Origin of the sequence: Methanosarcina sp. UBA289 (genome assembly GCA_002496565.1) — an archaeon.
In the GTDB taxonomy this organism is placed as follows: domain Archaea; phylum Halobacteriota; class Methanosarcinia; order Methanosarcinales; family Methanosarcinaceae; genus Methanosarcina.
The window spans coordinates 67,463-125,133 of the sequence record DAKJ01000004.1; the positions used below are offsets into that span (position 1 = coordinate 67,463).

49 protein-coding genes (2 of these 49 running past the window's edge) are annotated in these 57,671 nt (G+C 40.3%); 20 read left to right on the forward strand and 29 right to left on the reverse strand.

The genetic code is table 11. The features are described 5' to 3' along the window. From BP549_RS00810 to BP549_RS00825, 4 genes are all read right to left on the reverse strand, one after another. Positions 1 to 185 carry the start of a valine--tRNA ligase gene (locus tag BP549_RS00810; RefSeq protein ID WP_292377428.1) on the reverse strand. Its footprint begins 2,425 nt before the window's first position, so 185 of the gene's 2,610 nt are visible here — the first part of the coding sequence; the start codon lies at positions 183 to 185; its stop codon lies off the left edge, out of view. A gap of 480 nt (positions 186 to 665) precedes the next feature. Next, positions 666 to 1,319 (reverse strand): HAD family hydrolase, encoded by a 654-nt coding sequence (locus BP549_RS00815; RefSeq protein WP_292377429.1) that lies wholly within the window; start codon positions 1,317 to 1,319, stop codon positions 666 to 668. Positions 1,320 to 2,433: 1,114 nt separating this feature from the next. Further along, entirely contained in the window at positions 2,434 to 3,198 is a 765-nt protein-coding gene (locus tag BP549_RS00820) for an HAD family hydrolase (RefSeq protein ID WP_292377431.1), read from the reverse strand. Positions 3,199 to 3,372: 174 nt separating this feature from the next. Then, positions 3,373 to 4,320 carry a phosphotransferase gene (locus BP549_RS00825; protein WP_292377432.1) on the reverse strand — a complete coding sequence of 316 codons (948 nt, stop codon included), beginning with the start codon at positions 4,318 to 4,320 and terminating at the stop codon, positions 3,373 to 3,375. Positions 4,321 to 4,937: 617 nt separating this feature from the next. Between BP549_RS00825 and BP549_RS00830 the strand changes: the two genes are divergently transcribed. Then, on the forward strand, positions 4,938 to 5,234 hold the full coding sequence (locus BP549_RS00830; protein WP_292377434.1) for a hypothetical protein: 297 nt from the start codon (positions 4,938 to 4,940) through the stop codon (positions 5,232 to 5,234). A gap of 427 nt (positions 5,235 to 5,661) precedes the next feature. Here the strand turns inward: BP549_RS00830 and ahbC are convergent, their stop codons facing one another. From ahbC to cobA, 3 genes are read right to left on the reverse strand one after another with little or no spacing between them, the layout of a single operon-like run. Beyond that, positions 5,662 to 6,861, reverse strand: coding sequence for a 12,18-didecarboxysiroheme deacetylase (ahbC, locus tag BP549_RS00835; protein ID WP_292377436.1), 1,200 nt, complete (start codon positions 6,859 to 6,861; stop codon positions 5,662 to 5,664). Positions 6,862 to 6,874: 13 nt separating this feature from the next. Further along, a complete protein-coding gene (locus BP549_RS00840) occupies positions 6,875 to 7,666 on the reverse strand; it encodes a uroporphyrinogen-III synthase (RefSeq protein WP_292377438.1) in 792 nt (263 codons plus the stop codon). Positions 7,667 to 7,706: 40 nt separating this feature from the next. Then, positions 7,707 to 8,474, reverse strand: coding sequence for a uroporphyrinogen-III C-methyltransferase (gene cobA / locus BP549_RS00845; protein ID WP_292377440.1), 768 nt, complete (start codon positions 8,472 to 8,474; stop codon positions 7,707 to 7,709). 530 nt (positions 8,475 to 9,004) lie between these two features. Here cobA and BP549_RS00850 point away from each other — a divergent pair. Then, positions 9,005 to 9,922, forward strand: a complete 918-nt coding sequence (locus BP549_RS00850) for a ribonuclease Z (protein WP_292377441.1) — start codon at positions 9,005 to 9,007, stop codon at positions 9,920 to 9,922. A 75-nt stretch (positions 9,923 to 9,997) separates the two neighbouring features. On the opposite strand, the gene BP549_RS00855 is transcribed toward BP549_RS00850, so the two are convergent. Next, positions 9,998 to 10,258: a hypothetical protein gene (locus tag BP549_RS00855; protein ID WP_292377443.1), complete on the reverse strand. Its 261-nt coding sequence runs from the start codon at positions 10,256 to 10,258 to the stop codon at positions 9,998 to 10,000. Between the two features lie 255 nt (positions 10,259 to 10,513). Beyond that, positions 10,514 to 11,632 carry an AAA family ATPase gene (locus BP549_RS00860; protein ID WP_292377445.1) on the reverse strand — a complete coding sequence of 373 codons (1,119 nt, stop codon included), beginning with the start codon at positions 11,630 to 11,632 and terminating at the stop codon, positions 10,514 to 10,516. A 669-nt stretch (positions 11,633 to 12,301) separates the two neighbouring features. On the opposite strand from BP549_RS00860, the gene BP549_RS00865 reads away from it, so the two are divergent. Together BP549_RS00865 and BP549_RS00870 are read left to right on the forward strand one after the other, a co-directional pair. Beyond that, complete coding sequence (locus BP549_RS00865) at positions 12,302 to 12,481, forward strand: hypothetical protein (protein WP_292375772.1); 180 nt, start codon at positions 12,302 to 12,304, stop codon at positions 12,479 to 12,481. Positions 12,482 to 12,880: 399 nt separating this feature from the next. Beyond that, on the forward strand, positions 12,881 to 13,366 hold the full coding sequence (locus BP549_RS00870) for a hypothetical protein (protein WP_292377446.1): 486 nt from the start codon (positions 12,881 to 12,883) through the stop codon (positions 13,364 to 13,366). Between the two features lie 166 nt (positions 13,367 to 13,532). Here BP549_RS00870 and glmU (BP549_RS00875) read toward each other — a convergent pair whose 3' ends face one another. The 4 genes from glmU (BP549_RS00875) to glmU (BP549_RS00890) all read right to left on the reverse strand — a co-directional run bounded on the left by glmU (BP549_RS00875) (position 13,533) and on the right by glmU (BP549_RS00890) (position 19,188). Further along, a complete protein-coding gene (gene glmU, locus BP549_RS00875; RefSeq protein WP_292377448.1) occupies positions 13,533 to 14,726 on the reverse strand; it encodes a bifunctional sugar-1-phosphate nucleotidylyltransferase/acetyltransferase in 1,194 nt (397 codons plus the stop codon). Continuing rightward, complete coding sequence (gene glmM, locus BP549_RS00880) at positions 14,723 to 16,027, reverse strand: phosphoglucosamine mutase (protein WP_292377551.1); 1,305 nt, start codon at positions 16,025 to 16,027, stop codon at positions 14,723 to 14,725. Before glmM ends, glmU (BP549_RS00875) begins: the two co-directional genes overlap by 4 nt. Positions 16,028 to 16,096: 69 nt before the next feature. Then, positions 16,097 to 17,950, reverse strand: a complete 1,854-nt coding sequence (gene glmS / locus BP549_RS00885; protein ID WP_292377449.1) for a glutamine--fructose-6-phosphate transaminase (isomerizing) — start codon at positions 17,948 to 17,950, stop codon at positions 16,097 to 16,099. A 20-nt stretch (positions 17,951 to 17,970) separates the two neighbouring features. Beyond that, entirely contained in the window at positions 17,971 to 19,188 is a 1,218-nt protein-coding gene (glmU, locus tag BP549_RS00890; protein WP_292377450.1) for a bifunctional sugar-1-phosphate nucleotidylyltransferase/acetyltransferase, read from the reverse strand. A 1,230-nt stretch (positions 19,189 to 20,418) separates the two neighbouring features. On the opposite strand from glmU (BP549_RS00890), the gene BP549_RS00895 reads away from it, so the two are divergent. From BP549_RS00895 to BP549_RS00905, 3 genes are all read left to right on the forward strand, one after another. Continuing rightward, positions 20,419 to 21,672 (forward strand): replication protein A, encoded by a 1,254-nt coding sequence (locus tag BP549_RS00895; RefSeq protein WP_292377452.1) that lies wholly within the window; start codon positions 20,419 to 20,421, stop codon positions 21,670 to 21,672. After that, positions 21,673 to 22,233: an RPA family protein gene (locus BP549_RS00900; RefSeq protein WP_292377454.1), complete on the forward strand. Its 561-nt coding sequence runs from the start codon at positions 21,673 to 21,675 to the stop codon at positions 22,231 to 22,233. It abuts the gene before it with no gap. A 389-nt stretch (positions 22,234 to 22,622) separates the two neighbouring features. Continuing rightward, on the forward strand, positions 22,623 to 22,844 hold the full coding sequence (locus BP549_RS00905) for a hypothetical protein (protein WP_292377455.1): 222 nt from the start codon (positions 22,623 to 22,625) through the stop codon (positions 22,842 to 22,844). A 148-nt stretch (positions 22,845 to 22,992) separates the two neighbouring features. Here the strand turns inward: BP549_RS00905 and BP549_RS00910 are convergent, their stop codons facing one another. From BP549_RS00910 to BP549_RS00930, 5 genes are all read right to left on the reverse strand, one after another. Next, the gene (locus tag BP549_RS00910; RefSeq protein ID WP_292377456.1) at positions 22,993 to 23,553 is read right to left on the reverse strand and encodes a metallophosphoesterase; all 561 of its coding nucleotides are present in this window, start codon (positions 23,551 to 23,553) and stop codon (positions 22,993 to 22,995) included. Positions 23,554 to 23,765: 212 nt separating this feature from the next. After that, entirely contained in the window at positions 23,766 to 24,554 is a 789-nt protein-coding gene (locus tag BP549_RS00915; protein WP_292377554.1) for a winged helix-turn-helix transcriptional regulator, read from the reverse strand. Next, positions 24,554 to 25,075, reverse strand: a complete 522-nt coding sequence (locus tag BP549_RS00920) for an ArsR family transcriptional regulator (RefSeq protein WP_292375747.1) — start codon at positions 25,073 to 25,075, stop codon at positions 24,554 to 24,556. Before BP549_RS00920 ends, BP549_RS00915 begins: the two co-directional genes overlap by 1 nt. Before the next feature lie 64 nt (positions 25,076 to 25,139). Then, positions 25,140 to 26,177 carry a deoxyhypusine synthase gene (locus BP549_RS00925; RefSeq protein ID WP_292375746.1) on the reverse strand — a complete coding sequence of 346 codons (1,038 nt, stop codon included), beginning with the start codon at positions 26,175 to 26,177 and terminating at the stop codon, positions 25,140 to 25,142. A gap of 294 nt (positions 26,178 to 26,471) precedes the next feature. After that, entirely contained in the window at positions 26,472 to 26,969 is a 498-nt protein-coding gene (locus tag BP549_RS00930; RefSeq protein WP_292377458.1) for a pyruvoyl-dependent arginine decarboxylase, read from the reverse strand. Between the two features lie 556 nt (positions 26,970 to 27,525). On the opposite strand from BP549_RS00930, the gene BP549_RS00935 reads away from it, so the two are divergent. Continuing rightward, a complete protein-coding gene (locus BP549_RS00935) occupies positions 27,526 to 28,188 on the forward strand; it encodes a hypothetical protein (RefSeq protein ID WP_292375742.1) in 663 nt (220 codons plus the stop codon). Between the two features lie 164 nt (positions 28,189 to 28,352). Further along, positions 28,353 to 29,195 (forward strand): nitrilase-related carbon-nitrogen hydrolase, encoded by an 843-nt coding sequence (locus BP549_RS00940; RefSeq protein ID WP_292377459.1) that lies wholly within the window; start codon positions 28,353 to 28,355, stop codon positions 29,193 to 29,195. A 138-nt stretch (positions 29,196 to 29,333) separates the two neighbouring features. Here BP549_RS00940 and leuS read toward each other — a convergent pair whose 3' ends face one another. The 6 genes from leuS to BP549_RS00970 all read right to left on the reverse strand — a co-directional run bounded on the left by leuS (position 29,334) and on the right by BP549_RS00970 (position 39,404). Next, positions 29,334 to 32,237, reverse strand: coding sequence for a leucine--tRNA ligase (gene leuS, locus BP549_RS00945; protein WP_292377461.1), 2,904 nt, complete (start codon positions 32,235 to 32,237; stop codon positions 29,334 to 29,336). 29 nt (positions 32,238 to 32,266) lie between these two features. After that, the gene (thrC, locus tag BP549_RS00950; RefSeq protein ID WP_292375736.1) at positions 32,267 to 33,484 is read right to left on the reverse strand and encodes a threonine synthase; all 1,218 of its coding nucleotides are present in this window, start codon (positions 33,482 to 33,484) and stop codon (positions 32,267 to 32,269) included. A gap of 424 nt (positions 33,485 to 33,908) precedes the next feature. Beyond that, positions 33,909 to 34,241 carry a DUF1622 domain-containing protein gene (locus BP549_RS00955; protein WP_292375734.1) on the reverse strand — a complete coding sequence of 111 codons (333 nt, stop codon included), beginning with the start codon at positions 34,239 to 34,241 and terminating at the stop codon, positions 33,909 to 33,911. A 140-nt stretch (positions 34,242 to 34,381) separates the two neighbouring features. Next, positions 34,382 to 34,714 (reverse strand): DUF1622 domain-containing protein, encoded by a 333-nt coding sequence (locus tag BP549_RS00960; protein ID WP_292375732.1) that lies wholly within the window; start codon positions 34,712 to 34,714, stop codon positions 34,382 to 34,384. Positions 34,715 to 35,130: 416 nt separating this feature from the next. Further along, a complete protein-coding gene (locus BP549_RS00965) occupies positions 35,131 to 36,018 on the reverse strand; it encodes an LppY/LpqO family protein (protein WP_292377463.1) in 888 nt (295 codons plus the stop codon). 518 nt (positions 36,019 to 36,536) lie between these two features. Next, on the reverse strand, positions 36,537 to 39,404 hold the full coding sequence (locus BP549_RS00970) for a M1 family metallopeptidase (protein WP_292377465.1): 2,868 nt from the start codon (positions 39,402 to 39,404) through the stop codon (positions 36,537 to 36,539). 582 nt (positions 39,405 to 39,986) lie between these two features. Here BP549_RS00970 and BP549_RS00975 point away from each other — a divergent pair. From BP549_RS00975 to BP549_RS01010, 8 genes are all read left to right on the forward strand, one after another. Beyond that, positions 39,987 to 41,357 (forward strand): hypothetical protein, encoded by a 1,371-nt coding sequence (locus tag BP549_RS00975; RefSeq protein WP_292377466.1) that lies wholly within the window; start codon positions 39,987 to 39,989, stop codon positions 41,355 to 41,357. Between the two features lie 616 nt (positions 41,358 to 41,973). Beyond that, entirely contained in the window at positions 41,974 to 42,213 is a 240-nt protein-coding gene (locus BP549_RS00980) for a hypothetical protein (RefSeq protein WP_292375725.1), read from the forward strand. A 522-nt stretch (positions 42,214 to 42,735) separates the two neighbouring features. Further along, a complete protein-coding gene (locus BP549_RS00985; RefSeq protein ID WP_292375723.1) occupies positions 42,736 to 43,026 on the forward strand; it encodes a hypothetical protein in 291 nt (96 codons plus the stop codon). Positions 43,027 to 43,334: 308 nt separating this feature from the next. Further along, complete coding sequence (locus tag BP549_RS00990; RefSeq protein ID WP_292377467.1) at positions 43,335 to 44,144, forward strand: helix-turn-helix transcriptional regulator; 810 nt, start codon at positions 43,335 to 43,337, stop codon at positions 44,142 to 44,144. 168 nt (positions 44,145 to 44,312) lie between these two features. Continuing rightward, positions 44,313 to 44,603, forward strand: a complete 291-nt coding sequence (locus BP549_RS00995; protein WP_292377469.1) for a hypothetical protein — start codon at positions 44,313 to 44,315, stop codon at positions 44,601 to 44,603. A gap of 380 nt (positions 44,604 to 44,983) precedes the next feature. Further along, complete coding sequence (gene fae, locus BP549_RS01000) at positions 44,984 to 45,466, forward strand: formaldehyde-activating enzyme (RefSeq protein WP_349682317.1); 483 nt, start codon at positions 44,984 to 44,986, stop codon at positions 45,464 to 45,466. 1,140 nt (positions 45,467 to 46,606) lie between these two features. Next, entirely contained in the window at positions 46,607 to 47,014 is a 408-nt protein-coding gene (locus tag BP549_RS01005; RefSeq protein WP_095644032.1) for a DUF1699 family protein, read from the forward strand. A gap of 432 nt (positions 47,015 to 47,446) precedes the next feature. Further along, positions 47,447 to 48,244 (forward strand): helix-turn-helix transcriptional regulator, encoded by a 798-nt coding sequence (locus BP549_RS01010; protein ID WP_292377472.1) that lies wholly within the window; start codon positions 47,447 to 47,449, stop codon positions 48,242 to 48,244. Between the two features lie 174 nt (positions 48,245 to 48,418). Here the strand turns inward: BP549_RS01010 and BP549_RS01015 are convergent, their stop codons facing one another. Together BP549_RS01015 and BP549_RS01020 are read right to left on the reverse strand one after the other, a co-directional pair. Next, entirely contained in the window at positions 48,419 to 48,889 is a 471-nt protein-coding gene (locus tag BP549_RS01015; RefSeq protein ID WP_292377473.1) for a flavodoxin domain-containing protein, read from the reverse strand. 199 nt (positions 48,890 to 49,088) lie between these two features. After that, positions 49,089 to 50,852 (reverse strand): PAS domain-containing protein, encoded by a 1,764-nt coding sequence (locus BP549_RS01020; RefSeq protein ID WP_292377555.1) that lies wholly within the window; start codon positions 50,850 to 50,852, stop codon positions 49,089 to 49,091. Between the two features lie 1,017 nt (positions 50,853 to 51,869). Between BP549_RS01020 and ilvD the strand changes: the two genes are divergently transcribed. Together ilvD and BP549_RS01030 are read left to right on the forward strand one after the other, a co-directional pair. After that, positions 51,870 to 53,531: a dihydroxy-acid dehydratase gene (gene ilvD / locus BP549_RS01025; protein ID WP_292377474.1), complete on the forward strand. Its 1,662-nt coding sequence runs from the start codon at positions 51,870 to 51,872 to the stop codon at positions 53,529 to 53,531. 192 nt (positions 53,532 to 53,723) lie between these two features. Beyond that, entirely contained in the window at positions 53,724 to 53,903 is a 180-nt protein-coding gene (locus BP549_RS01030) for a hypothetical protein (RefSeq protein WP_292377475.1), read from the forward strand. Between the two features lie 60 nt (positions 53,904 to 53,963). On the opposite strand, the gene mtrH is transcribed toward BP549_RS01030, so the two are convergent. The 3 genes from mtrH to mtxX all read right to left on the reverse strand — a co-directional run bounded on the left by mtrH (position 53,964) and on the right by mtxX (position 56,427). After that, a complete protein-coding gene (mtrH, locus tag BP549_RS01035; RefSeq protein WP_292377476.1) occupies positions 53,964 to 54,896 on the reverse strand; it encodes a tetrahydromethanopterin S-methyltransferase subunit H in 933 nt (310 codons plus the stop codon). An 83-nt stretch (positions 54,897 to 54,979) separates the two neighbouring features. Beyond that, the gene (locus BP549_RS01040; protein ID WP_292377477.1) at positions 54,980 to 55,573 is read right to left on the reverse strand and encodes a tetrahydromethanopterin S-methyltransferase subunit A; all 594 of its coding nucleotides are present in this window, start codon (positions 55,571 to 55,573) and stop codon (positions 54,980 to 54,982) included. Then, complete coding sequence (mtxX, locus tag BP549_RS01045; RefSeq protein ID WP_292377478.1) at positions 55,570 to 56,427, reverse strand: methanogenesis marker protein Mmp4/MtxX; 858 nt, start codon at positions 56,425 to 56,427, stop codon at positions 55,570 to 55,572. The genes BP549_RS01040 and mtxX overlap by 4 nt, the downstream gene beginning before the upstream one ends. Positions 56,428 to 56,931: 504 nt before the next feature. Here mtxX and BP549_RS01050 point away from each other — a divergent pair. Next, a protein-coding gene (locus BP549_RS01050; RefSeq protein WP_292377479.1) for a replication factor C large subunit crosses the window boundary here: on the forward strand, positions 56,932 to 57,671 show its start. It continues 1,237 nt past the right edge of the window; the window shows 740 of its 1,977 coding nt (coding positions 1-740); its start codon is at positions 56,932 to 56,934; the stop codon falls past the right edge of the window.

The following is a 57,671-nucleotide window of genomic DNA, read 5'->3' on the forward strand; positions in this document are numbered from 1 at the left end:
CACCAGTTAAGTGCGTTTCCTATATGGAAATTACCTGTAGGATAAGGAGGAGGGGTGTCGATAATATATTGGGGGCGGGTATCTTCCCCCCAGTTAAAATGGTACATGGAGAGGTTCCACTTCTCCATCCACTTTTCCTCAACCTCACTTGCATTATATTCTTTTGGAATTTCTGATTCTGTCATAAAGACACTCCATGATTGGGAAATAGTGTAAGAACTCTTGGGGTTTAGAGTGCTTGCGATTATTTAAATATATCTGGTTTTGTATGAAGTGAACATTTCTTCTTTTTCAACGCCCTATCCAGTATTTGACAGATATATACATTTGACTTCTATTGATTTCATTTTTATCCGAAAAACAATTTTCACAAAATAAAACACTTACAATCAGTTATAATCTTACTATTGGCAGCATAGACTAACTTGTCAGCATATAGTAACACTATTAGAACGGAAAGCTGTCAGAAGGCTATAGTTCTCAAGAAAACTGTGTAATATTTTAGAATAGCCCAAAATAGAAATTAACTGAAAAGAAAGCAGAAATAGATGCAAGTTAAAAAGTATAAAACAAAGTTCGGATTAGATTCTGCTCGGATTCAGCTTAGAAAAAGCTAACTTTCTTCTTTTTCTATCCAATTTTCTTCTTCCTGTGATCTGTACCAGTTATGCGTATTTCCATGCTTCGCGGATGTGCATTGCATTCATTCCCAGGCTCTGGGGTGGGTAAATATCATTTTCGGGCGTGTCGCCGATTGAGAGTACTTCCCAGGGTTCAAGCCCAAGTTGATCAAGAGCCAGCTTGAAAAGTCGGGTGTCAGGTTTTTTGATCCTATGGTCGGAAGATAGAATTACGAAGTTAAATTGATCGTAAAGGTTCAGGAAGCGAAGTTCTTGTTCGGTAAAAACTCTCTGGGCATTGGAAACGATACACTTCGGAACATTTCGATATTTCTCAAGCAGGCGCAAACTCTGGGGATAGGCTTCAAGCTTTCTTAAGGATGCAGTCCTGAAGGTTCTGGCAGTTTCAACTCCAAGCCACTTGGGATCGATTTCCCGGAAAGCATTTTCGGCACAGATCTCTGTAAAGATTTCTTCAATGCGGATATCCGGATGCTGATGACCTGAACTTCCAAGTCTTTGTATTACTTTCCGTCTGTATTCTTCCTTGAGCCGATCAGGTTCGACTCTCACACCCTGATAAAGCAGCCACCTGCTCAGCCTTTTGTTCGTTTCCCGACTTTTTTCATCAGTCCTGATGTCAATAAGGGTTTTATAACAGTCAAAAATTAGACCTTTTATCTTTCCGTTTTGGAGCATAGGGACTCTCCTTCAGTTTTTCGGAATTTTTAGAGTTCTAGATTTCTATAATTATGACATCTATAATTCTGGCGTCTATAATTCTAGCTTCTATAATCTTGTCTTCAATTAATCACTTGATAATAGCTATCATATATATATTTTACGTAAATATCTATATATTTAGTGAATAGCAATGTATAGTTTTTAATTCTATAGGTAATTAATTTTGTACAAGGACTGTGCAGAGGAAATATCTGGACCTAGATTACGGTTAGGTGAAAAAACTGATTTTCTATGGAAATCCATATTGCCCTATCTTCCTCTATCTAAACCATATACAGGAAGCCCAATAAAGGTAGATTGTGAGGAATATAAAAGAAAAGTACAATAGAGGAATTCTTTAGTTAGATAGATTCGTGTAAGAAGATATTTTCAAGATATAAAATCAAAGAAATATCAAATCTTGGGTGTAATATTAGCAGCAATAATGAGTTAGATGAAGTTTTGTAATCGTCTCATAAATTCCTTATTTTTTTAAATTCCTTACGCTTCCTAAAATACCTAATAGTTTAAACAAAATAAAATAAACAAACCAGGTCATCAAAACGACACACGCGAGTTTTAAAATCAACGTAATATCCATAAAAATCAACCTATAAAATCATTATATTTTTATATATTGCCCGAGGATTTTCTTCCAGTTTTATATTATATTCTATAAATATGAAAAATCTTTGCGATATTATTTGTAATATCACCATTAACAAAAAACAAGATTCATTTTGTAGAATGTTTTCAAATAAAATAGATAGTTCTTTTATTTAAAGTTTTATTTAACAACATGAAGTTGGGTTTTTATATACAGAACTCATCTCAAAACTCACAATGCTTTTTGAATCTTTTATTTTAGTGGCAAATCGAGCCCCTGATCATGAAAGCAATCCTGAATAATTCTGACAATTGAGAAAAATGGGTTTTGGGATGAGCTCTTTCATAAAAATATAAAACATAATGTTAAATCCCCGTTTAAATTCAAAAGATAGGGAGTCTTCATAATAAAGGAAAATAGATTAAATAAAGAGTTTGGAAATTTACTGCCTCACTGAAAAGAGTTTGATATTTTTCATTCCAGTTACTCCTTCAGACCGAACTGTTTCCATGCCTCTTCAATATGCATGGTGCGCATTCCAAGTTTTTTTGCAGGCACTAGATCATTTTCGTTAGAATCTCCTATTGACATAACGCACTTGGGTTCGAGTTCAAGGTCCATCTTTTTGAGCGCAGTCATAAAAATCCTGAGGTCAGGTTTCTTGTACCCTACATCTGATGAGAAGATAACAAAATCAAAATAATCATGGAGCCCGAGGAACCTGAGTTCCAGTTCGGAAAAAACTCTTTGACCATTAGAAATTATGCACTTCGGGATATTTATACAGTGTTCAATTAATTTTATGCTCTGAGGGAAAGCTTGGAGTTTTCGTATAGAAGCTGCCCTAAAAACCCTTGAAGTCTCTACTCCAAGACTTTCTTCGTCAATTTTCCAGACCGAATTCTCCCTGCAAATCTCTGCAAAGATTTCCTCTACCTTTATCTCGGGATATATTTCCTTTGAATTCTCCATTTTCTGCCTGACCTTAAACATATACGTTTCCCACAGTTTTTCAGGCTTTATCTTTACTCCCTCATAAGCGAGCCACGCGCTCAGCACTTGATATGTCTCCAAGCTATGTTCTTCGGTACGAATATCAATTAGGGTCTCGTAGCAGTCAAAGATAACCCCTTTTATATGGCAGCTCTCAAATGCCTCCTCTCCTTTTTCTGGAGAATGACTCAAAAATGTAACCTTAGCTTCACCTTTTTCAAGCTTGTAATCGTTAGAGATGATCTTTCCTCCCACACCCTTAACTAAACAGTTACCTAATTGCTTTTTATTTTACTTAACTATCTTTCATTTACTTAATTAACTTTTTTCAGTTAATTGGCTTCTTCCTTTACTTAATTGCCCTTTATCCTTATCTAATTGCCTCTTATTTTTCAGTCAATTGGCCTTTATTTTTTATTCTGTCGGTTTTTATCTTTTGTTAATTGCTTCTAAGCATTCACGTGCTTCTTTAATCAAATAATTTCTATAGTCTCCCCGATGAAGTCTGGCCGAACGGAGAAGTCCTATACTCATAAAAAAAGGCAAAATCTCGGTAATATAGTTAAAATCCTTTTCATCACTACTGTATTCCCAGAGAAAATTTCCTATATAAGGTTCGGCTTTCCATCCTCCCCCTCTGTGCAGTTCAAACTCATTTTTAATTTCTGCGGTAAGAATCCCGAGATCTCTTACTGGATGCGCGTGAAACCAGGAACTTTCAAAGTCAAGTGCATAAGGCTGACCTTTACAAAAGATATAATTGGAAGGAGTAACGTCCCTGTGAACCATGCAGCCGTACTCCCTGTTTAGAAGGGGACTGTACCACCATTGTCCAAGCAGTCTATTGAAAGTCTCTCTGATATTACTATCCAGTTTCAGATGGTCCAGCACTTCATGATAATTTCCGAACTCTTTTTCCTTATTGTAGGAAGATTTTGTATGCTCATGCAGATGTCTAAGCATATGTGCAACTGCGGCAAGTTTTTCATAAAGTTTTTCTTCATGACTGAAGTACCACGCCAGAGATTTTCCAGGTATATGTTCGGTTACAAGGGCGCAATTGAACTTCTTATTGATTGCAAGTGGCTTTGCAACATTTATTACAGAAGCAGCCTTTTTAAGATTCAGATATTCGTTCACCATGCCTTTGTAAGGGTTATAATCTTTCAACTGGCCGGTAGGCTCAGCAAAAAACTTTGCCATAACGCTAAAGTGTTCACCCTTGAAATGATACCTGCAGACCGTATGGGATGACTTGTACTTAAAAACATCAACAGAGCAATTTTTATTCTTGAGCCGATGCCCGACAACTTCTTCGACAAGCCAATCCCTGAAAGGGTCTCCAAGGCTTAAAGTATTAACATGGAGTGATGCCACCTCAAATTACCCCCACTTTTCCAGAACTCCCACAGTTGTATGTTTTTCCGCAATATAATCCCATCTCAAGTTAATTTTTGTAATTGAGTAGTCGCCAGTTTTAAGGTTTGATTATCCAATACTTACAACAGTATACTATAGTTTGGATATTTTATATTGTTATTGGTGTTTAACTGCAAGGAGCTTATTCTTCTTTCTCAAGTTTGGACCCTCCGATGGCAGCTGTGTTATTGTCTTCTATTTCTTCCCAGTATCCCTGTAAGGCGAGTCCCTGAGTTTGATTCTTACAATCCACTTTGCTTACATCTGCGAAATGTGGAATATAATCTTAATTTTTTGATAAGCTTAATATTTATATATAATTAATATTTATCTCTCTTCTAATATTATATTCGCTAAATACTACTGTCGCAGCGATACAATTTGGAGCAATTTCACCGACGTATAAATTAGCGACATATAATATGAGGATAATTTTACCAATAGTATTCTACAGATAAATTTGACTTGTTAATTGGTAAGATTATATTTAAGCAGTGTATCTGCTAATGGAAATGAGTTGAAAAACTAACAACTTTAGATTCTACCATATAAATAAAAACTTGGGGTGTAAACAAATGGGGAAACAAATGATTGATAGAATTAAAAAGACACTGACTATTTTATCGGTAGTTCTTTTTGTAGTGTCAATAACAGCTGCTGCAGTAAGTGCAAATGACGGTTACAACCGTGGTGACTATGGTCATCACGGTGGTTACGATCATCATGGCGGCTATGATCATCATGGCGGCTATGATCATCACCACGGCGGCTACCATCATGGCGGCTACGATCATCACCACGGCGGCTACCATCATGGCGGCTACGATCATCACCGCGGTGGCTACGGTGGTCATCACGGCGGTTATAGGTAATTAATAATCCTGAAGAAGATAGTAGTTACTGCAGTATGACAATATTAATCTCAATATTAAAAACTAAATACTATGGTTATGAGGCTCTGTTATAGCTAATTATTTAATTTTTCATAAGCTAAGAAAAAGATTAACACAAAATACACGGAAAGCACGGAGACTTTCCGTGCGCTTTTTTCCTTTCTGCAGTACTTTCGAAGAGTACACGGCTCATACACACATTTGAAATTAATTCGGAGGGCATATACTTGACTGTTCTTTTCTTTAATATGGATTCAAAATTGAAATTTTGACATATTTTGGAATGAATGCACTAGAATAATTATTAATAATACAAAATTTTGAGAAGCAATTTTGAGTTTTGGGATTAACCCTTAATAAATAAGCAGGTGAATAAAGCCATCATTAAATAGAGCCTGAAAGGATTTCAGGCCTTATAATATCCAATTTCTTCTTTTGTAAGGTAACACGCAGGGTCATCTGCCCAGACATTCCCGTATACGGCTTCGGCCCGTACCCTGAAATTACCATTGCAAACATCAAGCCATTTGCATTGCGCACAGCGGTCTGCGTGGGCTTTTATCAGGGGTTTCCGGTTTTTAAGCCCGGCCATGAGTTCATTACTTAGGTCAGTCCAGATTTCACTGAATGGGCGTTCCCGCACATTTCCAAAAGAATAGTGTCTCCAGAATTGGTCGGCATGTACCGCTCCGTCCCAGGATACGCAGCCTATACCTATCCCTGAGGAATTGCCTTGGTTCATGGAGAGAAGTTCAAATACTTCGGCAGCTCTCTCCGGATTTTTTTTAAGGAGCTTCATGTACAGGTAAGGCCCGTCACAGTGGTTGTCAACAGTCAGGACTTCGGCAGGAAAACCTTTTTCGTGGAGTATTCTTGTCCTCTCGAGTATTAAGTCTACAGCTTGCCTGGATTCTTCAAGGGAAAGATCTTCGCTTACCATTTCTGAACCCCTACCTGCGTAAACCAGATGATAAAAGCATATTCTGGGAATTTTTTCTTCTTCAAGCAGATCAAAGATTGCAGGAATATCCCTGACATTTTGCTTGTTAATGGTAAAACGCAAGCCCACCTTTATGCCTTCTTCCTGGCAATTGTGAAGCCCCTTAATAGCTGCGTCAAATGCTCCTTTCATGCCCCTGAACTTGTCATTTGTTTCCCTTATTCCATCCAGGGAGACTCCTACGTAAGAGAGTCCTACGTCCTTCAGCTTCTTTGCCAAGTCCCGGTCTATGAGTGTCCCGTTTGTGGAAATTACAGCCCTCATTCCCTTCTCATGGGCATAGGCTGCAAGCTCAGGCAGGTCTTTTCTCATCGTTGGTTCCCCTCCGGAGAAGAGAATCACCGGGCTCCCGAAACTTGCAAGGTCATCGATAAGAGCTTTGCCCTCTTCAGTAGAAAGCTCGTTTTCAAATTCTATATCCTTTGCCTGAGCATAACAGTGGACACATTTCAGGTTGCAGCGACGGGTCATATTCCAGACCACAACTGGCTTTTTATCTTTTGAAAATTGGAGTAGATGAGAGGGAAGCCTCTTTGATTCCCTTCCATAGCGAAGGGCATCAGAGGGTTCCACTGTTCCGCAGTAAAGTTTTGAAATACCTATCATGTCTATCAAAATCTCAAAGCTGGTTCTTTATAGCCTTTAGCAGGGCTTCAAAAGTGAACTCGTCGGGAATTACGTTTGCATTAATTCCATATTTCTTCAGTGTGTTTCCTGTAGGCGTTCCTATAGCTCCTACCACGGCCATGTTGAGAGACTCTTTTATAGTTTCTTCTGATCCCATCTCTTTCGCATGTTTCATAAAGCCTTTTACCATCATCGAGCTTGTAAAAGCAAAAGCATCCACTTCCCCTGCAAGTGTGCGCTCGATCAGTTCTTTCTGATCTGTTCCTTCAGGGATGCTGAGCGTGTAAACGTGAGTCTCATTGACAATAGCCCCGCATTTTTCAAGTCCTTCTATTAAAACTTTAGCTCCAAAAGCGCTCCTGGCAAGCTCTACAGTTTTTCCTTTTACTTCAGGGCAGAGAGCTTCTACAATTCCTTCGGAACTGTAATCTCCTGGCAGGAAAGAATTGTCAATTCCTATTTTTAGGAGTTCCTTTTCCGTATTAGGTCCTATTGCTATTATCCTAGTTTTTTTAAGTGATTTAATAAAATTTTTCTTTTCAGTTTCCGAGAGCTTGTCAAGGGTAAAGGTTATTCCATTTGCACTGGTAAAGATCACGTAGTCAGACATTCCGGCAAGAACTCTCTGCAAGAAAGGTTCAAACCCCTCATCTTTCATTCCTTCAAGCCGGATCATGGGGGCATATAATGGTTCAAAACCGTAGTCTTGCGCAAGTACTTCTGATTTCTCCCTGTAGCTTTCTGGCCTCATGATTGCAATGACAGGCCTTCTTTCTTCTGCCATATTTCCCTCTCCTGTTATATCCTATTCTTTCCGTGCTGGGTTAAAAAGCCGCTCCTGTCCGCTGTTCCCCTAGGATTTCTTGCAGGCGTACTACATCGCCTACAACTGTAATGGCTGGAGCCTTTACTTTTCTTTCCTCTGCCAGACTGGCAATATTTTCAAGGGTTCCCACAGTTACTCTCTGGTCAGGCCTCGTTCCTCTCTCAATAATTGCAACAGGTGTCTGAGGGTCCTTCCCATGTTTAATTAACTCTTCTGCGTTCCGGCCGAGCATTTTCACGCCCATAAGGATTACAATTGTTCCTCCGAACTTTGCCAGGGTTTCCCAATCAAGTCCACTCTCTTCTTTTGTAGGATCTTCGTGCCCGGTTATGAAAGTGACCATCGAGGTACTTTCCCTGTGGGTTACCGGAATTCCTGCATAAGCAGGCACTGCAATCGCAGAAGTGATCCCTGGCACGACTTCAAACTCAATGCCTTCAGCTACAAGCACCTCGGCTTCTTCTCCGCCTCTCCCGAAGACGTAGGGATCGCCTCCTTTAAGCCTGACTACTATCTTTCCTTCTTTTGCTTTCTGCACAAGCACTTCATTAATCTCAGTCTGGGTCATAGTGTGGTTGCCGGCATATTTTCCAACATCGATTTTTTCCGCACTTGCCGGCATTGAGTCCAGAATAGCTTTTCCAGGAAGCTGGTCATAGATAATTACTTCAGCACTGTCAATTAGACGGCGGGCTTTCAGGGTAAGAAGCTCTGGATCTCCAGGACCTGAGCCTACAAGGTAAACTTTTCCGTAATTTCCTGACATATTAATGACGGTTCCTTTTTTCCTTTATATTTCCCGATAGATGATTTTTATCTCTCAGCATGCTTTCTTCATATCTTTTTGGATAGTTATATCCTGGCTGGGGGAAGTCCGATTGATGATTATCACTTTTAAAGAAGAAAGCATGTCTTCTTAAAGGGAAGGTTGATAGAAATGTAAATCTGTAGGGTTTAAAGGGCTTTTATAATAAATAATATCCCATCTTAACACATCATTATCTATGAACTTTTTATATATTGGATCTTATTTATTTTTCTATATTAGATCCTTTTTCTGAACCGCAACTGTTGGGCTTCAACCGTTGCGCCGGTTGATCACGCCAGATGGGGTTTGGGGACAAGTTCCTCAAACTCAAACAGTGCCCCGTTTTCGATCAAACCTTTTTTGAAAAGGTTTGCGCTTAAGCTTTTTTTGAAAAGGCTTGCAGGCAAGCAGTTTTTTTGAAACGGTTTGTGATGCAGTTAAGATGATGGCAATCAATAAATACCTCTTAAGTAATTACTGAGTTCGATATGCTGCGCATAATTTTTCTTGGCACTGGAGGCTCTCTGCCTACTCGCAACAGAAACCCGTCCGCAGTAATGGTTAATCGGGAAGGAGAGCTCATTCTGTTCGACTGTGGAGAAGGCACCCAGCAACAGATGATGCGGGCAAAGACGGGAATGATGAGCCTGTCCTCTATTTTTATCAGTCATTTCCATGCGGACCATTTCCTAGGAATCCCTGGCCTAATCCAGACAATGTCTTTCATGGGAAGGAAAGAGCCTCTTCTGATTTACGGCCCTGAGGGGACAATGGAATTTACTGAGCTTTTTAAAGCTCTTGGCTACTTCAACCTTAAATACGAAGTCCGAGGCATCCAGTTAAAACCAGGAGATATTGTAGAAAGAGAAGAATATGTGATCCGAGCTTTAAAAACCGAACATAGTATTTCAAGCCTCGGATATGCCCTTATAGAAAATCCCCGTCCAGGGCGTTTCAATCGAGAAAGAGCAATCGAACTGGGTATTCCTCCTGGCCCTCTTTTCGCAAAATTACAAAAAGGAAACACGGTAGAAGTTAATGGAAAGCTTGTAAAACCGGAATATGTAATGGGAGCCTTAAGGCCAGGAAGGACTGTTGTATACAGCGGGGATACAAGACCCTGTGAGTCCGTTCTTGAGGCCAGCCGGGGTGCAGATGTGCTGATCCATGACGGCAGTTTTGCGGATGAAATGGCAGATTGGGCGGAAGAGTCAAAACATTCGACAGCAGGGGAAGTCGCAGCCCTAGCAAAGGAGGCTGGGGTCAGGAAGTTGATCCTTACCCATATCAGTTCCCGGTATACTGATGACGCCGACCCTCTTCTGACTGATTCGAAAAAAGTGTTTGAAAATGTAATTATAGCCGAAGACCTGATGGAGATTGAAATCCCTTATAGGTCGAAATAAGACTTAAATCTTTTTTATTCAAAAAATTATAGTTATAACGAAAGTATGGATTATTCTGTGCAGAATCAGAATAATTCAGACGAGAGTCCAATCCAGTTTTTTGTTTTCAGCATCGTAAAGTGTGACATGCATGGTTTTGTCTTCTACTTCATAGATAGGCTTGATTCCTAAATAAAGAGTGTCTCCATAACTAATATTGAGATTATTATTTACTCTTCCAAAATATACTCTGCCTTTTGTGCTGTTTTCTTCTACTGTTATACCTTTCCACATCAGGTTCTGGATCACACTTATAACTTTACACTCAAATCGGTCGACTTCACGTATCTCATTCATGGGGATCCCTTTTAATTCTTATTTCTTATCTGGTTAAGAGTTTATTAAACTCATTTCTGTTAGAAAATAACGATTTTTATACATAAAATTATTCCTGTTCTTTCAGGCAAAAAGATATGTAAAAACACTATACTCAAAAAGATTTATATTTTAAACAAAAAATTATTTCCAAAAATTATCTCAAAAAGTGTGGTACTTTTTTAGAAATAAGTACCTTAAATTCCATACTTTAACAGTATTTACCTTTCCTCTAGCTTAAATATAAAGTTCAGAAGGACCCTGGAGGGCATCTTTCCTGCCAAGTTTTGCAAGCGCGTTTTCAAAATCCTTACTTGCTACTATTTCCCGATCTTCTATTATTGCTTTGTGAAGAGCGGTTTTTAAAACTTTTTCCACAAGGTCTCTGCCTGAAAGTCCATTTGCTTTCTTTGCAAGTGCTCGGAAGTCACAGCCCTCTACCTGCAAGGGGAAGGTTTTTACATTTGATTCAAAAATCTTGACGACTTCTTCTTCTCCGGGAAGAACGAATTCAATCTCTTCTTCGAACCTGCTTCTTATAGCTGAATCCAGGGAATAAATCCTGTTTGTGGAGCAAATGGTACATACCCCCTCGCGTTCCACAATGCCATCCATTTCGGTTAGAAGAGCGTTTACAATTTCGCTTACGTCTCCCCTCAATTCCTGGTATTTTCGATCTAGGGCTATTGCATCAAGTTCGTCAATAAAAATTATACAAGGAGCCATCTCTTCTGCTCTGTCATAGAGCTGGTGGATCTGGCGAGCTCCGTCTCCCACATATTCTCCTATCAGCTGTGTAGCCTTGACAGGTATGATGGGAACATCAGTTTTGTTTGCAAGAGCTTTTGCAAGCATAGTTTTTCCGGTACCTGAAGGACCGAAAAAGAGGATATTTCTTGGCGCCCATTTCCCAAAGCGTTCGGGCTCTTCAAGAAAGCGTTCGATCAGCCTGCATTTTTGCTTTGCAAGTTCCTGCCCGATTACGTCTTCAAATTTAACGCTACTCTTTATTTCTGCCGAGGAAGGAAGCCCGTTTTCTTCTTCAGTTACAATAATTGAAGTTGAACTTCCTATCATGGATTCTGCAGGTTCCACATCTATGATGCGGTAGGCAAAATCTGGGAACATCCGTCGGTCAAAGAGATAGTCTCCCTTGCGGGCAACATATCCATTCCACTGTTCCCGGGCATAAAATTCGAAAACATCCCTATTTTCAATAACAGGATATTCGTCCATCATGCCGCTTAACGGATAACCTTCCGGCTTCAGGATCAGAAGCTCGGAGGTAGATTTCCCAAACTCGGTGTTATTTTCATGATTCTTTTTCGCGTTCACTCTTTGTGAGACTGGTCGCACTTTGTTATCAACTCGAATACTTTTCTATACCTCTATAGTAATCCGAAGAGCTAATAAAACTAACCCCCTAAACTAGGCAAAATATTCGACTGCGAAAGGCTCATCTTCTTCTTGGAGCTGAGACACTGGCTTCTAGAAATCTTGCTTTTAAGCTTCTCCCGGAGGAACCATTTACAAGGTTTCTTTTCAGGGACTCAGACAATCAGGTATCATTATATATTCATATCTTCAATGTAACTATGTATATGTCTTGTGGGACATTGTATAAGTGTAAAATATTTATATGAGTATTCAAATAAGTCATTTGTTATTTGAAATATATTTGAATCAAAAGTTCTGTAAAATAATGGGTTTTCTAAAGATTCATTATAGAGCTTTGAGATTATAGCATTATAGCCCTTTATAGTGCACAAGAAGGGGTACGATCTAAAAGAGAAAACTAATATATTAGATAAATAATATAAAACTCATAATTATTGAATCAAAAGTTATTTTCAAACATGTTTGAAAATCTACCAATAACTTTGAGTAAATTATATGATTAGTATGTATACGTATTGATTCTTAGAATTGTACAGTGATATTACATCAGTAATACAGCAAACTAACGACTTTAAAAATTTCAGTACCTAAATAAGGTAATTTCAGAGTATGATTTTTATGTTTACTATGGAGAATACTGAAGGTTTCGACCAAAAAACTCTTGATAAGATGAACGCTGAAGTCAAAAAAACTATGAGCAAGCACGATCCAAAATCAAAAAACTATAAAAAATTATTTGAACAAATTGAGGACCAGGTCTTCGACAAATACTGTTCCGAGGTGTTCAGGCCCTCTCTCAAACTTTGATAATTTACCGTTATGAATTTACTGCTAAGTAAATCCTGTGAAGGTGAATTTTCTTTTTTTATTCTATTCTATTTGATATGAAAGTGCTTCAAGTACTTTCATTTATTTGTACCTGTACTCAAAGAATATCATGTGCGTTTTTACTAATCCTTATAGAACTTTCAATAATTTTTATATTCATCAATCTTTGTATTATTTATCATTGTGTCTATTAGATTAATTTCTATTACCTGTATTCTGTTACCTGAGTTTCCCCTGCCTGTATCTTTCTATATACTCTAATTCTCTTGTTCTTTTTCGGTTTAATTAGTACCAATAACTTTTTTATATTCCTGTCTCTTATCTCCAATTATGTCTCTTTGCAGCAAAACTAGAATTTTGAGCCTTTTCCTTCTGATTATGCTTTTGTTCGCCCCCATAGCAGGGGCGGTCTCAAATGCAGGCAATATCAAAAAAGCCGACCTCTATAAAGCGCCTGAGAACTCTACTACAAATAACAATCTCTTTGCAGAACTGAGTACAAAAGCCGAGCTTTATAACACGAATTTTGATAAAGTTCCTGGAGTTCTGCAGAGACTTGTAGCCAGTGAGGAAATTGCCGGGAAAATCAAACTTGAGAACGGCGAGATGCTTTATGTGACTTTACTAATGGGAGGAGGAAAAATAAGGGATTTCTACAGTTATACCACTCCTAACGATCCGAACTCAAAGTTTGGGCCTTCCATTACAGTGGAAACCGATGAAAAAACCGTAAAAAAAGTGCTTGATTCGGAAGAGCCCTTAAAAGAAGCAGTGAAAAGCATGAATGATGACTCTCTAAAGGTAGAAACTGAAGGAATTTTCCGAAATATGATGCTCTCAACTTTAAAGGCATTCTATAAATAAAACAACCTTTTTTGATCTCAAAAAAATAATTAATTTGAATTCTCCTTCCCTTTTCGGGAAAAGAATTCTATTTTTTTAAAACTACTAATTTGTTTTCAGAAAAATCCTAATTCTTGAATTGTTTTCAGAGTTCCTGATTTTTTTCTTTCTGAACCCTGATTTTGGATCAATGTTTGACAATCTCTCCGGGATATGTATATCTTCCTTTTTCCATTATCACGCCAATGTTTATACTTGTATTGATGCCGGTATGCACGTCATCTCCCATAATGACTCCGAGTTTTCTCCTACCCGAGTCAAGAATCCTGCTTTTTATCATGACTTTTATGTTTTTCCCATCATGGCGGAGATTTGCAACCTTTGTACCAGCTCCGAAGTTGCAGCGGCATCCAATAATGCTGTCTCCAACATAGCTTAGATGTCCCACATGAGTATCTTCCATGATAATCGTATTTTTTATTTCAACGGCATTTCCTATCCTGACGTGGTTCCCGATTGCGGTGGAAGGGCGGATAAAACAGTTAGGCCCTATATCGCAGTTCTCTCCTATTATCACTGGGCCTTCGATATAAGAGCCGCTTCTGATAAGAGTGCCTTTTCCGATTACAACCTCCCCTTTTATGGTTGCATTCGGTTCCACGGTACCCTCACAACTTCCCTTAAGGTCTTTCAGGAGGTATTCATTTGCTTTAAGGAGGTCCCAGGGATACCCTATATCTATCCATCTGCCTTCCAGGGGACTGTAGCCTACGACTGCTCCACTATCGATCAGCATCTGGATAGAATCCGTAATCTCAAATTCATTTCTCACTGAGGCCTGGGTTCTGTCAATAAAATCAAAAATGGATTGCCTGAAGAGATATATTCCGGCGTTGGCAAGGTTAGTTGGAGGATTTTTAGGCTTTTCTATTATCCTGACAACTCTATTATTCTCAGTTTCAAGCACTCCGAAATCCGACGGGTTTTCTACCTCTTTTACGCAGATAACCGCTTCTTCTGTCCTTGAAACCAGGGCTTTTAAGTCCTCCTGTCCTATGAGCATGTCCCCATTGAGTACAAGAAAAGACCCATCAACATAGCCTTTTGCACAGCCTATTGCATTTGCAGTCCCTAGCTGCTCTTTTTGCTGTACATACTCTATGCTTACTCCCCATTTGCCTCCGTCCCCAAAGTACTCCTTTATCTGCTCTTCGAGATAACCGGTAATGAAGACAAAGCCTTCAATGCCTGCTTCTATAGCTGAATTAAGTATATGCTCGAGGATGGGCTTATTTGCAACCTGGAGCATGACTTTAGGACAGCCGGAAGTCAGAGGTTCCATCCTTGTGCCTTTGCCTGCCACAAGGACAACCGCTTTCATTTAAGGGCCTCCTTTACTATCTTTTCAACCATCTCGAATATCTCATCAACATTTTCCCTGGCTTCAGCCGTGATTCTAACTTTTGCTTCCGTTCCCGAGGGGCGGACAAGTACCCAGCCGTTGTCCATTTCTGCGCGAATGCCGTCAATATCAAGTACTTTTCCCAGAGGCTCGAGTTTATCCTTCACTTTTTCCATAAACTCTACCTTTTTCTCGTTTGCACAGGGTAGAGCTCCTCTTTTTGTGGCATACTTGGGAAGCTCTTCTCGAAGTTCGCTTAATTTCTTTTCCTTGACAATCTCAACAAGTCTTGCGGCTGCATAAATTCCATCCGGGCAGTAGGAAATCTTCGGGAAAATCCAGCTTCCGGAGGGTTCGCCTCCATAGATAGCACTGCATTGTTTTATGCCCTCTGCGACGTAAACATCTCCTACTCTTGTCCTTACAATCTCCGAACCCTGAAGGGAATCGTCAACCATCATCGAAGTGTCCACAGGCACGACAACCGTTCCTTTCTTACCACTGCACTCATATAGCCCGAAAATTGCAAGCAGTTCGTCGCCTGATACAAAATTGCCTTTCTCGTCCACAGCCATCATCCTATCCGCATCACCGTCATGCGCTATTCCGAGATCGGCTCCAAAATCCACAACAGCTTTTTTGAGCAAGGAAAGGTTTTCATCGGTTGGCTCCGGATTTCTTGCAGGGAAATGCCCGTCAGGTTGAGCATTCAGGGTTATTACCTCACAGCCCAGTTCCTGAAGAAGATAAGGGCTAATTGTCCCTCCTGCTCCACAGCCGCAGTCCAGTACTATTCTCAGGCTAGAGCTTCCGACGAGCTTTTTGATCATGTTCATATGAGCCTGGATAGCATTTCCGTCTTCTTCGAATTTGCCTATCTGGTTCCAGGGAACCCTGGAAAAATCCGCATTTTCAATCGCTTTTTCAATTTCGTCCTGTTGAGCTGAGTCAAAGGCCATGCCGTCAGGATTCCAGAGTTTGATCCCTACATACTCAGAAGGGTTGTGGGAAGCTGTAACCATTACACCGCACTCGTATTCTCTGGCTGCATAAGCCAGGGTTGGAGTACTGACAAGACCTATCTCTGTAACACTACAGCCTGCTGCAGTTAGTCCTGCAATCAGGGCATGCTCGATCATAGGGGCCGAAACTCTTGGGTCCCTTCCTATAACTGCAGTCTTTTTCCGGCTTCCCAATACAAGCCCCACATTAAGTGCAAGTTCGGGCGTGATTTCTTTGTTTGCTATCCCTCTTATTCCTGAAGATCCGAAGAGTTTCATATTTCCCATTCCGAAGTTTCATGAAGTGTATTTTCTTGATTCTATGATTTTTTATTTTCAGTCTTTCCGTTATTCCACGGTGACACTTTTTGCAAGATTGCGCGGCTTGTCAATCGAGCATCCCCTTGCAAGAGCAGTATAATAAGCAAGCAACTGGAGGATTACAACACTGAGCAGCGGAGAAAGCAGTTCGCTACTCTGAGGAATCGTTAGGACAACATCCGCATATTTTCCGATCTCGGTATCTTTGTTATCGGCCACTGCAATAACCGTAGCGTCCCTGGCTTTTACTTCCTTTATGTTGCTTAGCACCTTATCGTAAGTCTGCCCTCTTGTTGCAATTGTAACTACAGGCGTTCCTTTTTCAAGGAGAGCAATCGGCCCATGTTTAAGCTCACCTGCGGCAAAACCCTCAGCATGCAAGTATGAAATCTCTTTTAACTTGAGAGCTCCCTCAAGGGCAATCGGATAGTTAAGGTGCCTGCCGAGGAAGAAGTAGCTCTTTGCTTGAGCAAAATTCTCTGCACATTCCTTGACTACTTCTTTCTGGCTAAGGATCTGCTGAATCTGACCTGGTATTTTTCTTAGATCCGTAATAAACCCTTTAACATAATTAGGACTTAGCTTGCCTCTTGAAAGGGCGAACTTTACGGCAAGCAAATATAGAAGTGTAAGCTGGGTACTGAATGTCTTGGTCGCTGCGACTCCTATTTCAGGCCCCGCTCTGGTATAGAGCACACTGTTAGTTTCTCTCGTAATGGTGCTTCCTACAACGTTTGTAATTGCAAGTGTAGGGCAGTGGTAGGACATTACTTCCCTGACGGCCGCAAGGGTGTCTGCAGTTTCTCCTGATTGGGTAATTGCAATGGCAAGAGTCCCATCACTTATAACCGGGCTTCTGTACCTGTATTCCGAGCAGATATCTATATCGCAGTGAATTCCTGCAAGCTGCTCAAAAAGGTATTTTCCAAGCAATCCTGCGTGCCAGGAGGTTCCGCATGCCAGAATCTGGACTCTTGAGAGCCTCTTTATCTCATCCTCGGTCATATTAAGTTCTTTAAGTGATATCGTTCCTTCAAGCTCCGAAAACTTACCTGCGAGTGTATTATGAATAGCACTAACCTGCTCGTGGATCTCCTTAAGCATGAAGTGTTCGTAACCGGCTTTTTCAGCAGCTTCAAAGTCCCATTCAATCTTTTCTATCTTCTTTTCTCGGATCTTTCCTTCCCTATCAAAGATCTCTACACTGGTAGGAGTCAGAACTGCGGTTTCAAAGTCATTTACGAAAACGACATCCCTTGTATAATTCAAAAAAGCTGTTACATCCGATGCAGCAAAATTTTCTCTATTGCCAAGTCCTATAACAAGTGGGCTGTCTTTCCGGGCAAGCACGAGTTTTCCCTGTTCATCAGCACAGAGAACTGCAAGGGCATAAGAACCTTCAATCTCTTTTAGCGCTTCCCGGAGCCCTGTAAGAAGTTCGCATTTTGCTTCTGTTCCCTCAGGCTTCCCGTATATGTGTTTATGCAGGAGGTGTGCTATCACTTCAGTATCGGTTTCAGATTTAAATTCATATCCTTCTGCAGTCAATTGCTCTTTCAATGCCATGTAGTTCTCTATGATTCCATTATGCACAACCGAAATCTTACATGGATTTCCAGAGTTATGGGGGTGAGCATTTATTGTGCTGGGTCGCCCGTGAGTTGCCCAGCGGGTGTGCCCTATTCCAATGTTGCCACTTATTTTTTCTGGAATTATGGCTTCAAGGTTTATAATTTTCCCTACTGATTTATATGTGTCAATTCCACTGCCCAGAACCGAAATTCCAGCAGAATCATATCCACGGTACTCGAGTTTTTTGAGTGATTCTATGATGACAGATGCAGCAGAATTTTCTCCTGCATATCCTACGATTCCACACATTTTTTTCCACCTTTTTGGGATTAAAGAACCACTGAATGACGGGATAGATCTCTGTATATGGTGTTTCCAGATTCAACCTGGCAGTCAACAGCGATTGTTACTCCGGCTTTCAAAAGTACGCGGTTCCCAATCCGGTTATCGTCTCCAAAGATGGTGCCGAGTTTTGGAGCCCGATGAATAGTTCCGTTCATAATGATCGACAAGCCTTCTTTTTCTTCAACAAAGAAACCTGAGCCAATTGTATTGTTGCTTCCAATTATGGAATTTGAGATCTGCCCGTGTGAGTATATCCTGCAGTCATTCATTATTATACTATTCTGAATTTCGGTAAATGATCTGATTGATACATTGTCTCCTATTGTTGTGGAGGGCAGAATAACTACATTGGGGCCTATATCACAATTCTCCCCTATGACAACAGGGCCTACAATATAAGTTCCTGAGCGAATCCTAGTATTCTTTCCTATTGCTACTTTCCCGCTTATTACAGCCCCCTCTTCCAGTCCTCCTTCAAGCCTTAGGTTCCTGGCGGAATTTAAGACTATGGCATTTGCTTTTAATAGATCCCAGGCATGGACCGCATCAAGCCATTTTGATTCGGTAGGAACGGAAGTAATGATTTTCCCTTCGTCAATCATAAGCTGGAGGGTATCGGTTATTGCATATTCCCCATTTTCGGATATAGGAGTCTTTTCGATAGTTTCAAAGACTTGCGGAGTAAAAACATAAATTCCGGTATTTACGATACGGCTTAGGTCTCCAGGCCTTTTTTCTATAATCTTTGTAACTCTCTTCTTTTCTTCTAGAACCACGCCGTAGCCTGCGGTCTCTTCCATCCGAACGGTCAGAAGGCTTGCATCTCCCTCATAATTGTTCAAAAGATCTGCAATAGTTTTCGGTTCCACAAGGTTATCTCCATTAAGCACGAGAAATTCCGAGTCCTCGGGGCCGATCCACTTTTTTGCTTGTTCAATTGCGTGTGCAGTACCTAACTGAGCTTTCTGTTCAACGTACTTTATTTTTACTCCGAAATTCAGTCCGTCTTCAAAATAGTCCATTATGCGTTCTTTTTTATATCCAACAATTAATATTATCTCAGTTATCCCATTTTTTTCAAGCGAATCTATTACATGCTCTAGAATAGGCCTATTGGCTATAGGAAGCATGACTTTTGAACGAGTCAGAGTAAGAGGCCTGCAGCGCAGCCCTTCTCCTGCTGCAAGGATGATAGCTTTCATAAATTTAAAGAACCTTTTTTAGAATTTATACATTACCTTCAGAAGTTTTGGATGAAATATGTTGCATAAATATATCTCAGATGTCTTGCTGTATAAGGGATAACTAACGATAAAAAAGTAATCCTCTATAATTAAAAAATAAGTTCTCCATATTGATGAACAACTCCAGTATCTAAACTGTAAAATGTGGTGAAATTTTATCCTCTATCCCTGCTTTTATAGGAAATTTCTCTCTTCTTAACTACTCAAAAATTATTTATTTTATAACTCAGATATACATTTCCTACCTTTATATCTTATGCCTCCTAACTCTTGGAATTCCGGGCAATTTTTTAAGAATTCTTCCTACTAGAATTTTGATTAACTATTGTATATTTATTATACATTTTGGGCAACTTATGAAAAATATTAATACAACTCTTACGATTTTTCTGAACAATTTATGCTTCTTCATAAAAGTATAAAGCAAGAAACTTTGGATATCATTGAAACGCCTAAAACTAAAATTTAAAAAATTATTGTACTTATGAGTAGCTGTACTTCGAGAATAATTGCGCTTCAAGAATAGTTATATTTTGGTAGCAGTTATACTTTAGAACATTACTTCAATATTTAATATTGCCAGTCTATGTTTATGGATTGTCTGGATATTGGTGATCTCTGGATGTTTTCTTACTTCCTATCTTTTACTCTGCGATGATTTCAACTTTTCTGCAAGAACCTTTTTCGGCTAGCCCTTAAAATCTGTGTTTATATATCCAATTTCTATATAGATAGGTAAACACTGAACTAAAATCTCAGATTTTTAATATTTTAAAATCCTTACTTTTTTCAGAGAAGCCGAATGGGCTCCTTGTAATGAAGCGCAAACCTCTGTATAAATAAGTTTAAGTATAGTATGAACATATAACCTTTAAAAAAATTTGGATTATATCATGAAGTAACTTCTAAATTGAACTCAGCAAGAAGCAGGTATTTATTGCATTGGAATACAAAAACACTATCAATATAGTAATTATATCAATATAGTAATTATTACCTAGCATAAGAGTGTCCTCAGGAACCAGTTCCTCGGGTTTCGCAGTCTTAAGACGAGCTTTTCCGTATACTGGTTACTGTCTTGAGGAAATACTTTCACTCCGCTTTCCTTAACTTTATATGCTGTGGCGTTGTATATCAAAACGCCTCTCTATACAATAAATCTAACCAAGAGGCTTGAGGTAGGACAGAATGAAGCAAACAGCCGAATCTATTCGAGATCGATTTTTAAAGCTTGGAATCGATGTGCCTGTAGAGGACATCGAAAGCAGACTTGACGAACTTATTACAAAATTTAAAGTTCCTTCAAACGAGGCCCAGCGTAGCGTAACCAACTACTTTTTAAAGAAATATTCAATTCCTAAGAATGAATTTTACGTCAGGCAGGCTGAACCACAACTTACCAAGATTGTGGACATCTCGGAAAACGGACAGTGGGCAAACCTTAAGGCAAAGGTTGTCCAGCTCTGGGAAAATACTCATGAGTCCATCTCTCAGGTAGGACTGTTAGGGGACGAAACAGGAATTATAAAGTTTACCGAATGGAAAAATGCCGAACTGCCTGAACTTGAACAGGGAGAGAGTTACCTTTTCAGGAGTGTTGTTGTAGGAGAGTACAATGGCAGATTCCAGGTTCAGCTCAACAAGAACAGTTCAGTAGAAAAACTGGACGAGGTCATTGGGGTTGGAGGGGGAGATTTCGTGCCCGCTGCAAGAGAATCCGAGCTCAGAAATATCTCCGACCTTGTTGGAGGCCAGTGGGCTACAGTCAAAGGAAAAGTGGTTCAGCTCTGGGAAAACTCTCACGAATCGATTGAGCAGGCAGGGCTTCTAGGGGATCAAACAGGTGTCATAAAATTCACTAACTGGGCCAGTTCCGAACTTCAAGATATGGAAGAAGGCAAAAGCTACATTTTGAAAAATGTAGTTGTCAATGAGTGGGGCGGTAAAACCCAAATCCAGCTTAACCGGTCAAGTTCTATAGAAGAACTTGATGAAGATATTGAAGTTGGATCAGCAACTTCCACATACTTGGGAGCAATGGTAGATATCCAGACCGGTTCAGGCCTCATAAAACGCTGCCCTGAGTGTAAAAGGGCTCTTGTTAAGGGCGCTTGCCCAGAACACGGGAAAGTGAAAGGGGAATATGATCTGAGAATAAAAGCAGTTTTGGATTCCGGAACTTCCACTCAGGATGCCCTGATTAACAGAGAACTTACTGAAAAGCTTGCAGGTCTTTCTCTAGATACTGCAATTGCAATGGCCGCAGATGCCCTTGATCCCGGCGTTGTGATGGATAAATTGAAAACTGAACTGGTAGGTAGATACTATACCGTAACCGGGCATAAACTTGATCGCTATATCCTTGTAGATTCAATTACTCCCAGGACTTCTCTGGATAGAGAAATGATTGATGAAATGCTTGTTGAACTGGAGGTGCAGTAAATGCCAGGCTTTTTCAGAGAAGCTGCTCGCAGGATTTTTGCTCAGGAACTAAAGGATTCGAATCTGACCTCAAGGGATGAAAGCGATCAGTACGCTCCGCAGTATCTGTTGACTCCCACAGGGGCTAAAGTAAATCGCATCTTCCTTGTTGGCACACTTATCGAAAAGGAAGATATCGGCACTGATTCAGAATACTGGAGAGGAAGGGTCTCAGACCCAACAGGTTCCTTCCTAGTTTATGCTGGACAGTACCAGCCTGAAGCTGCTCAGTTCCTCGCTGAGTGCGAGTTGCCAGCTTTTGTAGCAGTTGTTGGTAAAACAAGCACCTATACCACAGATGATGGAAATGTACTGACTTCCATCCGGCCAGAATCCATCCAGCAGGTTGATGAACTTACACGGAATCTCTGGGTGCTTGATACTGCAAAGCAGACTCTTGAGAGAATAAGGGCAGTTGAGGCAGAGATAGACCAAAACTCAAAACTTGCAAAAGAACACTACTTGACTGATACTGGTCACTACCGTTCAATAGTCAAAAAGGCTCTTGAGTCCCTCAAATAAATGGAATGAAACCAAAAAGAATAAAAAAATCATCAACAAAGATATCATCAAAATCGAGGGTAATGCCCCTTAATTCTTTATTATTTAAAAAGTTAAATTTTATTCTCTTAATTTTTTTCATTTTTCATTTTTTCATTTTATTTCTCACTGTTTTTATTTCTCACTGATATCTCTTTTCAGGGATCTTACTTCTTTTTTATATTTTCCTAACAGCTTTTTGATTTAATTTATCTCGTAGACATATTTCTATAAATATTTTTATTGTCAACGGTCTCAGAGCTAGAAGAGGCAAAATATACATAGATAAACGAGACATGGTATAAAATGAGTAACTTGTGTTTGGATAAAACTTAGTAGTAAATAATTAAACTAATACTTGAGATGATCCTGTGAAAACCTATCTTCTGGTCTGGTTCAGCAGTGAAGGAGCCCGTCCATCAGAAATAAACCAACGGTTGATGTCTCTAGGGTTCGAACCCATGCAGGGCAGCTACGATTTTGTATACAACTGGAATAGCAATGTCAGTGTCGAGAAAATTCTCGAATTTGGGGATAAAGTATATCTGAGCCTTCAGGGCACAGGTGTAGTGTTCAAACTGGAAACCCTGTAAATCGAGCTTGCAAAAATTGAACTTCCCTAACCCTGCTTAGCAAGGCGCGTGCCGGATTTCAAGCAGAAAATAAGCACTGCTTGAGATTATTCTACAGATAGTCCAGATTATGATTTCCTTCGAGCCATTCCTGCCAGTTCAAAGACGTTTAAGCCTTTTTATCAGTCTGGTCTTCTTCATGTTTGTGTTTCTTCAGGGAATCTCGGAACTTTATGTAATCGCAGGTATTTCCCTCAAGAGTAATTATTCTGCCATTAATACTTTCTTTTTCGATTATGAGTTCTACAACACTTGGATTTGACATTCTGGGTTTGGTGGGAGAGCCAGGGCAAACAAGCACGACATCCTTTTTCTCTATCAAAGGTCGGTGCAGGTGACCGAAGATCAGAATATCTACCTCCATTTCTTTTGCGAGGTAACCCTGAGCAGTTGTATCGGTAACCGAAAGCCCTCCTTCGTGTATAACCCCGATTTTTACGCCTTCAACTTCGAATTTCAGTCTTTCGGGAAGGAGCTTTTTGAGTTCGGAAGTGTCATCATTTCCAAAAACGGCCTTTAATTTGCCACTGGCATTGAAGGCGTTATATGCTTCTACAGTACTGAAATCCCCCGCATGAACTATGAGGTCGCACTCATCAAGGAGCGTTTGAAGTTGCTGGGGAATTTCTCCGGTTTTCAGATGAGTATCGGAAAGCACAATCAGCTTCATGAGTAGTCTCCTTATTGTATAAGACATGCCGTTTAAAGATAAATCTATGATGCAAGAAGCCTTTTAATAAAAAGTTTTATAAAAAACGATATGGCGGCATAATCAACCGGCCCAATGTTTTTGATACAGTTATCCAGTAGATGGCAATGCTTAAAAAATTAAAAGTTTTGATCCAAACCCCAAAGTTGGAATTGATTCAAAGCTAGCATGAATTATTCGACGGTCAGGTCTACGAGTTCATACTCAAGATTTTCGGTCTCTAGTCTGTTAAGCAGGGAAGGAACCTGTTCGTCTACTGAGACAACAAGGGAAGATAGACCATGGTATGCAGCCTCAATAACGGATTCATTGGTTCCAAACATAACATTCGGGGTTATGCCGGTCTTACGCAAGGCGATAAGTGCTTCTACACCGATAGCTGCAATATAGGGTTTTGAGCTTGTCAGGGATCTCAAGCGTTCAATATCTACTTTTCTTGATCCTCCACGCTCAATCCTGGGAACCTTGCATATAGTAATTGTAGCATTTTCCAGGTCGATCAGGCCTCTCAGGCTTGTAACGCCTACATCTTCCCCTGCAGTTGCGTCGGAAATTGCGGTGCCTGATGCGCCTGTTTTTTCTGTGCTGCTCACATACAGGAGTCCTTTTTCCATTTTTAGGTATACCTGCTGGCCTTCCTTTACATCCTCTTTTGTAATGGCTGTCCAGGTTGAAACATGGCTGATTATATCCTCCATGACAAAGCGGGCGTACTGCTTCATTTCGGTGGCATTTTCAAGAACCCATTCAACACCTTCTTTTGTAATCCTATACCGAACACGGCCCTCAGTAACTATCAGCCCGTCGTTTACAAGTTCTTTAATATATTCGGAAACTGCCTGGGGGGTTATTCCAATCTTTTCGGCAATTTCTTTTTGTCTTACATTCGGCTGGTGGGCTGCAATTTCGATAAGAACCTGAAATTTGGTTACTCCGCTTTTAGTCTGGAGGATTTTGATCATCAATCGTAGTTCTCCTCTACATCTTCAATTAATTTTAACCTCTGTCCCATTACAGAAAGTCTTTCAGATCTGCGAGCCACAGCACAAATATAAAATGGGTTTTTGTTAAGCGTCCGTGTGAGGTTGCTCATAGAGGTGTTGCCTTCTTCTACCAGCCTTTCCAGTTCTTCCATTGCGTCTTTGACCTCCTCATATGGCTTGAAGGTCAGCATGATGATATCGCTTAAGTCCTCAAAAGAACACTGGAAATTAACCTGAACCTTGGAATAGGAACTGTGGTATTCTTTGGAAGGTTTTTGCCCTGCCTCAGGAACTCTCCACTGGCTCTCTAGGAGTCCGGCTTTTTTCAGGATATGAAGGCTTTTTGATGAGTCCGTACCCATGAATTCGTCTATTTCTGCTCTGGTCATCCATTTGTTTGAAAGTGCGTCAAATATCTTTTTGTGAGTTCTTGACCCAAAAGTCCTGAGTAATGGTACTAAATAGGAAGGATCGTTAATTATTCGAGTTCTTTTACCCATATACTCCTCTCCTTCTCGTCTTACGTTATAAGCTTTCAAATATAATAACTATTCGTAATTTTGATTACTCGCTGTAATCAATATCAAGCCCTTCAGGCTCTTCCCAATTAAAAATCGGGGCATTCCGCTTCAATTCGCGGCGTTTTTCATGAAGTGCATGGGCTACAATAGGGAGAGCAATAGTAGCATCCACGAAGACCTGCACTTTTTTTGCCTGAGCTGCAATTTTTCCCCAGGAAACAGCTTCGTCAAAAGTACAGCCTGAAAGCCCTCCCCAGTGAGGAGCATCAGCAGTGTACTGAATTGCATAATCATGCCCTCCGATCTGCATTCCAAGAATAGAAGCTATTACTTCGGTCTGCTGGATAAAATTTTTCGGGACTCCACCTCCAATGTAAACGACTCCGGTTTTCCCTGATTTTTCCACAATCTGCGTGACCTCGTCAACGTCTTTTATCTGGTCAATCTCAAGTTTCAATCCTCTTCTTCTTGCAATAGTAAGTCCGATCCCTATTGAACTATCCGAAAGTGCAGGAACGAAGATAGGGACATTTTGCCTGTATGCACTTACGACTATAGAATCCTCGGCCGCTCCACGCTTTACCAGTTCCTTGCCAAGCAGGCGCATGAACTCCCTTGAGGAACAGGAAATTTCCCCGATATCGGCTGCAAAATCCGCAATCAGGTTATCTGTGGTCCTAAATTCCTCTTCTACTGCAAAAACGTCGTAAATCCTGTCAACGCCATGTTCAAAGAGATTTTCATCGTCAGCCAGATGAGAACCCACATAGTGTTTCTTGCCGAGCGCTTCGTGTGAATCGTGGAAAAGATTAGCTCCTGTGCTTACAAGGCAGTCTATCATCCTCTCCCGAATCATATAGGAAATAACCCTGCGCATGCCCGCAGGAACCATAGCCCCGGACAAGCCCATAAGCACAGTCATATTCTTTTCTTTAAGCATGTTATGCCAGGCTTGGACGGATTCGGCCAGCTTTCTTCCCTGGAAGCCTGTTTTGAGCATTCCATCCATTAATTCGCTTACAGACCTATCCTTTACATCTATCGGAACTGTTGGGTTATCTGTGAATACATTAAGATGCATACCATTCTCCTAATAAGCAGATAATGATAGTTTTGCGTGACTCCTAATACCTGAAGACATTTGCGACAGGCGGTAAGATATGCAAATAGCGCTAGGTAATTATATATTTTTTATTAAATATCAATATATGCGGACACTTCCCCTGACGATATCATACAGAGATAAAATTTCTTTAAGAAGATAGATTTGCCAGATTTAAATAAAGATCAAAGAATATGAAATTGACAGTATGATAAGCAGTTTTTATTTCATGTTTGTAAACAATCGAAATTGTTTCATGCATACTGTTAATGTTCATATAGTAAAGACTGCTACAGATATCACGGTCATCCAGTCTCCGTTTTCATTTACGGAAGATGAACTGGGAAAACTGAGTGTCCTGAGAGGGGCTTCGTTTGTCCAGGTGCTATACATACTTCTTGCAAGTTTCTCTGAATGTTCCCCTACTTCTTGAGCGGTTTCTCCATAGGCATGATACTCTGATATATAACCGTGCTTGTTTATGTTTTGTGGGAGTGCACAACCTACCGACGCGCTGAGTGTCCTTCTTGGCTCATTGGAAGAGATCCTGGACATTACGCAAAATACTATTTCTCCAGGACTTAACTCTCCGAGACCTTCTTCTTTGGATACAATCTCACAGTTAGGAGGCAAGATAGAACTTACAGTTACAAGATTAAATTTTTCAATACCTGCATCTCGGAGTGCAACTTCAAATGATTCTAGATGTTCGGAGTGTGTACCAACTCCACTTGTAAAGAATACTTTCCTAGGAATTAATTTCGTAATCATTTTTGCAGCCTTGTGTAATCAATTTAAGCTTAATTCAGATAGCAATTATCATTTTTAAGCATTGCCCTTCAATTCGGCTGAAAAAAAGGCTCAGTTCTTATTTATTTAACTAATAATGAATATAAGAAAATTATATCCATTATTTTATTTCAAGTGTTTTCTTGCCAGAAAATTGCTCTTTGTACTATATTAAAAGTTTTTTGCACTATTATTACATTAGATATTTTTCCACAAGACTCCGAGTTTTCTTTATTTCAATCTTCACTATATTTTATCTTGAGTATTCCACAAATCTTTTTTATATTAACTTGGATGTGTCTTCCTAAATTTCCTATACTTCTCACTTACAGGTTCTTTCATAAGCTTTATATTATGCAGGATAGTTACATCGTGTATTACTTCCTGTAATTTTCTTGTTTATTTCTCTTACAGCTAGAGAATGGCCAGGTCTTTTTAAAGAGTCGGGAAAATATGGGCTTATTTGCCGGTTGCTCTGAAATTCGAGGCTTTTTCCTGGCCTGAGTCCTGAAGAATAAATCAACAACAATAAAACGTGATGTCGGTACAGATGGAAGAAAAACTCAACCTTAAAATCCTGGAACTACTTGAAGGCAGGCGGCTCTCAATAAGCGGGCTTTCCAGAGAACTGAAAGCCATAGGTATAGATGAACACCGCCTGGTTCTAACAGGCTATCTCAGGGCTCTAAGGGATCTTGAAATTCTGGATGAAATCGAAATCCCCCCTTCAAAAATTTATACCCTGCCCGAAAAAACTTCAGAGCCTCTGTCCGATAAAAACAAGGAATTCAGGTCTCCTGAACTTTCTGATCCAGAAGAGCTCTATTCTATTCTCAGGGCACAGCTTCTTAAAATCAATCTGGATTTCAGGATTCCTGTGGGTGTATATGTAGTTTCCAGATTGTTTGAAAGGCCTTGTTTCCGCAGGGAGTTGAAGCTCATAGGAATTACTCAAAAACACCTTGAGCAGTACCTGGAAAAACCCGGCATAGTTTGTGAGGTGCAGGATACACATTTGAAAAAAGCTAGGGCCGATATTACAAAGATTGAGATTCCTCCTGATGACCCTGCGTATGAAATGCGGGAAAATAGGGAAGAGGTAACCAGACTTGCAAATGAAGTGTTTGCAGGACTGATAAAACACAGGCTTGACCTCGAGGGCCTGGTAGCAAAGAGTAAGCAAACTACCCTGCTTCCCTAAGAATTTTCATTTAATTAATTTGAGATTTCTCTATTTAAACTTACTTCCTTTAGATTCATTTCTTTAAGCCGTTTATCCAAGTTAACTTCTTTAAATTTTTTGCTTTAAATTTGCTTACCTTAATAGTTCTAACCGTTTGCTGATGGTTGGCTGGTGTTTATGATATGAAAGTTGCCTGTATCCAGATGGATGTGTTACATTGCAGAAAGCAGAAGAACCTTGAAAAAGCCCTCTATATGGCTCTCGAAGCCGTAAGAAACGGAGCCGAACTTATTGTTTTTCCCGAAGTTTTTTCAACGGGTTTTTGCTACGAGCACTTTGACCATGCAGCAGAAACCTTTCCCTCCCCTATCCTTGAAAATCTGGCCTGTTTTTCCGAAGCCAATGATTGCATCATCCTAGGTTCTGTAATAGAAAAAGTTGCCTCTGAAGAGATTTCTGTCAGTAGGAAACCTGCGGATTCTAATTATTCTGCTCTTTCGGACTCGAGTAAATCCATCCTCTACTATAATCTCGGCTTTTGCTTTGAATCTGGGGCTCTTGCAGGCAGTTACCGAAAAACTCACCCCTTTAAGGCTGAGAACCAGTACTTTTCCAGGGGTAGCTCAATCGAACCCATAACTCTAAAAAAGCAGAACCTGAAAATCGGTTTTGAGATTTGTTATGAGCTCCGTTTTCCCGAAGTTGCAAGAAAACTTTCCCTTGCCGGCTCTGACTTGCTTGTAACTACAGCTGCTTTCCCCAATCCAAGGTCTGAACACTGGAAGATCCTGGCAAGGGCAAGAGCAATCGAAAATCAGATCCCGCATATTGCCTGTAACCGCACGGGTTCGGCTCCTGACCTCACCTACTTTGGGAACTCAATGATAATCGACGCCTGGGGCGAAGTAAAAGCCGATGCAGGTAACAAAGAGTGTGTAATTGTTTACGACCTTGACCTGTCCGAAAAAGACCAGATTCGAAAGGCTATTCCTGTTTTTGAAGATAGGAGAACTGAACTTTACTAATTTTTGTAATTTATCTATTTACTGTAAGCATGGAAATTGTTGAAAGCGTAGAAAAAAGAGCATTCGGGGGTTACATTCCGGTTCCCCCGATATAATATTGGCCGATCAATTACATGACGCACTGGCCTTTTGAGTAATTTATTCTTCCTTCTTAGACTGCTCTATGTAGATTGCAGGCCTCAGCGGTTCGGCAAACCTTGACTTCTTTTCAGGGTCATAGGCAGGAGAGTCAGCACTGTGGACTTCAACCGGGCAGCCGATTTCTTTTTCTAGGAAGGAAACTGCCTCTTTAAGGAGAGTCTGTTCATCAATGCCAGGGCCTGTAAAGATTTCGTACCTGTCTGCGCCCCCGCTTTTGAACTCCGGCACGAGCTTCTGTACGAACTTAGGGATTTCCTTGCCAAAGCGCTTGAGGTCAGGGTTCGCCATCAGTGTTTTAATAAGGGTGCCTACTTCGAGTGAACCTTCAAGCTGTATCTCGCAGGCGCACTTAATGGCTTCGGCTTTCCAAGCAGGGGCCGTATAGAGATGAACCTTCTGCGGGGTCATCTTTGTTACCCTTATAATCTCCTCAACATCTTCCAGGGTTCCCTTTATCATCTCTTCGGCAAGCTCCGCGCCGTCATCTATCAGGTCTTCATTATAGAGCGGGTATTGCGCAAGGGATATTGGATCCTCATGTCCCATTGCATCCCATATTTCCTCACAGAGATGCGGGGTAAAAGGAGCCATAAGCCTGACCCAGTTGTCCAGCACATAGTAGAGCATGGTCTCTCCTCCCCTTCTCTGGTACCACTTGACATCATTTTGCAGCAGGAAGAATGAATTCTGGATTGCTTCCCTTGTCTGGATAGAGTAAAGGGCTGCATTTGTCTCCCGAATGTAGTTCTGTATTCTCGAGAGTATCCAGCGGTCTATCTGCTTTAGCTCAGTGCTCAGGTTTGCACGTTTTCCACTCTCGATAACATCCTTTGCAAAAGAATAGAACCTGTCCACCTGCCTTCTGGCCGATTCTATCCCTGTCCTCTGCCAATCGGCATCCTGCGTCTGCTCGGCTGTGGAAAGGATATACATCCTTGTTATATCCGCACCATATTTGCTGACTGCACTTTCCATTGTAAGGATGGGACCTTTGGACTTACTCATTTTTTGCCCCTCAAGGGAGACAAAGCCGTTTACTGCAAGAGCTTTTGGCCACTTTTCCTCTTCAAAAAGGGCTACATGGTGGAAGAGGAAAAAGAGCAGGTGGTTCGGGACGAGGTCTTTGCCTGAAGAGCGCAGGTCAACCGGATACCAGTAATTGAAATGCCTGCGGATTTCCTCAAGAAGCTCCGGACTAACTCCGGTATCCTCACTGGTTGCTGCCAGATCGCCCTTCCCGAGCAGAACATAGTCGAAGAATGAAAGGGTAAGATTTTCGAGCTTCAGTTTGCCATTTTCGATGAACTTCGCAATGATATAATAGCTCATGTAAATTGTCGAATCCCCAAGGGACTCAATAAGCCATTCCTTATCAAAGGGAAGGTGGGTTCCAAGGCCTTTCCTGCGGGCACAGGCTTTATCCTTAAGCCAGTCAACCTTGTTTTCAAACTCGACCCTGTATTCCTCGGGAATAATCCGCATCTGGCTGAGGCATTTATAGACCTTTGCTTTCCATTCAGGGTTTGAATAATTAAGGAACCACTGGCCTTTGACCATATTTACAACGCAAGGTGTGCCGCAGCGGCAAACTACAGGTTCGCTGAATTCATAAAAGGTCTCTCCTGCATTTGAGCTGATGAAGTCCCTGGTAAGGATATCCTTGATTTTGGAGACAGCTTGTCCTTCGTATTTTCCTGTAAGCTCCTTAAGGACCCCCCCGTGGAATTCCCTTCTGTATACTATCTTTGTGGCTTCCTCGGCTTTCGGGTCTTTCTGGCTTGTAATCCCCATGCTTTCTACGATTTCCTTTGCGGGGAACTCTCCAAATTCAGGCACCTTGATAAGGGAAATCAATTTGATTTTCCTGAGGTCTTCGGTTATCCCATACTCACTCAGGTCAACATCGTAAAGGTCGCGAAGGGCAAGGTAGTCAAAAGGTGCGTGGGCAGGCACACTCATTACTATTCCACTTCCATTTTCGGGCCTGACAAACGATGCAGGAAGGGAAATAACTTCGTCACCTGTAACCGGATTTGTGAGTTTTATTCCTATTATGGATTTTGCAGGTACGTCTTCAACATACTCGACTGTCCGGTCTGTAAAAGTAAGTTTTCGGAAAGCTTCTTTGCTGACAACCCAGAACTCCTCGCTTTCGCCCTGGGTGACCTTTGCTTTTACATAAGTTACGTCAGGGTTGACCCAGAGGTTAGTCACTCCGTATGTCGTTTCCGGCCTGAGGGTTGCACAGGGTAAGACCAGGTCTTTATACCGGAACTTGATCAGCGTATATTCGACAATGGTAGCTTCTTCCCCATGCAGGATGTCGTGATCCTCTACAGGGTTATTGTCGTTAGGACACCATTTTACCGGATGGGAGCCTTTTACGATCAGGCCCTTTTCTTCAAGCCGGGTATACTGCCACTCTATGAACTTTTTATACGTCGGGTCAGTCGTAGTAAATTTTCGTCTCCAGTCAATGGAGTACCCGATATTGCGCATGGCTTTTTCGGACTCAAGTTTGAAATAATCAACAATTTTTTCAGGGGTATCGAGCGTTGGCAGGATATCTCCGGGAATCCCGTGAAGTCGTTCATAAACGTCCATGGTCTGAGGGTCCCGATTTGCAATTAGTTCCGCAAGCCCCACAATGGGTGTGCCTGTTACATGAAAGCCCATAGGATAAAGCACGTTGTACCCGAGCATCCGTTTGTGCCTTGCAACAACATCCCCTATGGTAAAAGTCCGGGTATGTCCTGCATGCAGGTTTCCATTCAGGTATGGGTAGGGGATGGTTATGAAATATTTTTCTCGCTTATCGGGCTCGGCCTGGAAAATTCGGCTCTCATCCCATTTTTTCTGCCATTTCTTTTCGATCTCGTGAGGCTTATAATCCTGCTCCATTTGTGTTCACGCCCATCGATTTTTAGATTTTATTTCGCTTTTCCAAAGATAGCTTCCCGAATGGCTTCTATACTGGCATCTACAACAATAGGCTCTTCGCAGATGTCAATTACAGTCTGCGGGTCTTTAAGCAGGTGCCCTGTAGTGATACAGACAACGGTTTCATCTCTGCTTATAACACCCATATCAACAAGTTTTCTAAGCCCTGCAACCGAGGCTGCACTTGCAGGTTCGACACCTATGCCTTCAAGCCTTGCAAGGTCTTTCTGGGCTGCAAGGATTTCTTCGTCAGTAACCGATTCTGCAGTCCCGCCGGATTCCCTGATTGCAGCCAGGGCCTTTTTCGCATTAACAGGGTTTCCGATCCGGATTGCTGTTGCGACGGTTTCGGGGTTTTCCTCAGGAGTGATTTCCGGCGCCTCGTTCTTTATGGCTCTTACAATGGGGCAGGAGCCTGCAGCCTGGATTCCGGTCATTTTCGGAAGCGAATCAGTTATGCCGAGCTTCTTAAACTCCCTGAAGCCCTTCCATATAGCTGTAATATTTCCTGCATTTCCTACTGGCAGGACAACTCTGTCAGGTACCCTGAAGCCGAGCTGGTCTGCAATCTCAAAACCGATAGTCTTCTGGCCTTCAAGCCTGTAGGGGTTGATCGAGTTTAAGAGATAAATTTTCTCCTGGGAACAGAGGGTACGCACAAGCTCAAGTGCGTCGTCAAAATTTCCTCGAATGCTAAGAACCTTTGCCCCGTGCATAAGGGCCTGAGCTACCTTTCCAAGAGCTACTTTTCCTGCAGGCAAAAGTACAATTACAGGAATCCCGGCTTTTGCACCATAGATTGCAAGGGCTGCCGAGGTATTTCCCGTAGATGCGCATGCCACGGTATTCATACCAAGCTCAAGCGCCTTTGTAACTCCTACAGTCATTCCCCTATCCTTAAAAGAGCCTGTAGGATTCATGCCTTCGTGCTTTACGTAGAGCTCTTTAATCCCTATTTTCTCAGCCAGACGGTCGCATTTATAGAGGGGAGTTCCGCCTTCCCTAATCGTAACAGGTTCTCTTTCTATAGGAAGAAGTTTTGCATACTTCCATACCGATGGGCATTCGGTCTTCAGTTTTTCCATGTCAAGTTTAATTGAGGAATAGTCATAGATTACATCAAGCAGCCCGTCACATTTGCTGCATGTATAGATTACTTCATCTTTGGAATACTCTGCACCGCATTCGATACATTTGAGATGATACATTAAATTGCTCCTGTTTCTGATAACTTTAAATTTTTGGGTTCCAGGTTTTACTCATACCTGACTAGTGTTAGATAGCCCGAGTTTAGGCAGGATAATCTGGATTTTGAATTAGTATCATATTAGAGTTTAATAATATTTTGTATCCTTAATACACTACTTACTTTTAAATTATGCTGTTTCGAGCACTATTTGCTCTTATAAGCAAATATCTTTAAAAATCGAAAATCAAACTTAAAGTGGGTTATGGGTTTGATAATAAGAAAATGTATGTTTAAGCTCACTTTTTCTCTATTGTTCCTTCTGCATATAGCCTGTATAAGTCAAAGCAAAACTAATATTAACGGTATAAAATTAACACTAGCAAAGAACTAAAAGGCAGGCTAAGACACATTTATAATTTCCCGGAGAAATTAAATCCTTTTCTTTAGTCAAACTGATATTCTTTTACTTCTTTACTGAGGAAATAACCAAGAATTGTCCTTATCAGTACAACTGTGCCCAGTACTGTGAGATCCTGTATAGTCGGGTTTCTCAGGGTTCCAAGGATAGCAACTACGATATAAAACTCAAGTCCAAAGAGTATTCTATTGGTAAGTTCCTTTCTTATTGTTTCAAGGTTCTGGGTTTTTTTTAATACCTCAGAAAGTAAAATCTGAATTGTTGCCCTTAATCCTCCATAAATAATAATAGTTGTACCTATTGCTTCGAAAATCCATTCGAAATAGAGCAGGAAATTGTCAAACAATCCAGATAACAACCTTTTATCACTCTCCAGGAAGTACATATGGAATTAACTACTGGAATTAGCTTACTGGAATTAACTTACTGGAATTAACTTGCTGGAATTAACTTGCTGGAATTAGCTTACTGGAGTTCGCTTAAACTGTTAGTTGACTTTCAGTCAAAGTGATACTCTTTAACTTCTTTACTCAGAAAATAGCCAAGAACTGTCCTGATCACTACAATAGCTCCAACAAGTAGCAGATCATTTACTGTAGGGTTTCTTACCGTTACGATTATATCGCCAACTATTAAAAGTTCTAGAGTGAAGAGTATTTTATTTGTAAACTCTTTCCTTATTTGTTCATATCTGTAAGGTCTTTTGAAGGCTTCCAAAAGTAAGATTTTAATTGCAGCCTTTAATCCTGCGTATACTACAAGAAGTGCACTCACAAGCTCGAAGAATCTAACAAAAATCTCCAGAATCGAATTAGTGAGTTCAAGTACCATTCTTACCCTTCCAAAAATACTCTACTTCAAAATAGACCTCGATCTCAAAACTTAGGTTTTAATGCATCATGGAAAAATTTTTAGAATTTCGTCCACCAATTTTTATTTTGCCAATTATATATTCTTTGTTTAATATATATTTTATCCCGAAGACATCTAGCCCAAAAAAGTTTTATTTCAGTCAAGCACCAGTTGCTTGCATGGGTACACCATTGAAAGGAACAGCAGCGCAATTTTGATTTCTCGATCTATTCACAACCTAAATAATCTTATTTTGGCATTAAGTTTCAAAAGTAGATAATAGACTCATAGATAATAGACTCCAGAAAACGCAGGAAATCTTCAGGTTAAAATAAAAAGAAGGTGTTAGTTATACACCCACGATTAAACATTTTGTATTACGGGCAATTAGGAACTTAAGAACTCTCGCTTCCTGTCTTGCTATTTGTTTCGTTGAGAGCTTCACGCATGATACCTGCAAGTTCTGTGGCATCTCCTGTAGCCCAGCAATGTACGTAGAATAGCCGTGGCTGCTCGGTTATCATGTGGCTGTGAAGAGCTGTAACTTCAATGCCATTAGCTGCCAGTGTGCGTACCACAGGCTCAACTTCATTTTCTTCCAATACAAATTCGCCGATAACTGCCGCGCTACCCTTGCCAAGAGGCTGGAAGTTTATCATTGTTGATATATCCATAATCGGAGACAACACATAGCCGTTCATCTGCACTTTATCGGTTCTGGGTATATCGTAGTTATAATCTCCTCCCTCAGCCGAACCTTTGTCTCCAATAATCCGATCAAGTTCTGTGGTATTGATTTCCTTACTTTGGAACTTCTTACTATCGCTGGCAGACGAACCCCCATTGACATAATCGGTAATATTGCGTATCTTTTTAGCCATGTCTACAGGATCGCCATTTCCGTATATGTGTATCCACATTATATGCGGTGACGTTCGTAGTAGGTGATTATGTATTGCAGTCACCTGCAATCCTGACTGAAGAACCATATCGGATACGTTTTTTACTTCCTCTTCCGTAACCCCTATTTCACCGACCATCATTGCCTGATCTCCAGCTCTCATAAAATCAAAGTCGTGAGAGCGTTCAGAGGCCTGATTCAGTTTTATGCCGTCAAGTGTTACATTTAAAGTCATCGGTATTGTAAACTTTATGGCACCGTCCGGGCTGACCTTACCCTTTTCACCCATGGCCTTTTCCACAGGCTTCCAATATTCAGAGGCATTTGCCTTCTCACTATTAGAAGTTTTTGTGGTCGCTGCTCCGATTATCGTCAAACACACTAATAGAACGATAAACAAACTGGCAAATTTAATAGTCTTTCCACGCACAATATGCACCCCCTTAACACTACTGGAGTAGTTAAGCATAATATGGTGAATAATAAATATATAATTTGAGCTGAATAATATTTGTACATGTTTTACTACATATGTAAATAATTTGAACGCAAAAACGAAACCTTAAAGTCTTAATTGTCAGCTTACAGTAATACTATTCTCATTATTCTCTAATTTTTTCTAAAATATTAAGTATTCTCTAAACTCAGTCTATCAGGACGCATAAAAATACCTGGATAGAAAGAGAAAACTTGATAGTTTCGAGTAAGGAAAACAAAGCTACTGTATCATAGCTTACTAAACTAACTTCGTGGCGCTATAAATTGTGTCTTCCTAACTGTATAATAATGTTTGAACATCAACTTAATTGCGAGAAAAAGATGGAAAATCTAACTAAAAATTCAATAAAAATTTCTGTTCCGGCGATATAGCACCGGAGCAAAAAAGATCAAAGTATAAGTTTACTTTCTCTCAGGATTTCCCGGCTTCAGTTCCGGAATTTCTCCGTGCGCTATACCGTATGTTTTGACAGCTTTCGGCGCTCCTAACAGGAGTTTCCTAATCCTATTATATACACTCGGGTATTTCTGGGCGTCAAGTTCTCCGAGAAGGTCTGCCAGGATCTTTACCAGCGGTATATGATACTTTGACTCCATCTGATCTATGTTTGCAAAGGCATTGAGCATATTGACTGTGCTATACTCGTTCACAGGAGCCAATTTTCTCAGTATCTCTGCAAAGAGAGCCCTGCCTTCTTCGGTCTGAAGTGACTTTTTCCGGTTGCGGGCAAAGCTTCCATAAAGGGCACGCTGGTCATTTGTCTGCTCAATCCTGAAAGCATCTGACCTTTCCATTTCCCTGACAAGTTCCACTGCGTCGATGCTGCTGTTACTTCCTATTACAGAGAGGAAAGCTTCCCAAGCAACGAGATTTTTCTTTGACTCAGCTTCAAAGGCTCTCAAGACTTCTATTTTATCGGGCGCAGAGCTGTTAAGGTATGCTGCAAATGCGCTCAGCCGATCCGTTGCACAGGTTGCAGTCTCAAATTGCTGTTTTATCATTACATGGATGTCAGGAGTATCAAGGGCTGCAAGGATGCCAAGACAGACATTTTTAGCCTGCCTGTTCTTGATTATTCTTGCTGTCTCTTCAGGAGTCGAATCCCTGGGAGTAGAGGCACTTTCAAAGAAACGGTAGGCGGAGATAACCGAGTTTTTATACTTCCAGGCAACGGCTTTCAGGAGTTTCTGTCTTACTTCATAAAGAGCTTGGTACCTGTGAGCAAATTCTTCATCCTCCACAGACTCAAAAATGGTTAGGAATTGACCACCTGCCTTTTCGAGAAGCTGCCGGTCATTGAGAAGCCTGTAGTACAGTTCGATAAAGTCTTCAGAGGGTTTTGATTCGGGATTTTTAAGGAGCCTTAGCTTTTCCCTGTCAACAAGGGTATAGAAAGCTGTAAACCTGCCTATGGTATCACTGTCTTTCCTTACCTGAATCAGGAGCTCGTCATGGCTTGCTTTGTATACAAGTTTCCCGTAGAAAGAATAGCCTCTATTAAGCGATAGGAAGGCTGGCATGTCCACATTTTCGATTACAATCTCTGAGTTTTCCCCGCTAATCCTTTCCAGGATTTCTACAAGGTCATTTCCGTTTTCGTCAACAAGGGCTGCCTTGAATGGGAACTCCCAGGGTTTTCCGCCGTCTGGGTATTTTTGCTTGAGGAAAAATGTGAATTTCCTGGCAGCTCTGTCGTATTCGGCTGAAACCTCTACTACAGGGTACTTTGTCTGTTTCAGCCATGTTTCAGCCATTTCCTTTAAAGGCTGTCCGCATTCTTCTTCCATAGCTTCAATCCAGTCCTGGGTAGTTGCGTTGGAATGTTTGAATCTTTTGAAGTATCTATCCAGACCCTTGACAAAGGTGTCCTTTCCTATCAGGGACTCGACCATGCGCACGTATTCGGGGGCTTTTACGTAGGTGACTGCGGTAATCAGGTCATTTGGGTCATTGAAGCCGTCAGGAATGATCGGCATGGAAGCTGCTCCTGAATCCAGGGCAAAAGTTCCCGAAGCCGGAGCAAGCAGCTCAAGCACTCTGCCGAGCCTACTATAGTCCTCCCCAAAGAGAAAGGCATGATGCTGTTCTTCCACATGCACGGTTACGGCTTCATTCAGCCAGATCTCAAACGGGCTTTTTCCGGTGACTTCTGATCCATTTTGGTTGTGATGGTACTCGTGTACCTTGACCCGGATCATATATTCGTAAGCCGGGTCCGTCATCTGCGGGAAAGGCATTATGCGGTTTGTGGTTATCGTGGTATTCCCGACGTTTTCCATTCCTCCGAAGTCCGAGTTCTGCATGCCGATTTCCCTGTAGACGGTGCCTGTATACCTGTATCCGGGATTGATAGTTTTGTTAAGCTCGGCAAGCCTGTCCCTTACCTTTTGAAGGTCTTCCTGTGTGGATTCGGGCTTTGCCTCAAGTTTCGTCTTCTCTCGCATGCGGACAAGCTCCCAGAGCTCCTTCCTGACAGATAGCTTCTCCTCATTAAACTGTTCGGGCCCTGTAAAAAGGTAAACCCACATAACCGCATCGTGCAGGATATCAAGTGCTTTTTCGGCTGCTGCTGCATCTGAGTTTGGCGGCACGAGCAGTTCCAGCATAAAAGTGCCTCCATCAGGATACTCAAACTCCCTTTTGAAGGTCGCATAAGTTCCAGCCCCAAGGAAAAAGAGATAGGTCGCCATCGGCGTGATAGAGTTGTCATATACGATTTTGTCCCGCCCAGGTTTTACGGTGTGCCTCTCAACCACGACATCCCCGTTTGTAATAAGGTTCGTGTACTGCGAATCCGCAATTATTGTAGTTCTGTAAGTGCATTTTGCGGCCATATCGTCAATGCACGGCACAATTCGCTGGAACCCCCACTGCTGGCACTGTGTGATCTGCTGAGGGGGAGCTCCCGCCGGCGTTTCGTCATAGTACAGCCCTTCAAGGATATTTTTAGTAGGCCTGCAAACCGTATCCGTAATAACCGCAACCTCGGTATGTGGCGGAATTTCTTCTCTAAAATTAATTTCAAGAATCGCATCATCCTTCCGGTATCTGTAAGAAACCTCATACTGTATGCAGCTCACAGCCCGAATCTCAAGATCCCTGCAGTTTAACTCAAGCTTTTCAATAGGGGCATCCTTTGTTCTTACCCTGAGTACGGACTTCACATTAGTCCTGTCATCATAAACATCAAACACCAAATCCATATGCAAAACGTCAACAGTAAGTTCCCCGAAATCTTCAGGATAATATTTGTAAAGCCTATTCTTCATAAAAGAGTCACCGAATAAAATTATAAGAGTTATATTATGGGATAGAGAAGGAAGGGATGAGATTTAAAGGTGTAGTTTTGAAGAGGATGATTTTTCTATTTTGTATAATAATTCTAGAGTATTTTTCACTACTTATTTAACCTCTTATATCTCTTTGTATCTTAATATTTATGTCAATTTTTAGAATTTCATCAAACTGAAAATTAATCGGTATACGATATAAAATATTTTTTTAAATTTTTCGAAAAATTATTATATGTGTCACATAATACCTTTGAAAATAATGCTATTGAGAGACATTCAATTTTGGATGATTTTCAATCAATTTATTTACAGTTACTTATTAAGTTTTTCATAACTTCGAATTAAAGTTGTCACACCCCGTGGTTTGCAGCTGGGTATTCAACTATAATAAAAACGCTGGATCTTCAGAAGTTATCCGCTTAAAATGAGAAATCAATAACAGTAAAAAGAAATCTATCTGAAAACATGATAATTTTTCGAAAAGTTGACTGTTTATTATTTCTCTATCTGTGAGAACTTTACTAAATATCATTCTTTAAAAGTTGAGAAGGTGGAGAGATGACTAGATTATGCGTTTTAAAAATTGTATTATGTTGTTTATTGATAATTATGATTGGGTGTACATCTGCTTCGTCATCTGAATCTTTAGCCGAGTCTAAGCATCCTTATGCAAATAATTCTACATATACATGGACTAATATAAGTGAACCTGGTGCTACTGAAATACGACTTCATTTTTCAGATCTAGATATTGGTAATTACGATAAATTAATTATTTTAGATAAGTATGAAAATGATCTTGTAACTTATTCTGACATCACAAAAGCAGACTTCTGGACAGAATGGTATGCAGGGGATACGTTAGGAGTTAGGCTCATCACAAGCGACCAAGGGACAGGATATGGGTTCAAAATTGACAAATTAGATAGTAGGTCAGATATGTGTATATCTAATAACTCTTTAGCCGAGTCATATCATCCTTATGCAAACAACTTTGAGTATAAATGGCCTGATATAAGCAAGCCTGGTGCTACTGAAATACGACTTCATTTTGAAAGTCTTAGTCTTGCTGATTCCGATATACTAGTTCTTTATGATAAATATGACAATAAACTTGTGACCTATGATTACTGGCAGTCAAGTAAAGATTTCTGGACGGAATGGTATACAGGAGATACGTTAAAAGTTAAACTTATAACAGATAACTCAGGGACCGCTTATGGATTCAAAATTGACAAATTAGAAAGCAGATCAGATGTGTGTATATCTAATGACTCTCTAGCCGAATCATATCATCCTTATGCAAACAACTTTGAGTATAAATGGCCTGATATAAGCAAGCCTGGTGCCACTCAGATACGAATCCACTTCGAAAATCTTGATCTTGCTGATTCCGATATACTAGTTATTTATGATAAGTATGACAATAAACTTGTGACCTATGATTACTGGCAGTCAAGTAAAGATTTCTGGACGGAATGGTATACAGGAGATATGTTAAAAGTCAAACTTGTAACAGGTAACTCAGGGACTGCTTATGGATTCAAAATTGATAAAGGTGAAATTAAAAATGATAGAAATGTAACAACTGCTTTTTCTGAATCTAAAGAAGTTAATAATAAAATATCTAGAAGTAAACCTGAAAAAAGTGAAGATTCTGAGTCTTCAGGTGAAGATTCTGAAGAATCTCAAAATCCCACGGTTAATTCTGAATATATCCATAATCAATTCGTCAAAATTGCAGTTACTCTGAATATCTTAAAAGATGATGATGATCAGTCATGGATGTATAAAAATATACAATGGATTTTTAGCGGAGTGGGAGTTTCCTTTATTGGAGCTATATGTGGGCTTGTAAAAAAATCTAAGGATAAAAAACTAGAAGACAAAAAATCAGAAGACGACAAACCAGAAGATAAAAAATCATAAAGCAACCAAAGTGTTGAACAATCAAAGTTGTGCTGGTTTACCCCGCAGCTTGCTGCGGGGTATTCTACTGAAATAAAATCTACTCTTATAAACCATCCCGATGCCTGATAAGTTACAACCTTGAAAATATCACGTATTTTTAAACTTCTGACTTCAGGTAAAGATCCAGGATTTTTCTGAAAAATTGTCTAAAGTATGATGAATCTCAAAACCTTTACCTGAAATATCAGTATCATCCTAGGCATTACTTAATCCTGCTTCGTAAGCTATATATACTATCCCCAATAAATAAGGATACTGTATAAAAGTCTCTAATTCGGAGCGTGTTTTTTCAGATAATGTTGCACCAGAGGATCAATGTAGAACTGAACCTTCAGATGCATCCATTGAAGTTTTCAGCTTTTTGTCTCATTTTTAGAACTCCATAAGAGTCTAGACTATGCGCTCTGGTGGGGAACTCTATTTCGTTTTTGAACTAGTTGAAACCTGCCGACAAAAAGGCCTGATCTGATTAAAAACACAAAAATAATAAACGAATTAAAGAAAATTTACACAAAGTAAAAACGAGCTAATAAAGAGCACCCTTAGTACCTTTATTTGCGAGGTTTGAAACAAAATGTCAGAAGAATCCGATGATCCAGACAGTAGTGATAGTAGCAGTCGTCAGAAAATGTTCACAGTAACCGGAATGGTGCTGTGTGCTATACAGTTTACGTTCTTCGTAGGTATGATTCTAAAATTCATCGAGGCGGAGTTTCTCGGTGGTTTTACATTCATGCTGCTTGCTTACTCTTCAGCGTTCATTTACAGGAACATGGAGAACTCCGGGAAAATTCCCAATGTAGCCGAGAACTGATGACTGTGTGGCTTTGCTTTAAAAACCATACATTCTACAAAAACTATCTGTTCTGAATTTTTCTTTTTCCGATTCCTTTTCTTTTTTTCTTTTTTCTTCTCTATTTTCTCATATCTCCCTATGTTATTTTTCCAGTTTTTATTTATTTTTCCCTATATTGCCTTATATATCCATTTTCCCTTTATTTTTCTATTTTACTTTATTTTTCCCTCATTATCTCTTCTCCCTAAAACTTTTTATTTTTATGTTTTTTGTTTTTATGCTATTTTATTTTTTAAATTTTCACTTTAAATTGATTCTAGCTTTGGAAAGAGATTATGATAATCTTTTAGTGACTTCTTCTGCTCATAGGAGGTAAAAGTTATTAATTTGTGAAAGCATAGGGTGCAGATAAGCTTCGGACTTGGAAAAAAGGAATTTATTGGATTCTTTGGTCCAGGAAAGAAATGCCTGAGTCATAAAACAGAAAAAGAAATATAGGATTATTTTTTAGTACCAGTAATAATTTTCTATGGGATAAACATGGATTTAACCTTGCAGATTGATACCGATTACTCGCTTCAGGAAGCAAGCGAGATTATTCGCTCGGCTCTGGAACACGAAAAACACCTTGCAAAATACAAAATAGACCGTTACGCCATGATCTGCGATGAGTTTGAAGATCGTTATGACCTGATCTCTACCGAGTTCATACAAAAATTTGAAGCTGGAGAACTTATCGGGGAAGATAACTATTTTGAGTGGTATGCTGCAAAACGAGGGCTTGACCACTGGAAAAGAAAGCTGGCCCTCCTCAAAGGTATCAAATTTTAACTTCTCTATAAACTGATTAATAATATTCTCAAAGCTAATTTACAAATATCCCTCAAAGCTAATTTACAAATTTCTTAATAGCTAATTGACACCTGATTGAAAACTTCTCTAAATCCTTGCTACTCTTAATCCTAGTAACTCCTGTTATTGTTTTATACTGTTTTTCAGGTATTTTCAGGTCTGATCTAGTGCTTGCATCTTTTGGGCCTGTTCTAAGTAATAATAAAGCTCAGAAGTGTCTAAAATTAATGAAAATGTATTTATAACTGCGGTGTCATTGGTCATATTGTATCTTTTTAGGTGGTTGGATGGGCACAAATATCGGATTAATGGAACTCGTCTTTCGGTCTGAGAAACGCAGGAACCTCTTGATTTTTCTCAAAGATGGGCCCAGATCCATACATGAAATCCAGAAATACCTATGTGTTGATTCCGTCTCTATTCTTCCTCACATTAAAAAGCTTAAGGACAGAAAATTGGTCATACAGAGGGATCACACTTATGAGCTATCCATTATAGGAAAGGCAATTGTGAATAAAATGCCACCTCTTCTGAATACTCTGGAAGTGCTTGAAGATAATTTCGATTACTGGTCACGACGGAGCTTCGAAGGGATTCCCCCGGTTTTACGGAGTCGAATATGGGAGTTGAAAAACTGTAAACTTATCCGTCCGGACTTGAGTCATATGTTTGAACTTGACCCTGAATTCGTGGAAAACCTTCTCCTTTCAAGGCAGGTTTTCGGCTTCAGTTCATATTTCCATCCTTCATTTATCTCTCTCTATCTGGAAATTGCAAAAAAAGAGGCCCAGATTTCTTTAATGCTTACCGAGCCCGTACTAAAAAGGTTTAAAGCCGATTATAGCGAAGACTTTCGAACTCTTATAGGGTTTGAACATGTAAACCTCTCTCTTTTCCCGAAAAACCCGAGGCTTGCAGGCTTTACAGTTACAGATAGGTTCTTCCTGCTCACCATCCTTCCACAAATAAAATTTTTTGAGCGTGAAAGTCTATTCAGTTCCGAACCTCAGGCTCTCAAATGGGGTACCGACCTTTTTTCGCATTTGCAAAAGGAAGCAATTCAAGTTTCAGGTAATACTAACTTAATTATTAGCTGAGATTCATCAGGATTTTTAAACGCAGAAATAGTGAGGATCTGACATTTAGGCTCTGTTAAAAAAGTTCTAAAAGCTTAAAATATATCCTTTCAGATAACGAGTGTACCTAATTACTTTCTTTAAATAACTATTTAATGGAATAAGGGGCTAATGTTTGAGGGGATTGGTATGATCTTCACACTTAATATCGAAACAAATTTCTCTCCTCAGGAAGTAACTGAGGCTATTCGCTCGGCTCTTGAGCATGAAAAGCATGTTGCCAGGTATAAGATCAAGCGTTACTCTGCAATCTGCAGGGATTTCGAAACGAAATTCGGTTTCAGTTCTGCTGAACTCCAGGCAAAGATTGAAGCTCCAAGTAGAAGTAAAGAAAGCAATTTTTTCGATTGGTATGCGGCAAAAAAAGGGCTTGAACACTGGAATAAAAGACTTGAAATCCTTTCAGGCATTTCTTTTTGAATTGAGTCATTAAAGGTTCAGTTATTTATCCGATGATTTGTCGGGACAATTTTGACTTCCGAGGTTTTACCTTTTGAATTTTTGTTTGAATATTCCATTTTTCTATAAAATTTACTTAATCTTTTTTGTACTTTGATCCAGATATCTGCTTTCGGTGTCCTGTTTAAACCAGAACTGGCAAATTATTTATGTATATGTATAATCATTAACAGGATTAATCATTCTCCATGATAGGAGTAATTATGCTTAATAGCTAATTCGCTATCTTATCCATTATGATATGAAAATCAATCTTCTTCCATCTAGCGATTTTGGGTATTAAGCCTTTGGTTGTAAAATATGCTGAGGTGTTTTATCTGGTCAAAAATATTCTAAAAAGTATGGTAGGAGAAGCTCTTATTGGCTCTGGCCCTGAAATTGCACACATAGATCTGGTTATCGGACCAAGAGGAGGGCCAGTCGAAGCAGCATTTATAAACTCACTCGCAATGCCCAGGCAGGGACATACCCCACTTCTTGCAGTCTTGGAGCCAAATGTCCAGCCCAAACCTGTGACCCTACTCGTAAACAAAGTAACGATAAAAAATGTCTCCCAAGCTGCCCTTATGTTTGGGCCGGCTCAGGCTGCAGTCGCAAAGGCGGTCATGGATTCTGTGGCTGATGGAGTGCTTCCTGAAGAACAGGCTGATGACATTTTTATTATTGTTTCTGTATTTATTGAATGGGATGCAAAAGACAAGGATAAAGTTTACGAATTTAACTATGAAGCGACAAAGCTTGCAATAGCAAGGGCAATGGAAGGCAAACCGACTGTCGAAGAAGCGCTTTCTAAAAAAGACTCAGCAAAACATCCATTTGCCTGAATTGTGGCTCAATGTAATTCAAATTTCAAAAGCAATTTACTTCAGGTTGAAGCCTGACTTACTAAATTGCTGACAGGCTGAATCTCAGGGGTATCTTATATACTCCAAAGAGAGATTCTGCCTCAGTATTTTCTGAATAATCTCTTCATTTTTCGAATAGAGATGCTGCAGACACTTCTCTAACCTTTCATACTGCTCTACTTAAAAAACAGATTGTAACGCTGTATTCGAGCTTAAATCCCATTATGTGCCCTCTTATAAGCTGGAAAAATCTGTAAGGAATAGAGACTGGTTTTTTGTGGAAAACAAAGCCTGAAAAACTAATAATCTGAGCATAGGATTCTAAAATGCTGATGTATTCTATTAACTACACAAAGAAGCTTCAAGAAATTTTTCAATTAAAAAAGGCAATAGTAATGTTATTTCTTACAAAGTTCGTGCTAATAATGAATTGAAAAATACCTGGAGCAGTTTTACCCCTTGCTTTTTCTGTCGTAGGGTAATTTCAGTCATTATTTTTTTCCTTTCTGGAATAATTTCATGTCTCAAAGAATATCTTTCTTCTTAAATTAATTTCTATTTTTTGTTTTTAATTTATTGATTTTTCGCTCTTTCTCTAAAGTATGAAGTTGCCAGAGACATGATATTTAATAATTTATAATAGGTAGCTCCTTCTTCCTAGATCTATGGTATTGAAGGTTATACTCGCTATATTGTATTACCAGAATCTCTAATCTCCCTCATATGTCTGTATTTTGTAATTAATTCAGGAACAGGTTCTGGAGCTTGTGACTTTATAGAGTTGTCGAGGTCTTATGCCTATAATGGAATTGAGTGTATCGTAGATGTCAGGGCATTACATATACTTCAGTTAACTGTTTCTGATAGATATCTTGGTTGCTTTTTCTTTTATTTCTTTGCTGAGAAAGTTCCCGCGGGAACTAAAATTTCTGAGTTAGGATTATTTTTGCAGGTTCTGTTCTTTCCAGGCTTTTTCCGGCCTCTCTGATGATCGGAAAGGAGATAGAAGACTGAAATACTGTGTAAAAAATAAATGTGCGGGCAGATAAATATTTATAATAAGTATAAGTAGTTTATATTGAGGTAAAAATAAGACTTTACTGTGGGGGAATTACATATATGAAAATTAGAGTAGTTAGTTCCAGAGAGGAAATATTCACTCTCAATCCTAATGAACGTGTTGTTCATCTGGCCTTCAGGCCTTCGAACAAGGACATTTTTGCACTGGTTGAAACCTGCCCGAAAATTGAGGTAATTCAGCTGCCTAAATCTTACAGGCGCACGGTTTCGAAATCTATAGAAATGTTCCTTGAAATGCAGAGGATTCAGCTTATTGAAGGCGATGTATGGGGCCACAGAAAGGATATCAATGAATATTACAGCATTCCTTCCTCAGTCATTGAGAAAATAAGGGAACTGAAATCTGAGGGCACGCCTGCTGAGAGAATCGAAGAAAAGGTCTCAAGGGAAAGCAAACTCAATCCTGAAATGGTTGCTTATATCCTGACAAAGGAAGCTTCTGCCTGAATACGTATAAGGCCGGAATTTCTGCTATATTCTTGGGTGCAGGTAAGGTCATAAATTAGTATAAAATATTTGAGGTTGTCGCCATTATTCCGATTCCAGCCTAAATATTAAACTTAAGGAACCTGAGATGTCTCCCTATTGTAGGCGGTAGCGTAAGCTTTATAGAGCGGGGAGACTTCTTATGTTTTTTGCTTATAAGTTATTTTGCACTGTTCTTTTGCACTGTTCTGCATATATTAAGTAATTTTTAATTTTACTCCTTATAAGTAATTTTTAATTTACTCCTTATTTTCTGTTCAATTCCCTATCTTAAGCATCTTATGAAAAAAGTTTCGACTCGATATTAAGCAAAAAGTCGAAACAGTAGTAACTTATATACCTTTGATGGCTCTAATCTCTTTAGCAACATAAATTCGAGAGGAGACTGAAGGGTTGCAATTAGAACTTCTAGAGCTGATTTTTCTTTCCGACAAGCGAAAACAGTTATTGCTCTTTCTGAAAGATGGGCCGAAAAGCATGGATGAGATCAAGGAAGCCCTTGATGTAACATCTACTGCCATCCTACCTCAGATCAAAAAGTTAAAAGAAAAATCTCTGGTTGTTCAGGAAGACAAAAATTATAGCCTCTCGCTTATAGGAAAAGTCCTTGTTGAAAAAATGCAGCCTCTTGTTAGTATAATTGACGTTTTCGAGGACAACTTTGATTACTGGGTTGAAAGAGATTTCCAAGGAATTCCCCCTTCTCTCCGAAAGCGGCTTGGAGAGCTCAGAAAATGTAAATTAATTCAGCCCGATCTGGACAGGATGTTCGAGCTTGATCCAGAGATAGTTGAAAACCTCTCAAAGTCGAGTTGTATTCATGAATGTCTGGCCTATTTTGATCCCTCTCTTATTTCTATATGTCAGGAACTTGCCAAAGGTGGAGTTAAGCTCTCATTTCTTATGTCTGAACCTGTTTTTCAGTACTACTCTAAGGATTACCTCGAAGACTTTCGGGAGATGCTGGCCTTAGAAAATATGAAGTTTTTCCTTTATTCAGGAGAGCTAAGGATCGCTAATCTTACCGTAACCGATAAATTTGTCATGGTTGCTCTTTTCCCGAAAAATCAAAAGCACTTTGACAGAGAAAACCTGATAAGTTATGAACCCTCATCTCTTAATTTCGGAAATGAACTTTTTGACGAGTTGATTAGGGACTCTACAAGGATTACCCAAATATCACAGGAATAAAATGCATGTAAATTGGCTCTGTAGAAATCCTCTGAGATAAAGAATTCTCATTAATTTGAACTAAATAGCTTGACCTGTTTTTATTTCCTTATTTTCAGCCTATTGTAACTAATTTAAATAGGGTTTTCTACAGAGCCCGTAGGTATTAAGTTCTTATTGTGCTCAAAACTACGGTTAACTTGGTGCTCCCTGTGGTTGTGGTGCTTTGCTGCTTCTGTGCTTTAGCTTTTCGGCAATGTCGATACCAAGCCTTTTGCATTCTTGCACATCCTTATCTGTGGGCTTGTGCAGTATCCGGAGTACAGGATCTATAACAGTCATTCCCATCTGTCTCATTTTTTCGGCTATTAGTATAGGAGCTTCTCCGCTCCATCCGTAAGACCCGAAAGCAGCTCCTAATTTTCCTTTCGGGTTTGTGGAAGCAAGAGTCTCATCCATAAATTTTTCCATAGGCTGTAGCATTCTATAATAAAAAGTCGAGGAGCCAACTGCAATCGCATCGGCCTCATTAAGGTCCTCGATTTTTACATCATAAAAACTAACAGCTTTTGCATCCACATGTTTTGATTCAATTCCACTAGCTATTGCTTCGGCCATAGCTTTTGTATTCCCCGAGGTACTGAGATAAACTACTATCGCTTTCAATCTTATCCCCCTCACTGTAAGATCTTATATTAACTCCAGTAGTGGACAAAAAGTGATCAAAGTGGCTGTATATTTCCCAAAAGCTGGAATATAAGGCGAGACCAAGAGCTTCTCACTTTTCAATCCTGTATTAATTATAAAAATTATTTTAAATAAGGATTTCGTCGACCATGGTAAGGTTGACTCCAGCTATAAAAAGTCATCCAAGATCTGCTACAATACGGATGGGAGCTATATAGTTAACTACCTGGAGAGCTACACTCTCAAGAAAATTGCGTACATTCTGAGGAATTCTGTCTGTAGTATGAGAAGCAAAGTTAAGGCTGCCTATAATTTCTCCTCTGTGCTTCATAGGAATAACGGCTACTGCAGTAATTTCTTCCTTCCTGATTAAATCTGCCATTTTTTCTGCAAAAAAATCCATCCTGTAGACAGGCTTCTCAATCCAGATCTGCTGAGCTTCAGGGGAATCTGCCCTGTATATAGAAACATTTTTCACAAATTCAGGAGAAAGTCCCCGGTATGCAACCAGATTAATCTGGTCCATGAGATCGTCTTTCAAGTATATACCTGCAGCATCTATCTCTTCTATCTTCAGGCAGGCATCAAGGATATCATTAAGCATAGTCTGAAGGTTCCAGGTAGTGCTCAGGGATACCCCAAGTTCCCTTTGGATATCGAGCATTTTCTCAGCCTCTTTTCTCTCTGTGACATCGATAACTATTCCCTGAAGATGAGTAACTTCGCCTTTTCTATCTCGCTGGATAAACGTTCGTTCTTCAACCCAGCGTATACTCCCGTCTCCTGTAAATATTCTATACTCCATATCAAAAGAATCATATCCTTCTCTTACTGAACGTGCCAGACTTTCGATTACAGCCTGGATATCCTCTCTGTGGATTATGTTTCCATAAAGTATGTTTCCTGAAAGGAGGTCATCCACTGAGTACCCGAACTGCGTCACGTTTTCAGAAACAAAATCTACAGGCCAGTTTTCTATATTTCTCCATAGAAAAGCTACTGCCGGACTTTTGCTAATTATATTTTCCAGCATTTTCTGCATTTTTAATGATTTCCTCAGAGCCCTTTCAACTTTCTTCCTACGGGTTATATCCAGTACTATTCCCTGAAAGCAGGACACTTTCCCATCCCTTTCTCTCTGGATAAAGGTTCTCTCGTTTACCCATAGTATATCTCCTGCTTTTGTATAAATCCTGTATTCCGAATTGAAACTTACCTCTCCTTTCTGGATACTCCTATCAAGCCCTTCTTCTACTCGATTCAGGTCTTCAGGGTGTATGATTTTACCGTACTGAACTTTTTGTGATAGAAAATCATCAACCGTATATCCAAACTGTATTACATTATCCGAGACAAAAATCGCAGGCCAGTGCTTATCGTTCTTCCATAGAAAGATTACTGCAGGGCTATTATTAACTGCTGTAGTCAACAATTTCTGCATCTCAAGAGTTTTTTCCAGTTCTTCTTCACCTTTCTTCCTCCTGGTGATATCGAGCACTACTCCCTGAAAATGTGTTGCTTCTCCGTCTGCATTTCTCTGGATAAAAATCCTTTCATTTATCCATCGAATATCTCCTGCTTTTGTAATAATCCTATACTCCAGGCTGAACGCGGAAACCCCACTTTTTATTTTTTTCTCAAATTCCTTTTCAACCTCTTCGAGATCATCGGAGTATATTAGATCTTTATACATTACCCTGCCAGAAATGAAGTCTTCTTTCGTGTATCCAAATTTCGCCACGTTTTCGGAGACGAACTCAACAGGCCATTTATCTTCGTTCTTCCAAAGAAAGAGCACTACGTGACTATTATTGATCATTGTTCTTAGAGTCTCTTCTTTTTCCAGGGCTGCGTGGAGAGCCTCTCCTCTTATGTTGTTTCTACTGCCTGCGGTCTGGAAGTTCACATTTAAAGCTCCCTTATCCTCCGAACCCTCATCCATTTCTACAATCACCTTCACATGGCATTTTAATATCCCTTTTATGTACTCCTGTGTTCTTCTTTTTCATCTATATTTTATTTATATAATTATATTTCTATCAAATTAATTTCTTTGATCATATATCTTATTTTCATATTTTAATCTCTATAAAAATAGCTGACTATAAATCAATATCTTTACTTCTTGGTTTCCGATACCATATGTCAATTCTGTCCGAGCATTCAAATCAAATTATACTATTATTTGGAAATTGAGAAGGATCCGTACTCTTAAATCTGACAAATGAGGGTAAAATTAGGTAATTAAGCAAACAGATTTATATGAAATACAATAAAAAGATAGTAATATCTAAATCAGCAAAAAAGCACTCAAATGAAATAAATTGAATAATGTGAACGGGTATATTCCTGTTATGGTTAATTCTTGTAGTATGTTCGCTTGTTAGGGTGTGATCTTGTAGTAGATGTGTCCAGAGCAGGCCCGTTCACTATGCAATATTATTCAAAAATCTGATTAGTTATATAAATATTTGGATACTATTATATTAACTTGCCTTTTTGTACAAATCGTGAAAGCTTTTATGTTTCACGAGTGGGTTATTATTCAATTCTTATATGATTCTCCGAAATCAGATTTCCCTTTTTGCTAAACTTTTTATTTATATTTTTTATACCAGATTTTATGTTATATTAACTTGCCTTTTTGTACAACTCATGAAATTTTTATGTTTCAAAAAAAGATTATCATCCAATTTTGATACTTATTATCTCAAAACAAGTTGCTCTTTCTGTTAAATTCTTTATTCATATTTTATACCATATTTCTATTCTAGCCGTATTGCAATTATCTTATTAACTTTTTTTCAGCCAGCCTTCCTATACTCATTCTCTGAGATTTTCAGTACTTTCTCCTTCCCTTTTTACAACTTTTTCTTCCCCAACCTGTTTATACTATGAAGTTTTTTCCTATCTATACATTATAATTAGTTCTTACCATGAAATGTTAAGGAGATTTGTAATGAGAAGCTCTATTATAAAAGAAGGACCGGAACGTGCTGCCAACCGTTCACTTCTGAAGGCGACCGGAGTCACAGATTCCGAGATGAGGAAGCCATTCATCGCAGTCGTTAATTCCTGGAACGATATAATTCCTGGCCATATCCATTTGAATAAACTTGCAGAGTCTGTGAAAGCCGGAATCAGGAACGCCGGGGGAGTTCCTTTCGAATTCCATACTATAGGGGTCTGCGATGGAATCGCAATGGGACATGAGGGTATGAAATATTCCCTTCCCAGCAGAGAGGTCATTGAGGACACAATAGAGCTTATGGTTAAAGCCCATCAGTTTGATGGAATTGTCCTTATCCCTTCCTGTGACAAGATCGTGCCAGGTCACCTTATGGCAGCAGGCAGGTTAGATATCCCTGCAATTGTTGTAACCGGAGGGCCTATGCTTCCGGGATATGTGGATGACAAATATACGGACCTTATCTCGGTTTTCGAAGGGGTGGGTGCTTATAGTGCAGGCAAACTCTCGGAGCTTGATCTTAAAAGGCTTGAAAATCTTTCCTGCGCAGGAGCCGGATCTTGTGCAGGGATGTTTACAGCAAACACTATGGCCTGCATGACCGAAGCCCTTGGCCTGAGCCTTCCAGGCTGTGCAACTGCCCACGCAGTGGATGCAAAAAAGGCTCGCATTGCCAAGGAATCCGGCGAACGCATAGTTGAGATGATCCGAGAAAACCTGACTCCGAGAAAGATTGTCAGTCTCAAATCCTTTGAAAATGCCATAATGGTAGATATGGCAATCGGGGGTAGTACAAACACAACTCTGCATCTTCCTGCCCTTGCCCACGAATTCGGGCTGAATCTCCCCCTTGAGAAATTTGACGAATTGAGCAGGACAACACCCCATCTGATTTCCCTGCGCCCTAGCGGCCCTAATTTCATGCTGCATTTTGATAGGGCAGGCGGAGTTCAGGCAATCATGCAGAGGCTGTCCTCCAAACTTCATTTGGATCAGCTTACAGTGAACGGCAAAACTATTGGGGAAAATCTTAAAGAATTTGATATTGTTAACCCGAAGCTCAATAAAGAGATTATTGCAACTCTCGAAGAGCCTATCCATGCCGAAGGCGGAATTGCAGTCCTTAAAGGTAACCTTGCCCCTGATGGCTCGGTTGTGAAACAGGCAGCCGTTGATCCAAAAATGCGTGTTTATACAGGCCCTGCAAAAGTTTATGACTGTGAAGAGGATGCTATGGAAAGTATCCTTGCAGGCAATGTGAAACCTGGAGATATTGTAGTTATCCGCTATGAGGGCCCGAAAGGCGGCCCTGGTATGAGGGAAATGCTTGCAGCTACAGCCGCAATCGGAGGTATGGGTCTTCTAGAATCGGTTGCTCTGATAACTGACGGGCGCTTTTCCGGAGGCACCCGCGGGCCGTGTATAGGGCACGTTTCTCCCGAAGCCAGTGAAGGAGGGCCAATTGCCCTGGTAAAAGATGGGGATATGATAGAAATTAATATTCCTGAAAGAGCTCTAAATCTTAAGATCTCAGAAGAAGAGCTTAAGAAGCGGAAGGCAGTTTTCGTTCCTCCAAAAAAGGAAGTTACAGGTTACCTTGCCAGGTACCAGCGTGCCGTCCACTCTGCAAATACAGGCGGAATAGTAGACTGAGTCGTCAGTGTTTGCTTAAAAGCTTTGTTTTTGGAAGGTCTCTCATCCTTCCTATTTTTTACTTTTCTCCGGCCTTAAATCTGCTGTTCTTGAAGTTCTCGAAATTCTTTAAATTCTTTATTTCTAAAACTACTTGAAAGTCTGAAGAATTTGTGAAGATGTTTTTGAATCTATTAAAGGGAGGTCTGAATTTTGGAAATAAGAGGTTTATGTGCGATTTGTGGGCTTCCGGCTAAACTCTATACCTGCCCTGTATGCGGAAAAACTGTGTGTATCCAGTGTATGGATCCTAAAAAGCAAATTTGCATAAGGTGTGCCGGTGGCAGGACAGGCATTGCATTTAGCTCTGAAGATACACGGATATCTAAATGAAAAAAGGTTAAATGGATATCTGAGCCCTTCAGCCCTGTATTTGCCCTCTTGGTTAGTAAATTATACAAGCAGGTTTACAGGATGCCGGGAAGCAGACTCGATATCAAGGTCAGCTACAGCTTCAGAAATCATTATATCACTCATAGCGGCCATAGGAAATACATATGGAGCATAATCGATAGGCCCATAGAGGATAAAATCTCCAGCTGCGGCCTGCTGCAAGCAGGTTGAACCTATATCACAGATTTTATAGAGGACGGGATCTTTTTCTTTCTTCTGATTTAGCCAGTTCCAGGCTGAAGGTGCGTTGTGGATTCCCGAGCCTGTGGGATGTCCCCATTTTGCTTTTGCGGTAATTGTCATCCTGAGGGCTACGCCTGCTCCATTCCCCATAGGGGTAATACTCGGATCTATAAGCTTGTTAACTATTCCACATCTATCTGCAATTGAAAGTAATCCATTTTCCATAAGGCCTGCCCCATTTTCCAGTAGTTTCATCCTGCCCTGCAGGGACGAGTCCGTTGCATTGAAACCAAGGATAATCGAGCTATCAATATCGGAGAGAGCAAGAGCTTCAATTTCCGAAGCATTTATGCTCATGTTTATGGAATTATAGATTGCTTTGTCTGCAAGCCCGACCTCGCTGACATATTCTGCAGCGCGGGAACGCACGTTTCCTTCTGGGGAGTCTATAAGAAAGGGAGCTTCTGAAACTTCTGTCACAAAGTCAATGTAACGGGTAATGCTTTCAGGGGTAGTACCGAAAATATGAATTATATGCGGGTTTCCTGTTTCTTCCGCACTTGTTTCCTGCAGATTTATTAGTCTTTCGGCAGCAGTCCTATCAAATAGGCCTCTTGCAGCATCTTTTACGATTTCATGCTTGTCATAAAATATAGTTCCTGCAAGCACGGTCGGGAGTTCTCCTGGCTGTCCGCCTATCTTCACTCCTGCAATGTTAACTATTTCCTGTTCTTTCTGAAATTTAAACATTTTTACACCATTAAAGTCTACAGGCTAATATTTTGTTTCAAAACATGGTAATATATGCTCGACGCAAGTCTCTTTACTGGAAATTAGAAATCCTTTGTCGGGCAGACAACTCCTGCAGCCGCGTCCATGATAAATTCTTCGGAAATTATTATATCACCTGAAAGAGAATCAGTGAAAGTAGGCTGTTTTTTCTTCTGTGAAATGGCTACAAGAGGTTGATCCGGGTAAACTTCCCCTCGGCCCTTATATCTTCTCACAATTTCTGTTATCTTTTCAGGATCAGTCAGCCCTATCCTGTCAAGAATCACTATCTGCTGCTGGAAGCGTTTGACTGCTGCCTTGGATACATTTTCTATAAAAGGGATGGCTCCTTCAGAGCCAATAATTCTGCCCTTTTCGTCAATCCCATTTTCATGGATTGCAATTAGGGAATGGCCTGCTAGGTGTCCCCTCGATTCTATCCCGCAGATAAGAACATATCTGATATTGCAATTTGAGATGACGTTTACTATTATTTTTTCGACTCCCAAATTTTCGGTTTTTGAACTTCCCCAGAGTGCCGCCTCAGGCGAGGGATTTATCTGGCTCGCAAGAGTTATTACTGCAATCCGGGACCTCGGATCTCCTACAGTATAGTCGCCTTTTACTATCGGCCATCCCTCTGCAACAGTTTTCAAGGAATCACCTTTTGTCTTTCTTTATTCAGGTGAGACAGCGCACTTGCAAGCATTATTGCTTTAGTAAAATGTCCACCTACCCTTGATGTATCTACAAAAACATAATCATCCATTAGCACCGGAGCTCCAAGCCCGTCACCCCCGCCCAGGAAAGCAATTGTCCTAAAGATTAGGTTTCCGGAGATTCCATCAGGGGCAACGATGAAGTTCGATTCTTTTATGGCGTCTTCAATAAGAATTGTATAATGCTTGGCATTGATCCCGAGTTCAACAGCCCGATTTGTCACGAATTCTCCGTCTGCAAGAGTTCTGTCCACACGTTTGTTCCTTCCTACATCTCCAATCCTGCCTCCCGACAGCACACCGACCTTAGGCTCTATCCCAAATCTCCTTATGTGTTCGGCACCGAGCGTTATCATTCTTAGTTTGTCTGCAATGGTGTTTCCCTCGTCGATTCCTACAGGGGCGAGAAAGAAAGGTGTTCCATCAACCGTGAGGAGCAGGGCAAGTCGGCAGATTCTTCTCTTTCCTAGAGCCTCTTTGAGATGGGCAAGGGCTCCCGATGCCTTTGCAGTGCCCCTGATTGCTGCATCGACTTTTCTTGAGATCATAAGTTCCGCAAGAGTTTTTTCGGGTTCATCCGTGTCAATTACTTCAAGTTCCGTGCCGACCTTGTCAATTTCGTTCTTAATTCCTACCAGGACGACCTGTGCATATCCCAGTTCCTGGGCTTTCCAGGCACTCTCGAGCATTTTGGGGGTCGGATCCCTTATTCCCATAGCTACTCTGGCCCTGTTCGCCCTGGCCCTCACTTCGATAGCCTCAAGGAGGGCATGCATGCTATTCTTTTTCATATTCATCCTGACTGTTGTGTAAGATTTTAAGTAGTTCAAAGAAGTACAAACACGATCATTAATTAATTTTGTCCCCCGAGTTCCGCCACCCGAGTTCCTTCCCCCGAGTTCCGTCTCGGGAGCACGAAGCCCTTTTCGCTTCGCTCAAGAGGGCTGAATTATGAGCAAAAAAAGCTATATCTTTAATTTGCTCAAGAATGTAGTTGGATTGAGTTTTTGTACCCGGGATCGATTATAAACATGTTAGTGAGCTAATATTACAGAAGATATTTGCAGCCGGGAAGAAAGGAGATACGAGTACAGTTTTTTGCCCGAGTTTGTTCTGGCTATTGGAAGTATCTTTTTTATGAGAGCAAAAAGACTTTAATACATCTCGAAGTGTAAATTTAATGTTGTTTTTAAAATCGGTAGCAGAGGATCTCAGGAATAAAGACTATTACATAGTGAAAAGGTTAAAATGTATAGAGTTAAGAATGAGTTCTTTTTTTATTGGTATGGTTTAAGATGACGTTGGCAATTGAATGGGCTGAGAAATACCGCCCCCAGACCCTGAAGGAGATCGTAGGGAACAAAAAGGCGGTACAGGATTTGCGAGCCTGGGCTGAGAAGTGGCTTTCAGGCATTCCCGAGAGAAGGGCAGTAATCCTTCATGGGTCTGCAGGTGTAGGGAAGACTTCCACTGCTCACGCTCTTGCCCGCGATCTGGGCTGGGAAGTAATCGAACTCAATGCAAGCGACCAGAGAACTGCAGGTGTTATCGAAAAGGTTGCGGGATCAGCAGCTTCAATGAATACCCTCTTTGGAGGAAAGCGCCTGATTATTCTGGACGAAGCGGACAATCTTCACGGGACTGCAGACAGGGGCGGAATGCGGGCTATTGCAGGAATTATTAAGAGCACGCTTCAACCCATCGTGCTGATTGCAAACGATATTTATGGCTTGACTCCTACTATCCGGAACCTCTGTCTGGAAATTAAGTTCGGATCTGTGCAGAGCCGCTCTATGATTCCTGCTTTAAAGAAGGTCTGCGAGAGCGAGGGAGTTGTATGCAGCCTGGATGCAGTCCAGCAAATCGCTGAAGGGGCGGGAGGCGATCTAAGAAGTGCAATTAACGACCTTCAGGCTGCAGCTACCGGAAGAGAAGTGCTGGGTGTTGAAGATCTCAGTACTTCAGGCAGGGATGTCAAGGAAAACATCTTCAAGGCAATGCAGAGAATTTTCAAGAGCACGGACTGTAAAAAGGC

Coding starts and splice junctions, on each gene's coding strand:
- BP549_RS00815 (WP_292377429.1), bottom strand. CDS start 1,319: ATGCTCCAAAACGGAAAGATAAAAGGTCTAATTTTTGACTGTTATAAA.
- BP549_RS00830 (WP_292377434.1), top strand. CDS start 4,938: ATGGGGAAACAAATGATTGATAGAATTAAAAAGACACTGACTATTTTA.
- ahbC (WP_292377436.1), bottom strand. CDS start 6,861: ATGATAGGTATTTCAAAACTTTACTGCGGAACAGTGGAACCCTCTGAT.
- BP549_RS00840 (WP_292377438.1), bottom strand. CDS start 7,666: ATGGCAGAAGAAAGAAGGCCTGTCATTGCAATCATGAGGCCAGAAAGC.
- cobA (WP_292377440.1), bottom strand. CDS start 8,474: ATGTCAGGAAATTACGGAAAAGTTTACCTTGTAGGCTCAGGTCCTGGA.
- BP549_RS00850 (WP_292377441.1), top strand. CDS start 9,005: ATGCTGCGCATAATTTTTCTTGGCACTGGAGGCTCTCTGCCTACTCGC.
- BP549_RS00855 (WP_292377443.1), bottom strand. CDS start 10,258: ATGAATGAGATACGTGAAGTCGACCGATTTGAGTGTAAAGTTATAAGT.
- BP549_RS00865 (WP_292375772.1), top strand. CDS start 12,302: ATGGAGAATACTGAAGGTTTCGACCAAAAAACTCTTGATAAGATGAAC.
- BP549_RS00870 (WP_292377446.1), top strand. CDS start 12,881: ATGCTTTTGTTCGCCCCCATAGCAGGGGCGGTCTCAAATGCAGGCAAT.
- glmU (WP_292377448.1), bottom strand. CDS start 14,726: ATGAAAGCGGTTGTCCTTGTGGCAGGCAAAGGCACAAGGATGGAACCT.
- glmM (WP_292377551.1), bottom strand. CDS start 16,027: ATGAAACTCTTCGGATCTTCAGGAATAAGAGGGATAGCAAACAAAGAA.
- glmS (WP_292377449.1), bottom strand. CDS start 17,950: ATGTGTGGAATCGTAGGATATGCAGGAGAAAATTCTGCTGCATCTGTC.
- glmU (WP_292377450.1), bottom strand. CDS start 19,188: ATGAAAGCTATCATCCTTGCAGCAGGAGAAGGGCTGCGCTGCAGGCCT.
- BP549_RS00895 (WP_292377452.1), top strand. CDS start 20,419: ATGAAGCAAACAGCCGAATCTATTCGAGATCGATTTTTAAAGCTTGGA.
- BP549_RS00900 (WP_292377454.1), top strand. CDS start 21,673: ATGCCAGGCTTTTTCAGAGAAGCTGCTCGCAGGATTTTTGCTCAGGAA.
- BP549_RS00910 (WP_292377456.1), bottom strand. CDS start 23,553: ATGAAGCTGATTGTGCTTTCCGATACTCATCTGAAAACCGGAGAAATT.
- BP549_RS00915 (WP_292377554.1), bottom strand. CDS start 24,554: ATGATCAAAATCCTCCAGACTAAAAGCGGAGTAACCAAATTTCAGGTT.
- BP549_RS00920 (WP_292375747.1), bottom strand. CDS start 25,075: ATGGGTAAAAGAACTCGAATAATTAACGATCCTTCCTATTTAGTACCA.
- BP549_RS00925 (WP_292375746.1), bottom strand. CDS start 26,177: ATGCATCTTAATGTATTCACAGATAACCCAACAGTTCCGATAGATGTA.
- BP549_RS00930 (WP_292377458.1), bottom strand. CDS start 26,969: ATGATTACGAAATTAATTCCTAGGAAAGTATTCTTTACAAGTGGAGTT.
- BP549_RS00935 (WP_292375742.1), top strand. CDS start 27,526: ATGTCGGTACAGATGGAAGAAAAACTCAACCTTAAAATCCTGGAACTA.
- BP549_RS00940 (WP_292377459.1), top strand. CDS start 28,353: ATGAAAGTTGCCTGTATCCAGATGGATGTGTTACATTGCAGAAAGCAG.
- leuS (WP_292377461.1), bottom strand. CDS start 32,237: ATGGAGCAGGATTATAAGCCTCACGAGATCGAAAAGAAATGGCAGAAA.
- thrC (WP_292375736.1), bottom strand. CDS start 33,484: ATGTATCATCTCAAATGTATCGAATGCGGTGCAGAGTATTCCAAAGAT.
- BP549_RS00960 (WP_292375732.1), bottom strand. CDS start 34,714: ATGGTACTTGAACTCACTAATTCGATTCTGGAGATTTTTGTTAGATTC.
- BP549_RS00970 (WP_292377465.1), bottom strand. CDS start 39,404: ATGAAGAATAGGCTTTACAAATATTATCCTGAAGATTTCGGGGAACTT.
- BP549_RS00975 (WP_292377466.1), top strand. CDS start 39,987: ATGACTAGATTATGCGTTTTAAAAATTGTATTATGTTGTTTATTGATA.
- BP549_RS00980 (WP_292375725.1), top strand. CDS start 41,974: ATGTCAGAAGAATCCGATGATCCAGACAGTAGTGATAGTAGCAGTCGT.
- BP549_RS00985 (WP_292375723.1), top strand. CDS start 42,736: ATGGATTTAACCTTGCAGATTGATACCGATTACTCGCTTCAGGAAGCA.
- BP549_RS00990 (WP_292377467.1), top strand. CDS start 43,335: ATGGGCACAAATATCGGATTAATGGAACTCGTCTTTCGGTCTGAGAAA.
- BP549_RS00995 (WP_292377469.1), top strand. CDS start 44,313: ATGATCTTCACACTTAATATCGAAACAAATTTCTCTCCTCAGGAAGTA.
- fae (WP_349682317.1), top strand. CDS start 44,984: ATGGTAGGAGAAGCTCTTATTGGCTCTGGCCCTGAAATTGCACACATA.
- BP549_RS01005 (WP_095644032.1), top strand. CDS start 46,607: ATGAAAATTAGAGTAGTTAGTTCCAGAGAGGAAATATTCACTCTCAAT.
- BP549_RS01020 (WP_292377555.1), bottom strand. CDS start 50,852: ATGGATGAGGGTTCGGAGGATAAGGGAGCTTTAAATGTGAACTTCCAG.
- ilvD (WP_292377474.1), top strand. CDS start 51,870: ATGAGAAGCTCTATTATAAAAGAAGGACCGGAACGTGCTGCCAACCGT.
- mtrH (WP_292377476.1), bottom strand. CDS start 54,896: ATGTTTAAATTTCAGAAAGAACAGGAAATAGTTAACATTGCAGGAGTG.
- mtxX (WP_292377478.1), bottom strand. CDS start 56,427: ATGAAAAAGAATAGCATGCATGCCCTCCTTGAGGCTATCGAAGTGAGG.